The organism is Streptomyces sp. NRRL F-2664, assembly GCF_000719345.1.
Classification (GTDB): Bacteria; Actinomycetota; Actinomycetes; order Streptomycetales; family Streptomycetaceae; genus Streptomyces.
The window spans coordinates 1-57,671 of record NZ_JOFX01000016.1; the positions used below are offsets into that span (position 1 = coordinate 1).

Genomic DNA, 57,671 nt, shown 5'->3' on the forward strand with positions numbered 1-57,671 from the left:
CGGCGGGGGCGGTGGCGGGGGCGGGCAGTGCGGGCGACCGTGGTGCCCCCCGCCGCGGCCGCCGCCGCCGTGTCGGCCGTGGTCCGTGCGATGGTCCGGACGGTGCTCGGAGCGGCGGTCGGAGCGATCGTCGGAGCGGCGGTCGGAGCGATCGTCGGAGCGATCGTCGGGGCGCCGGTCACCACCGTGATGTCCACCACCCGGACCGCGTCCGCGGCCGTCGCCGGAGGCCGCCGCGACCACGGCGGCAGCCGTCGCGCCGTCGCCGGAGTCGTTCGTCGCGTAGGCGCTGCTATCGGCCACGGCCGGCGTGACGGACAAGGCCGCCCACAGCAGGACCGGGACCGCCAGCAGGCGCCTGGCACAGGCTCTGTTCACCCGGGGAGCATGGGCCCGCGCGCCCGCGCGCACGCGGGGCTCCGCCCCGGTTCGCCTGAACGGGTGGAGTGCAGAGCGGAAAGGTTTGAGCCAGTCGCCGAGCGCCCCCGGTCGAGTCCGATCAACCTACGGTCAATTCTCAAAAGGGATGTGTCGGTCCCGATCATTTGCGCCGGGGCGCCGCCGGGCGCCTTTGGTGTGTGACGAAGAACGGATCGCCAATTTCCGCTTTTGCTCGCCGTGTTGGTCAATGATCAGTACATTCGGCTCGGACAGGAGTCCGACCCCGCACGGACCGCCGCAGGAACAACGCTTGGAGATCCCGATGGAGCGCCCCGCCTGGGCCCCGCCAGGCATCGACATATCGGTGCCGAGCGTGTCCCGCATCTACGATTACTACCTCGGCGGGTCGCACAATTTCGAGGTCGACCGCCGGGCGGCCCGACGCGCCATGGAATTCATGCCGGGGCTGCCCAAGATCATGCAGGCCAACCGGGCGTTCATGCGGCGTGCCGTCCGGTACGCCGTCGCCGAGGGCGTCACGCAGTTCCTCGACATCGGCTCCGGCATCCCCACCTTCGGCAATGTCCACGAGATCGCCCAGGCCGCCAGCCCCGGCGCCCGCGTGGTCTACGTCGACCACGACCCGGTGGCCGTGGCGCACAGCCACGCCGTCCTCGCGGGCGACGAGCACACCGGCGTCGTCGCCGCCGACCTCCGCAAGCCCCGGGAGATCCTGGCCTCCCCCGAGGTCGGAGCCCTCCTCGACCTCGACCGCCCGGTCGCCCTGCTCCTCGTCGCCGTCCTGCACTTCGTCGAGGACGCCGACCACCCGTACGAGGCCGTGGCCGAACTGCGCGACGCGCTCGCCCCCGGCAGCCTGCTCATCCTCACCCACGCCTCCTACGAGGGCATCCCGCTGACGCAGGACGTCGCGAGCGGCACCGTCGGCGTCTACCGCGACATCCGCAACCCCCTCGTCATGCGCAGCGGCGAGCAGATCGCCGGCTTCTTCGAAGGGTTCGAGATGGTGGAGCCCGGCCTCGTCTCCATGCCCGACTGGCGTCCGGACCGCTCCGAGGCGGCGGAGGACGGCGAGGCACCGGAGGATCCCTACGCCTTCTCGGGCTTCGGCGGCGTGGGACGCAAGGCGTGAGACTTCCGGCACAGACGGCGGGTGCGCCCAAGACCGTCGCGGCGCCCGCGCCCGCCGCCGCGACCGCGCCGGCCGCGCCCTCCGCGGCGGCCCCCGACGGCGGCATCGAGGACCGGATCTCCCGCTTCGCCACGATCTGGGGACGGGCGATCTTCCCGGTCACGGCGACCTCACTGACCCGGCCCGAGTTCGAACGGCACCTGGTACCGCTCACCCGGACCCTCACCGAGGCCCTGCACGCCCGGCCCTTCGACGCCGCCGTCGCGCAGCGGGTGGGCGCGGACCTCGTCGCCGTGCACTGCACCGATCCCGAGGCCCTGGCCGGAACCCTCGGCGTGATCGAGTCCTACCTGGTGCTCTACTGCGGACCGGACGGGCTCGAAGGCTCCGGCGTGGAGGCGACGGCCGAGTACCACGCGCGCTGCGCCCGGCTCCAGCACGCCATCGCGGCCGGATACGCCCGGGCGCTGCGCGAGCGCACCCTCAGCGAACAGGAGGCCATCGCCCGCTCCGCGCTGACCGCGCGCACCGACGCCCAGCAGGCGCTGCACGCCAGCGAGGAGCGCTTCCGGGCGGTCTTCGAGGGGGCGGCCGTCGGCATCGGCATCGCCGACCTCGACGGGAACGTCCTGGAGGTCAACGACACCCTGCTGCAGATGTTCGGCGGCCTGGAGGGGCACGTCCGCAGCCGCAACGTCAGCGAATGGGGCCACCCCGACGACACCCCGCACGTCTGGCGGATGTACGGCGAGCTGGTGCGCGGCGAACGCGAGAGCTACCGCGTGGAGAAGCCGTACTACCGCCACGACGGGACCGTGCTGTGGACCAACCTCACGGTCTCGCTGCTGCGCGACGCCGACGGCAAGCCGCAGTACCAGCTGGCGCTGATGGAGGACACCACCGAGCGCCGGCTGCTGAACCTGCGCCTGCGCTACGAGGCCACCCACGACGCCCTCACCGGACTGCCCAACCGGACGCTCTTCTTCGAGCGCCTGGAGAAGGCCCTCAGCGGGTCCGGCGGAGACCGCTACGGCCTGTGCTACCTCGACCTCGACGGCTTCAAGGCGGTCAACGACAGCCTCGGGCACTCGGCGGGGGACCGGCTGCTGGTGGAGGTCGCCGACCGGCTGCAGAGCTGCGCGACCGGTCCCGGCGAGGTCGTCGCCCGGCTCGGCGGCGACGAGTTCGTCGCCCTGACCACCGGCTCCGACACGGAACAGCAGGTGACGGACCTTGCGGTGCGCATCCTGACGGCCCTGTCGACCCCGATCCGGCTGGAGGGCCGTGAGCTGTCGGTACGCGGCAGCATCGGCATCGTCGAGGGGCGCGCCAAGGAGCGCACCCCTGCCGAGGTGCTCCGCAGCGCCGACATCACGATGTACCGGGCCAAGGCGGCCGGAGGCAACCGCTTCGAGTTCGCCGACGCCGAGGCCGACGCCCGGGCCATCACCCGGCACGGCCTGACCAACGCCCTGCCGGCGGCGCTGGAGCGCGGTGAGTTCTTCATCGAGTACCAGCCGCTGGTCCACATGCGCGACGGCACCGTGCACGGCGCCGAGGCGCTGGTGCGCTGGTCCCACCCGCAGCACGGCGTGCTCGGCCCCGACCGCTTCATCCCGCTCGCCGAACGGACCGGGCTGATCGTGCCGCTGGGCCGGTGGGTCCTGGAGGAGGCGGTCCGCCAGGCCCGTGCCTGGCAGCGCGAGCACGGCGGCTCCGCCCTGCGGATCAACGTCAACCTCTCACCGACCCAGCTGCACCACCCGGGCCTGGTCGCCGACACCGTGGCGGTGCTGGAGAAGTCCGGCCTCGCCCCGGGCGCACTGTGCCTGGAGGTCACCGAATCGGCCCTGATCGGGGCGGACGACGAACTGCTGGAGCCGCTGCGGCGCCTGGCCGAACTCGGCGTGGACATCGCGCTCGACGACTTCGGCACCGGCTACTCCAACCTGGCCAACCTGCGGCGCCTGCCCGTCAGCGTGCTCAAGCTCGACCGCTCCTTCACCCGGGGGATGCAGCAGCAGCCCGCGGATCCGGTCGACCTCAAGATCGTGGAGGGGATCGTGGCCCTGGCCCACAGCCTCGAACTCGCCGTCACCGTCGAGGGCGTGGAGACCGGTGCCCAGGCCGCCCAGCTGCGGGCGCTCGGCTGCGACACCGCCCAGGGCTGGTACTACGCCCGTCCCGGGGCGCCCGACCGCATCCACACCCTGTCCCTCTCCGACGCGGTGCCGACGCCTTCCTGACCGCTGCCTCCGGAGCACTGCCCGGGCCCGCTGCGGCCCGGGCCCGCCGGGTCACGCCATCAGCATGCGCTGGAGCTCGCGCGCCGCGCGCGGGGGAGCCACGTCGGCGCGGTGGGCCAGCGCGATCGTCCGGCGCAGCGGTGACCCCGCCAGCGGGGTCGCCCGCAGCCCCGGCCCCGCGCCCGCCACCACCATCGCGGGCACCACCGCCACGCCCAGCCCCGCCCGCGCGAAGCCCAGCACCGCGTCCATCTCGCCGCCCTCCACGGTGAAGGACGGCTCGAAACCCTCCGCCCGACACGCCGCCACGGTCAGCTCGCGCAGGTCGTAGCCGTGCCGGAACATCACCATCGGCTCGTCGCGCAACGCCGCGATGGTCAGCTCCCGGCCCCCGCCGGGCGCCGGAAGCTTCGTGGAGGACACCACCACCAGGTCCTCCGTCAGCAGCTCCACCGTCGTGAGCGACGGCGCCGAGGGCGGCAGCGGCAGGGCGATCAGCGCCAGGTCCAGCGCCCCGCGCGCCAGCTCGCGGACGAGGTCGAGCGAGCCGCTCTCCTCGATCAGCAGCTCGATCCCCGGGTGCGCCGTGTGGAAGGCCCGCAGCACCCCCGGCAGCAGACCGGTGCACACGCTCGGGGTGGCCCCCAGCCGGATCCGGCCCCGCCGCAGCTGCGCCAGCTCCTGCACCTCCAGCCGCGCCGTGTCCGCGTCCGCGAGGATCCGCCGGGCCAGCGGCAGCAGGGCCTCTCCCGCGTCCGTCAGGGTGATGTTGCCCCGGGCACGGCTGAACAGCTCCGCCCCCAGCTCCCGCTCCAGGGCCCTGATCTGCTGGGAGAGCGACGGCTGCGCCACGTGCACCCGCTCCGCGGCCCGGGTGAAGTGCCGGGTCTCCGCGACGGCGACGAAGTAGAGGAGCTGCTGAAACTGCATAGCCCATGTCTATCAAGATGACCGACATCATGTCTTGGACCTTTCGGGTCCTGCTTCCCTACCGTCGAAGGCATGGCTCTGGCACCGCGCACCCGGACGAGCGCCCCCTCGCTCTGGGGCTCCACCATCGGAAAGAAGACCGTCATGGCGGTCTCCGGGCTGACCATGCTCGGCTACCTCGTCGTGCACATGCTCGGCAACCTGAAGATCTTCTTCGGGGCGGACGAGTTCAACGGCTACGCCCACTGGCTGCGCACCCTCGGCTCGCCCTTCCTCCACTACGAGTGGGCCCTCTGGCTCGTCCGCGTGGTGCTCCTCGCCGCCGTCGTCGCCCATGCCGTGTCCGCCTACCAGCTCAGCCGGCTCGACATCAAGGCCCGCCCGGTCAAGTACGTCCACAAGCGCCGCCGCGCGAGCTACGCCACCCGCACCATGCGCTGGGGCGGCGTCATCCTCGGCCTCTTCATCGTCTGGCACCTGCTCGACCTCACCACGCTCACCGTCAACGAGCGCGCCTGGGCGGGCCACCCGTACGAGAACGTCCTGGCCACCTTCTCCACCTGGTACGGGAACACGATCTACATCGTCGCCATGGCCGCCCTCGGCCTGCACGTCCGCCACGGCTTCTGGAGCGCGGCCCAGACCCTCGGCGCCGTCCGCGCCCGACGCGAACGGCTGCTGAAAGCCCTCGCCAACGGCCTGGCAGCCGTCCTCTTCGCGGGCTTCGTGTCCGTCCCCGTCGCCGTCATGACCGGAATGGTGAACTGACCGTGAGCAGCTACGCACACCACACCACCGGCGAGCCCATCGCCGACACCAAGGCCCCCGGGGGCGCCGTCGCGGAGCGCTGGGACCGCCGCCGATTCGAGGCCAGGCTGGTCAACCCGGCCAACCGCCGCAAGCTCACCGTCATCGTCGTCGGCACCGGCCTGGCCGGCGGGTCGGCCGGCGCGACCCTCGCCGAGCAGGGGTACCGCGTCGTCCAGTTCTGCTTCTCCGACTCCCCGCGCCGGGCCCACTCCATCGCCGCCCAGGGCGGCATCAACGCCGCCAAGAACTACCGCAACGACGGCGACTCGGTGCACCGCCTGTTCTACGACACCGTCAAGGGCGGCGACTTCCGCGCCCGCGAGTCCAACGTCCACCGCCTCGCCCAGATCTCCGTGGAGATCATCGACCAGTGCGTGGCCCAGGGCGTCCCCTTCGCCCGCGAGTACGGCGGCCTCCTCGACACCCGCTCCTTCGGCGGCGTCCAGGTCTCCCGCACCTTCTACGCCCGCGGCCAGACCGGACAGCAACTGCTCCTCGGCGCCTACCAGGCCCTCTCCCGGCAGATCGCCGCAGGCAACGTCGAGATGCACGCCCGCACCGAGATGCTCGACCTGATCGTCGTCGACGGTGTCGCCCGCGGCATCGTCGCCCGCGACCTGATCACCGGCGAGATCTCCACCCACTACGCCGACGCCGTGGTGCTCGCCAGCGGCGGCTACGCCAACGTCTTCTACCTCTCCACCAACGCCATGAACTCCAACGCGACCGCCGTCTGGCGGGCGCACCGGCGCGGCGCCTACTTCGCCAACCCCTGCTTCACCCAGATCCACCCCACCTGCATCCCGCGCACCGGCGACCACCAGTCCAAGCTGACGCTGATGAGCGAGTCCCTCCGCAACGACGGCCGGATCTGGGTGCCCAGGGCCAAGGGCGACACCCGCCCCGCGGCCGAGATCCCCGAGGACGAGCGCGACTACTACCTGGAGCGCATCTACCCCTCCTTCGGCAACCTCGTGCCCCGCGACATCGCCTCCCGCGCCGCCAAGAACGTCTGCGACGAGGGCCGCGGCGTCGGCCCCGGCGGGCAGGGCGTCTACCTCGACTTCGCCGACGCCATCCGCCGCATGGGCCGCGCCAAGGTCGCCGAGAAGTACGGCAACCTCTTCGAGATGTACGAGCGGATCACCGCGGAGAACCCCTACGAGGTGCCCATGCGGATCTACCCCGCCGTGCACTACACGATGGGCGGCCTGTGGGTCGACTACGACCTCCAGACCACCGTGCCCGGCCTCTTCGCGATCGGCGAGGCCAACTTCTCCGACCACGGTGCCAACCGGCTCGGCGCCTCCGCGCTGATGCAGGGCCTCGCCGACGGCTACTTCGTGCTGCCCGCCACCATCAACGACTACCTCGCCCGCAACCCCCACCGCGACACCGTCGACGACACCCACCCCGAGGCCGCGGCCGCCGTACACGAGACCCGCGAGCGCCTTGCCCGGCTCCTCGCCGTCGACGGCGACCGCACCCCCGACTCCTTCCACCGTGAGATCGGCGAACTGATGTGGGAGTACTGCGGGATGGCCCGCAGCGAGCAGGGCCTGCGCAAGGCCCTGGACCGCATCCCGCAGATCCGCGAGGAGTTCTGGCGCCGCGTCAAGGTTCCCGGCACGGGCGAGGAATTCAACCAGTCGCTGGAGAAGGCCAACCGGATCGTCGACTACCTCGAACTCGCCGAGCTCATGTGCCTCGACGCGCTCCACCGCGCCGAATCCTGCGGCGGCCACTTCCGCGAGGAGTCCCAGACCCCCGACGGCGAGGCGGCCCGCCGGGACGAGGCCTTCTCCTACGCCGCCGCCTGGGAGTTCACCGCCACCGGCACCGCCCCCGTCCTGCACAAGGAAGACCTCGTCTTCGAGTACGTCCACCCCACCCAGCGGAGCTACGCATGAAGCTCACCCTGCGCGTCTGGCGCCAGCGCGGCGCCGACGCTCCCGGCCACATGGCCTCGTACGAGGTCGACGGGATCTCCGAGGACATGTCCTTCCTGGAGATGCTCGACACCCTCAACGAGGACCTCATCCTGCGCGGTGAGGACCCGGTCGCCTTCGACCACGACTGCCGCGAGGGCATCTGCGGCGCCTGCAGCCTCGTCATCAACGGCGACGCCCACGGCCCCGAGCGCACCACCACCTGCCAGTTGCACATGCGGTCCTTCGCCGACGGCGACACCATCGACGTCGAGCCCTGGCGGGCCGCGGCCTTCCCCGTGGTCAAGGACCTCGTCGTCGACCGGGGCGCCTTCGACCGGATCATCCAGGCCGGCGGCTACATCACCGCCCCCACCGGCTCGGCCCCCGAGGCGCACGCCACCGCCGTCCCCAAGGCCGACGCCGACTTCGCCTTCGAGCACGCCGAGTGCATCGGCTGCGGCGCGTGCGTCGCGGCCTGCCCCAACGGCTCCGCCATGCTCTTCACCTCCGCCAAGGTCAACCACCTGGGCGCCCTCCCGCAGGGCTCGCCCGAGCGCGAGAGCCGCGTCCTGGACATGGTCGCCCGCATGGACGAGGAGGGCTTCGGCGGCTGCACCCTCACCGGCGAATGCGCCACCGCCTGCCCGAAGGGCATCCCGCTGCCGTCGATCGCCGCGATGAACAAGGAGTGGCTGCGCGCGGTCCGCAAGGGCCCCCGCTGACCCCCCGCCGGGCCGGCGTGTGACTCCGCCGTCCGGCAGCCCTGCGCCGATCGGCTGACCGGCCGGGCAGCCGCCGTGCCGCGCCCCGGCGGCGCCCGAGGCATGGGCGACAGTGACCCCATGCCACACGCCCCCGCCGGGACCGGTCCACGCCGCCGAACCGTACTGGCAGCCGCCCTCGCGCCGCTGGCCGCGGCCGGCTGCTCCGGCGAAGAAGCCCCGCGCACCCCGGCGCCCGGGCAGCCGCCCGCCGCCGAGGACGCCCTGATCATGGTGATCCGGCACGCGGAGAAGCCGTACGCCGGGGACTCGGGCCGGGACGAGGAGGGCGAGGACGACCCCGGTTCGCTGGCCGGGCGCGGCTGGCGCCGGGCCGAGGAGCTGCCGCGGCTCTTCCCGCCGGCCAGGGGCTCCTCGCTGCCCCGTCCCGCCGCGGTCTTCGCCGCCGGCGGCAAGGGCCCCGCCCGGTGCCGGCAGACGGTGACCGCCCTGGCCGCCGCCCTGCGCACCCCGGTGCGCACGGAGTTCGCCGTCGGCTCCGAACCGGCCCTGGCGCACGCCGCACTGGCCGGGCCCATGCCCGTCCTCGTGTGCTGGGAGCACACCGGGATCCCCCGCCTGGTCCGCGCCCTCGGCGCCCACCAGGTCCTCGGCCTCCCCGCGACCTGGCCGGACCGCCACGACCTGGTCTGGCAGTTCACCCGGCGCAGCGGGCGGTGGAGCTTCCGCGAGCTGCCCCAGCAGCTCCTGCCCGGCGACGCCTGAGCGCGCAGCCTAACCGGCCGCGACCGGCCCTGCCGCGAGCGCCCGCGACAGGTACGGGGCCGTACGGCTGCCCGGCGTCCGTGCCACCTCCTGCGGCGTGCCCGCGGCGACGATCCGGCCGCCCTCCGCACCGCCGCCCGGTCCCAGGTCGATCACCCAGTCGGCGCCCGCCACCACCTCCATGTCGTGCTCCACCACCACCACCGAGTGCCCGGCGTCCACCAGACCGTGCAACTGCCGCAGCAGCACCCGCACGTCGGCCGGGTGCAGCCCCGTCGTCGGCTCGTCCAGCAGATACAGCGTGTGGTCCCGCCGCTGCCGCTGGAGCTCGGTCGCCAGCTTGATCCGCTGGGCCTCGCCACCCGACAGCTCCGTGGCCGGCTGGCCCAGCCGCAGGTAGCCCAGCCCGATCTCCTCCAGCGCGCGCAGGCTGCGCGCCGCGGCCGGGACGTCCGCGAAGAACCCGGCCGCCGACTCCACCGTCAGCCCCAGCACCTCCGCGATGTTCAGACCCCCGTGGCGGACCTCCAGCGTCTCGGCGTTGTACCGCGCGCCGCCGCAGTCCGGGCACGGGGCGTACGTACTGGGCAGGAAGAGCAGCTCCACCGAGACGAAGCCCTCGCCCTGGCAGGTCTCGCACCGGCCGCCCGCCACGTTGAAGGAGAACCGGCCCGCCTTCCAGCCGCGCGCCCTCGCCCCCGGGGCCGCCGTGAAGAGCCTGCGCACCACATCGAACAGCCCGGTGTACGTGGCCAGGTTGGACCGCGGGGTCCGCCCGATCGGCTTCTGGTCCACCTCCACCAGCCGCCGTACGGGAAACCCGGCCTCGGCGGTCCGCCCGCCGACCTCCCGGGCCAGCGCCCGGCCCACCAGCGTGGACTTCCCCGACCCCGACACCCCCGTCACGGCGGTGAACACCCCGAGCGGGAACGCCGCGTCGACGCCCCGCAGGTTGTGCCGGACCACCCCGCGCAGGCGCACCTCCCCGGTCGGCCTGCGCAGCGTTCGGGCGGACCCCGCCGGTCCGCGGGCCGCGAACAGGTGCCGGGCCGTCGCCGACTGCGCCACCCCGGCCAGGGCCTCGGGCGGCCCGCTGTGCAGCACCTGCCCCCCGCGCTCCCCGGCCAGCGGTCCGACGTCCACGAGCCAGTCCGCGTGCCGCACCACGTCCAGATGGTGCTCGACGACGAAGACGGTGTTCCCCGCATCCTTCAGCCGGTCCAGTACGCCGAGCAGCGCCTCGGTGTCGGCCGGGTGCAGCCCCGCCGACGGCTCGTCCAGCACGTACACCACCCCGAACAGCCCCGACCGCAGCTGCGTCGCCAGCCGCAGCCGCTGCAGTTCGCCCGCCGACAGGGTCGGCGCCGCCCGGTCCAGGCTCAGGTAGCCCAGCCCCAGCTCCGTGACCGGCCCGATCCGCGACCGCAGGTCGTCGGCGAGGACCCGCGCGGCCTCCCCCTCCAGCGGCGCCGAGGCGAGGACGGCGTCCAGGTCCGTCAGCGCCAGCGCCGCGAGCTCCGCGACGGTCCGCCCGGCGAAGGTGACGGCGAGGGCCTCCGGGCGCAGCCGGCGCCCCTCGCACTCCGGACACGGCGCATCCGCGAGGAACTTCTCGGCGCGGGCCCGCAGGGTCTCGCTCCTACTGTCGGAGAACGTCCGCAGCACATACCGGCGGGCGCTCATGTACGTGCCCCGGTAGGGACGTTGGATCCGGTCCGCGTCCCGGACCGGGTGCACGGTCACCACCGGCTGTTCCTCGGTGAACAGGATCCACTCGCGGTCCTTCGCGGGCAGTTCGCGCCAGGGCCGGTCCACGTCGTGGCCGAGGGCCTCCAGGATGTCGCGGAGGTTCTTGCCCTGCCAGGCACCCGGCCAGGCGGCGATGGCACCCTCGCGGATCGACAGACCGGGATCGGGGACGAGGAGCTCCTCGCTGGTGCGGTGGATGCGGCCGAGTCCGTGGCAGGAGGGGCACGCGCCGGCCGCGGTGTTGGGCGAGAAGGCGTCCGAGTCCAGCCGCGGAGCGCCGGGCGGGTACGTACCGGCCCGTGAGAACAGCATCCGCAGGGAGTTGGACAGCAGGGTCACCGTGCCGACCGAGGAGCGCGAGCCGGGGGAGGAGCGGCGCTGCTCCAGCGACACCGCGGGCGGCAGCCCGGTGACGGAGTCCACCTTCGGGGCGCCGACCTGGTGGATGAGGCGGCGGGCGTAGGGGGCCACCGACTCGAAGTACCGGCGCTGGGCCTCGGCGTACAGCGTGCCGAAGGCGAGCGAGCTCTTCCCGGACCCGGACACCCCGGTGAAGACGGTCAGCGCGTCGCGCGGGATGTCCACGTCGACGCCGCGCAGGTTGTGCTCCCGGGCGCCCCGCACCCGTACGTAGCGGTCGTGGGCGGTGCGGGGATCCGTGGGCTGGTGCATTCGTCCCACTTTACGGGCCGGTGGGGCGACCCCTCACGGCCGCAGGCCCGCGATCCGGGCCAGCCGGGTGCAGGAGTCCAGGAGGGCGGTCCGGTCGTACGTCGAGGTGGTGACCAGCAGTTCGTCGGCGCCGGTCCGCTCCGCGATCTCGGCGAGGTCCGCCGCGACCCGGTCCTCCGTCCCGTGGATGTGCCCGGACAGGGCTGCTTCGTACAGCTCGCGCTCCTTCTCGGTCATCTCCAGGGCCTCGACCTCGTCGGCGGGGCGCAGCGGCGGGAAGCTGCCGCGGGTGCGGGAGTACGCGAGGGACCAGGCCTCCGGCAGCAGGATGCGCCGGGCCTCCTCGGCCGTCTCGGCGACGGCCACCGTCCCGGAGACGATGACGTAGGGCTCCGCGCTCCGGGCGGAGGGCCGGAACTCCCGGCGGTAGCCCTCCACGAGGGCGGCGACCCGGTCGCGGCTGCGCAGGTCGCCCACCACCAGCGGCAGTCCCGCCCGGGCCGCGATCCCGGCGCCCTCGCCGGTGGCCAGCACGTACGCCGGTATCCGGAGCCCTTCGGCGGGGCGGGCGTGCACCTCGGGGTACGCACGCTGGGTGCCGTCGAGCCAGCCGAGGAGCTCGGTGAGCTGTTCCTCGAAGCGGTCGGCGTCCCCGGCGTCCCGTCCGAGCGCCTTGCGGATGCCGTTCGTGAAGCCGACCGAGCGGCCGAGGCCCATGTCGATCCGACCGGGGAAGAGGGACTCCAGCACGCCGAACTGCTCCGCGACCACCAGCGGCCGGTGGTTGGGCAGCATGACCCCGCCCGTGCCGACCCGGATCCGGTCCGTCGCACCGGCCACGGCGGCGGCCAGCACGGTCGGTGCCGAGCCCGCGACGCCGGGCACGCTGTGGTGCTCCGACACCCAGAAGCGGTGGTAGCCGAGGTCCTCGGCCGTCCGGGCGAGTGCCACGGTGTCGCGCAGGGCCTGGGCGGCCGGGTGGCCACGGCGGGTGCGCGACCGGTCGAGCAGCGAGAGCTTTCGGATCACACAGGACTCAACACCCGGGAGCCGCCAGGATTCCCGCCCGGCCCTGTCGCAGACACGCCCTAGGCTGACCGGATGAGTGACAAGAGCAGCCCGCGGCCGCTGGCCGTCTTCGACATCGACAACACGCTGTCCGACACCGCCCACCGCCAGCACTTCCTGGAGCGGCGGCCGAGGGACTGGTCGGGCTTCTTCGCGGCGGCGCCGGCCGATCCGCCTCTGGCGCGCGGGATCGCCCTGGCGGTGCAGAGCGCGGCCGACTGCGAGGTGGTGTACCTGACCGGGCGGCCCGAGCGGTGCCGGGCGGACACGGTGGAGTGGCTCACCCGGCACGGCCTGCCCGAGGGGCGGCTGTGGATGCGCGGCAACCAGGACCGGCGGCCGGCCCGGACGACCAAGCTGGAGGTGCTGGGCCGGATCGCCCGGGGGCGGGAGGTGCGCATGCTGGTGGACGACGACGAACTGGTCTGCCGGGCCGCGCGGGCGGCGGGCTTCCGCGTCGTCGTCGCCGACTGGGCGGCGGACGCGCCCGAGCTCCTGTCCGGCCAGGAGGTCGAGGGCCGGACCTGAGCGGTGCGGGGGAGGGCCGGGCTCAGTCCTCGCCCTCCAGCCGGAAGCCGACCTTCAGCCCCACCTGGTAGTGGGCGATCTCGCCGTTCTCGATGTGGCCGCGCATCTGGACCACCTCGAACCAGTCCAGGTTCCGCACGGTCTGGCCCGCGCGGGCGATCCCGTTGCGAATGGCCTGATCGATGCCCTCGTGGGAGGTGCCGACGATCTCGGTCACCCGGTAGGTGTGGTTGGACATGGAGTCTCCCGACAGTGGGTCGCTTTTGCCTGGTTCTACGGTGCCCCAGTAAGTCCGGCTGCGCGAACTATGTGCCAACAATCCCGCGCGAAAGACCCTTGACCGGCCTATTGGTCTATGCCAATTTCGAGCCATCTGAGATCGAGCCCCCAGAAGGTGACCCTCTTGAAGATGCGCTTCCTCGCCGTGTGCACGGCCCTCGCGGCCGCGACCGCCCTGACGGGCTGCAGCCAGTGGGGCGATCCGGCCGCAGGGCAGCAGAAGGTGACGCTCTGGCTGATGAAGGGCAGCGCCTCGGAGGACTTCATCGCCGCGTTCACCGCGTCCTTCGAGCAGGAGCACCCCGACGTCGACCTGGACGTCAGGATCCAGGAGTGGACGGGCATCGGCGACAAGGTCAACGCCGTCCTGGACGGCACGGCCAAGGAGCCCGCCGACGTCATCGAGGTCGGCAACACGCAGGTCGCGCAGTACATCGAGACCGGAGGCCTCTCCGAACTCACCCTCGAAGGACTGCGCGAGTGGGACAGCAAGCACTGGCTCAAGGGCCTCGCCGAGCCGGCGAGCGTCAACGGCGCCCAGTACGGCGTGCCCTGGTACGCCGCCAACCGCGTGGTCGTCTACCACAAGGACCTCTTCGCCGCCGCCGGCATCAAGACCCCGCCCAGGAACCGCCAGGAGTGGATCCAGGCCACCCAGAAGCTCGACAAGGGCGACCAGCAGGGCATCTACCTCGCCGGCCAGAACTGGTACGTTCTCGCCGGCTTCGTCTGGGACGAGGGCGGCGAGCTCGCCATCGAGACGGGCGGCCGCTGGGTGGGCACCCTCGACGACGAGAAGGCCCTGGCGGGGATGCAGTTCTACAAGCAGCTCCAGGCCCTCGGCGACGGGCCCGAGGCCGCCGACGAGGAGACGCCCCCGCAGTCGCAGGTCTTCGCACGCGGCCAGGTCGCCCAGATCATCGCCCCGCCCGGCCAGGCCGCCGAGATCGAAGCGGCCAACCCCGCGCTGAAGGGCAAGCTCGGCTTCTTCCCCATACCGGGCAAGACCTCCGACAGGGCCGGCTCCGTCTTCACCGGCGGCTCCGACCTGATCATCCCGGAGCGCACCGGCAACCGGAAGGGCGCCGTCGACGTGATCACGGCCCTCGTCAGCGAGAAGTGGCAGACCGAACTCGCCCGCACCATGAGCTACGTGCCGAACAAGACGACCCTCGCCCACGTCGTCGAGGGCAACGAGGGCGCCGCCGCCATGGCCCCGGGCGCCGCCCAGGGCCGGGCCACCCCGACCTCCGCCCGCTGGGCCGAGGTCGAGGCGAAGAATCCGATCAAGCCCTACATGACGGCCGTCCTGACCGGGCAGGACCCCCAGCAGGCCGCCAGGGCGGCCTCCGAGGAGATCGGCCGGGTGCTCAGCTCCGACCGCTGATCCCCGGCGGCGCATGCGGGAGGCCGCCGCCCTGCGGTGCGGTCCGCGGGGGTCCACCGGCGAGTTCAGCGTCCGCACACCCGCGGGCCGCAGAGCGGTCATGTCGAATCCAGCCGGTCACGGAAGAAGTAAAGGAGCCAGGCCACCACCTGCCGGCCTGGCCCTCCGTGCCCGGTTCAGGAGCCGCCATGACCATCGCACCCCTGTCCCCCTCCCTCCCCACGGCCCCCACTCCCGCCTCCCCGCTCCTCACCCCCGCCCCCGCCAAGGCCGCCGCCGGGCCCCACTACACCGTGCGCCTCGCCCGTGACGAGGACGAGGTGCGGGCCGCCCAGCGCCTGCGCCACCAGGTCTTCGCCGGTGAGCTCGGCGCCCGGCTCGACGGCCCCGAGCCGGGCCTCGACGCCGACGCCTTCGACGCGTACTGCGACCACCTCCTCGTCCTCGACGAGCAGACCGGGCAGGTCGTCGGCACCTACCGGCTGCTCCCCCCGGAACGGGCCGCCGTCGCCGGGCGCCTCTACTCCGAGGGCGAGTTCGACCTCTCCGCGCTCGCGCCCATCCGCCCCGACCTCGTCGAGGTGGGCCGCTCCTGCGTGCACCCCGACCACCGCAACGGCGCCGTCATCGCCCTCATCTGGGCGGGCCTCGCCCACTACATGGACCGCACCGGCCACAACTGGCTCGCCGGCTGCTGCTCGATACCCCTCGCCGACGGCGGCGTCCTCGCAGCGGCCACCCGCGAGAACGCCCTGACCCGCAGCCCCGCCCCCGAGGAGTACCGGGTCACCCCCCACATCCCCTGGAACCCCGAGGGCATCGACTTCCCCGCGCGCATGGAGCTGCCCCCGCTGCTGCGCGGATACCTGCGCCTGGGCGCCTGGGTCTGCGGCGAGCCCGCCCTCGACGCCGGGTTCGGCTGCGCCGACCTGTACGTGCTGCTCTCCCTGCGCCGGACCAACCCGCGCTACCTGAAGCACTTCCGCTCGCCCCTGCCGGGCGCATGAACGTCTGGCTCCCCACCTCGCCCTGCACCCCCGAGGCCTGCGCCGGCCACGAGGGGCGCACCGCGAGCGTCCCGCACGCGCTACTGCGGCTCACCGCCGCCGCGGCCCTGATCCTGCTGGGGATCCTGGGCGCCCCGCCGGCCCGGCTGCTGCCGGCCGGCCCCCGGCACGCGGTCGTACGGGCCTGGTCGGCCGCACTCGTCCGCGCCTTCGGCATACGGATCACCGTGCACGGCAGCCCGGGCCCGCGCGGCGCCCGCCTGCTCGTCGCCAACCACATCTCCTGGCTCGACGTCCCCCTCGTCGCCGCCGTCCTGCCCAGCCGGATGCTGGCCAAGAGCGACATCCGAGCCTGGCCCCTCCTCGGCCGGCTCGCCGCGCAGGCCGGGACCCTGTTCATCGAGCGCGACCGGATCCGCGCACTGCCCGCCACCGTCTCCACCCTGACCGGCGCGCTGCTCGCCGGCGACCGCGTCACCGTCTTCCCCGAGGGCTCCACCTGGTGCGGGCGCGACCGGGGGGCCTTCCGCAGAGCCGCCTTCCAGGCCGCCCTGGACGCGCGGGCCCCCGTACAGCCCGTGCGCATCACCTACGCGCGGGCCGACGGGGGTCCGGCCGGTGCACCCGCCTTCGTCGGGGACGACCCGCTGACCGCCTCGCTGTGGCGGACCGCCAGGGCCCGCGGGATCCGGGCCGAGGTCACGCTGCTGCCGCGGATCCCGCCGGGCCGTCACACGGACCGGCGGGACCTCGCGGCCGCCGCCGAGCGGGCGGTGGCCGCGAGGACGTCCGGGCGGACGGCCCTGCCCGATCAGCCCACCGGCCCGCCGGCGACCGCCAGGGACAGCGCGAAGCGGCCCGCCGCGTCCGTCCACCACTGGGTCAGCTCCAGCCCGGCCGCGGCCAGCTCCTTGCGCACGCCCTCCTGACGGAACTTCGCGGACACCTCCGTCAGGATCTCCTCACCCGCCGCGAACGGCACCACCAGGTCCAGGGCCCGGACCTTCACCGTCAGCTCGGACCGGGCCCGCAGCCGCATCTCGATCCACTCCTGCTCGCTGTTCCACACCGCCACGTGCTCGAAGTCGGCGGTGTGGAAGTCGGCGTCCAACTCCCGGTTGATGACGGCCAGCACGTTCTTGTTGAACTCCGCCGTCACCCCGCGCGCGTCGTCGTACGCCGTCACCAGGACGGCCTCGTCCTTCACCAGGTCCGTACCCATCAGCAGTGCGTCCCCGGGCGACAGCATCGCCCGTACCGATGCCAGGAACACCGCCCGCTCCGGCGGGAGCAGGTTGCCGATCGTGCCGCCGAGGAACACCACCAGCCGGGGGCCGGGTGAGTCCGGCAGCTTCAGCGCCCGGGTGAAGTCGGCCAGCAGGGCGTGCACGCGCAACCCCGGATGGTCGGCCAACAGCGCCTCGGCCGCGCCCCGCAGGGCGCTCCCGCTCACGTCCACCGGCACATAGGTGTCCAGCGCCGGCATCGCCTCGATCAGGTGCCGGGTCTTCTCGGAGGAGCCCGAACCCAGCTCCACCAGGGTGCGGGCACCGCTCACCGCGGCGATCTCCCGTGCCCGCTCCAGCAGGATCTCCCGCTCGGCGCGGGTCGGGTAGTACTCGGGCAGTCGGGTGATCTCCTCGAAGAGTTCACTGCCCCGCGCGTCGTAGAACCACTTGGGCGGCAGCACCTTGGGCGTGTGGGTCAGCCCGTGCAGCACATCCGCGCGCAGTGCGGTCTCCGCCGCGTCCTCGTCGAGGGTCCGGGTCAACTGGAAGCTGGTCACGGGTGGTTCTCCTTGAGCGGGGTCAGGCGGACCCGGGTCGGGGTGGCGGTCAGCAGGGTCCGGTCGGGCACTTCGCACCACCGGGTGTCGTCGTCGTACGGCTCGGACGCCACCACGGTGCGCCTGCCCGCGGGGTCGGCCAGGTACCAGAGCGAGTCGCCCCAGGCGGTCGCGGCGATCGCGGCTCCGTCCGTCAGCAGCAGGTTCAGCCGGGAGCCGGGCGCCGCCGAGGACAGCTCCCGCACGGGTTCGGCGAGCGCCGTGCCCAGGTCGTCCCCGGCCCGCAGGCGGCGTCGCACCAGCGCCCAGACGAACGCCGAGTCGGTGCGGGCCGCCAGCTGGAGCAGCTCCTGCGGCGGCAGGGCGGCCGCGAGTGGAGCCGCCGCCTCGGGCCAGTTCCGCACGGCGCCGTTGTGGCTGAACAGCCACGGTCCGTCGGTGAAGGGCGCGGCCGCGGCCTCGCCGTCGGCGCCGGCCAGCGTGGCGTCGCGTACGGCGGCCAGCACGGCCCCGCTGCGCACCACCCGGGCGAGATCGGTGAAGGTCAGGTCGCCCCAGATCGGGCCGGCGCGACGGTAGCGGGCGGGCACCGGGTCGCCCTGCGCGTACCAGCCGACACCGAAGCCGTCGGCGTTGACCGTCCCGTGCCGCTGGCGGCGCGGCTCCCAGGACTGGCGGACCAGCGAGTGCTCGGGCTCGCTCAGCAGCCGCCCCAGGGGCACCGCCGGTCCCACGTAGGCGAGGTGACGGCACATCAGGCGTCCCTCGCGGTGCGGAAGCCGGAAAAGATCTGCCGCCGCACCGGCAGGTCCCAGTTGCGGAAGGTGCCGCGGCAGGCCACGGGGTCCACCGCGAAGGAACCGCCCCGCAGCACCTTGTGCTCGGGGCCGAAGAAGACCTCCGAGTACTCCCGGTAGGGGAAGGCCCGGAAGCCCGGATAGGGCAGGAAGTCGGAGGCCGTCCACTCCCACACGTCGCCGATCAGCTGGCGCACCCCCAGCGGGGACGCCCCGGCCGGATAGCTGCCTGCACGGGACGGGCGCAGATGGCGCTGCCCCAGATTGGCGTGCTGCGCGGTCGGGTCGGCGTCGCCCCACGGGTAGCGGGTCGAGCGGCCGGTCGCCGGGTCGAAGCGGGCGGCCTTCTCCCATTCGGTCTCGGTGGGCAGCCGCCGGCCGGCCCAGCGGGCGTAGGCGTCCGCCTCGTACCAGCTGACGTGCAGAACCGGTTCTTCATCGGGGACGGGCTCGATCACACCGAAGCGGCGGCGCAGCCATACGCCGCCCTCCCGCTGCCAGAACAGCGGCGCCTCGATGGAGTGCCGGCGGATCTGCTCCCAGCCGGCCGCGGCCCACCAGCGCGGCTCGTGGTAGCCGCCGTCCGCGATGAAGGCGCGGTAGGCGGCGTTCGTCACCGGCAGTGTGTCCATCCAGAACGCCGCGGTCTCCCGCTGGTGCGCGGGCCGCTCGTTGTCCAGCGACCAGGGCTCGGTCGACGTGCCCATCATGAACGGACCGGCGGGGACGAGGACTTCGGATGCGGTCGGCGGGTCGTAGGGGCCGTCCGGGTCGGGTGCGCCCAGTACGGGGGCGCCGCGCCGGAGCTGATGCGTGATCAGCATGGTCTCGTCGTGCTGTTGTTCGTGCTGGGCGATCATCCCGAAGGCGAAACCGTCGTCGAGGAGCGGGCTGCCCTCCAGCGCGGTGCTCTCCAGGAGGTCGAAGACCCGGCCGCGGACCTCGGCCGCGTACCGGCGGGCCTCCTGCGGTCCGAGCAGCGGCAGCTTCGGCCGCTCGGCGCGCGGATGCTCGAAGGCGTCGTAGAGGGGGTCGATGTCCGGGCGCAGGGACTCGCGTCCGGCGACCCGGCGGAGCAGCCAGAGCTCCTCCTGGTTGCCGATGTGCGCCAGGTCCCAGACCAGCGGGGACATCAGGGGGGAGTGCTGGGCGGTGAGGTCGGCGTCGGTCACCGCGTCGGTGAGGGCCGCCGTCCGGGTCCGTGCGGCGGTCAGCGAGGCGACCGCCCGTTCGCGCAGCCCGGGCTGGGACTCGGTGGTCATCGCAGGGCCTCCTTTCCGTCGGGCCGCGGCTGTGGCGGATCGTCCCCCGGACATCGGCCGCGCAGCACGAAACGCTCGGTGAACGCGCCGACGGTGTCCCGGACGTGCGCACTCGCGCCGAGGCGGGGCAGCGCCTCCGCCGCCGCGCGGAAGCAGGTCTTGGCGGCCGCCCGCAGCTCCGGATCGGCCAGGGCGTTGCGGGCGGCGGACCGCCAGAGCGGGTTGCGCGGCGCGGGCTGCGTGCCGTAGGTGTCGGCCAGGGCCTTGGCCACCCGGTAGGCGGTCTCGGCGGCCTCCGGATCGTCGAACAGTGCGTGCACGACGGCCACCGGCACCAGCCAGCCGTCGTCGCCGGGCTGCGCGTCGATCATGCGCAGCTCCATGTGGCCGCGCGGCCGTACGGGCGGGAAGAGCGTCGTGAGGTGGTAGTCCAGGTCCTCGGCGGTGGGCGCCCGCAGGGCCGGTCCGCCGTGGCCCGCGCCCGCGCGCAGCCAGTCGCGGAAGGTCGTGCCGGGCGGGACGTCCCACGGCTCTCCCTCGTAGGACCGCACGCACATCACCTCGGTGTCCAGCGCCTGCCGCACCCAGCCGTCCCGCGGCTGCGCGTCCAGCGGCGGCGCGAGGGTGCGCCGGGAGTCAAGGTCGTTCCAGATCCCCTGGCGGGAGCACCGCCAACCGGCGTACGCGCCTTCCTGCGCGGGGGAGTTGGCGAAGGCCGCCACCAGGACCGCGCCCAGCAGGTGGGCGAGCCGCCAGCGCCGGCCGTGGCCGAGGGTGCCCGGCTCCTCGTACCCGGCGTCCACGCAGACCTGCACGGAGGCGGAGCCGCACATCATGGCGCGGCCGGCCGGACCGGTGCGGTCGAAGTAGGCCTCCATCGCGTCGTAGCGGGGGCTGTTCAGTAACCGGCGGTAGGGCAGGCGGGGGTCACGGCCGAGTCCGTGCAGGACCAGTCCCTGCTCGCTCAGGGCGGCGCGGACGGCGGTGAGGTCGCTCCGGAGGCCCTCCACGCAGCCCGTGAGGGAGGTGGCGGGGGCCGAGCTGAGTTCGAGCTGGCCGCCGGGCTCGACGGTGACCCGGGAGTTCAGGGGCAGGGCGCGGGCCGCGGCGTGTGCCGTGCGGAGCCGCTCGGGGGACACGGCCCGTCCGGGGCGCTCGGCGTCGAGGACCAGCCATTCGAGTTCGGCACCGAGCCGGCGGGGCGGGCCGGTCTTGAAGCAGATCCCGTGGATCAGGTGCTCAGCGTCCGTCTCGCTGATCGCGGGAGAGGGCGGGGAATCAGGGGGCGGGGGTTGGGGAACAGGCGGTGGAACGGGTGGGTCGAGGGGCATGACCGGGTCCTCTTCTCCTGTCGTCGGGCCGTGGCATCACCCGTGCCTACCCCTCCCTCAGGGACAAAATCCTTTGCCGCCGGGGAAAAGGAGCGCCCAGGATGGCGGCGTGAGCAGCAGATTGCGCGAGATCGCGCGGGAGAACGCGGACATCCTGGCGGCCGGCGGGTACCGGACGCGGTCGGGGCGGCAGGTCCCGCTCGCCGCCGCCCTGGCGGACGCCAAGGCGGGAACCAGAATATACGGACCAAAGCGTGTCATTCCAGGCGAAGGGCCCGTCGGTGGGGGGTACGCGACCGCCGTCGAGGTCACGGGGGAGAGCAGCACGGTCGCGGCCCGCAGGCTCACCGCGGAGGCTGCGACGGGTGCGGCGGGCGCCGCCGGGGTGCCGGTGGCGGTCCTCAACTTCGCGTCGGCCCGCAATCCCGGGGGCGGCTACGTCCGCGGGGCGAAGGCCCAGGAGGAGGCCCTCTGCCGGGCCTCCGCCCTGTACGAAACGCTGCTGGAGGCGCCGGAGTACTACGAGGTCCACCGGGCGGAAGCCAGCACCTTCTACACCGACCGGGTGATTCACTCGCCCGGCGTCCCGGTGTTCCGCGACGACCGGGGCGAGCTGATGGACTCGCCGTTCCTGGCCGGCTTCCTGACCTCGCCCGCGCCGAACGCCGGCACGATCCTGCGGCAGGAGCCCGAACGGGCCGCCGAGATTCCGGGGGCGCTGGCCCGGCGCGCACAGCTCGTCCTGGAGGTGGCGGCCTCGCACGGCTACCGGCGGCTGGTGCTCGGGGCCTGGGGCTGCGGGGTCTTCCGCAACGACCCGGCGGCGGTGGCCGAGGCCTTCCGCGCCCTGCTGGCGGGACGCTTCGCGGGCACCTTCGAACAGGTGACCTTCGCGATCCTGGACCGCGATCCGACCACCCGGGAGACCTTCGAGCGCCTCCTCCTTCCCTGATGCCGCCGGGCACCGCCCGCCAGGGCGCGTGCACCACCCCGCGGCTCAGGTCACCCGTGCCAGCCGTAGCGTTCGCGCAGGCGGGTCGCCACCAGGGCGAAGCGGCCGCGGTCCAGCGCGCAGGCCTCCCGCCGCATCCCCGACTCGTGGAGACGCAGCACCCGGTCCACGTCGACCCACGACTCCCGGCCCGCACCGTCCCAGGGTCCCGTCCCGATCGGCACCCACTCGTGGTCGTGGTCGTGCCGCTTGCTGGACAGCTGTACGGCGAGCAGCGTCCGGCGGCCCGGTTCGCGGGCCACGACGAGCACCGGCCGGTCCTTGCCGCGGCCGTCGTTCTCCTCGAACGGGACCCAGGTCCAGACGATCTCGCCCGGGTCCGGGTCGCCGTCGGGATCGGGCGCGTACTCCGTCCGCACCGGCCCGATGGCGTGCGGATCGGCTTCGGTGGTGGCCGAGGCGCCGGCGCGGCCCGGCTGGTCGGCGCGCCCGCTGCTGTGTGAAAGTGCCGTCATCCGGGCGAGGGTACTGCCTCCCCAACCGCCTGCTCCGCCACGGGAACCTACGGCGTGCGCCCCTCCGCCTCGTGGTGCGCTCCCGTGCACAGGGCCCAGACGACGAGGACGTTGACGGCGATGAGCACCAGCGCCCACAGCGGGTAGTACGGCAGCCAGAGGAAGTTGGCGACCGCGCCGAGTCCGGCGACGATGATGCCGAGGTAGCGCGCCCACGCGGCACCGGCGGCGAGGACGGCGCAGCCGGCCGCGACCAGGGCGACCCCCAGGACCAGGTGGATCCAGCCCCAGCCGGTCAGGCTGAACTCGAACACGTAGTGGCGCGTCACGACGAACAGGTCGTCGTCGGCGACGGCGGCGATCCCCTCGAAGAACGCCATCGCTCCGCCGAAGACCATCAGGACGGCCGCCAGGACGGTTCTGCCCGACGTGGCCGCGTGCCACGAGCCCCGGTGCGTGCGGGCCGCCCGGGGCCTGCCGGCGTCTTCGGCCATGTCGGTCTCCTCGGGTGGCAGTGCCGGCCGACGGGGCGGGCCGGACCGGCGGGATCCCCCTCCAGCGTGTCACGGGGCCCCGCCGCCGGCATTCCGGCCCCGCGCGGCCCCCCGCGCGGCCCCCCGCGCGGCTTCCGCCCGGCGCCGGGGGGCTGCCCTCAGCCGGGTCGTCGGGCCGCCCAGCCCTCCACCGCCTCCAGCTGCGCGGCCAGGCTCAGCAGCAGCGGCTCCGAGTCCGCCGGGCCGAGCAACTGCGCGCCCACCGGCAGCCCGTCCTCCGTCAGCCCGGCCGGGACGTTCACCCCGGGCCAGCCCAGGACGTTCCACGTCCACGCGTACGGACAGGCGGCGATCATCGCCCGGTCCGTCGCCATGGCCCCCAGACCGGCGAGCGCCCCGATCCGCAGCGGCGCAGTGGCCGTCGTCGGGGTGAGGACCACGTCGAAACGGCCGAAGATCTCACCGACCCGCCGGTGCAGCACGGCTTCCGCCCGCCGGGACACGCGCAACGGCAGACCACCCAGCAGTCGGCCCGTGCGTACGGCCTCGTGCGTCCGCGGGTCCAGCAGCGCCGGGTCCGGCATGCGGGCCGCCCAGTCCCGTACGCCGCTGGTCGCGCGGGGTACGAACGTCAGGCCGATCGGGCCGTAGCGGGGGTCCTCCGGGATCACCTCGTGCCCCAGCGACTCCAGCCGCGCCGCCAACCGCTCCACCGCGGAACGCACCTCCGGGTCGAGGGACTTGGGCGTCGCCGTGAAGGCCATCGCGAAGGACAGCGCGATCCGCAGCCGGCGCGGGGTGCGCCGGGCCGCCTCCACGGCGCGGATGGGCGCGGGGCGGTGCAGGTCGGCGGGATGCGGTCCGCTGGCGGCGTCCAGCAGGAGCGCCGCGTCCGCGACCGTACGGGCCAGGACCCCGTTGACCGTGAGCCCGTTGAAGGACTCCCGCTCCGGCCAGGTGGAGATCCGCCCGCGTTGCGGCTTCACACCGACGAGATGGGTCCATGCGGCGGGGATCCGTACCGACCCGGCCCCGTCCGAGCCGAGCGCCGCCGGGACCAGGCCCGCCGCCACGGCGGCCGCCGAGCCGCCGGAGGAACCGCCCGGGGTGTAGGACCGGTGCCACGGATTGCGGGTCTCGCCGAAGGCCCCGCCCTCGGTGAAGGGCCACTGCCCCAGCTCCGGCGTCTGCGTCTTGCCGACGATGACCGCGCCGGCCGCCCGCAGCCTGCGCACCGCCTCGCTGTCGACGGTCTTGGGGGCGAAGGCCCCGCCGCAGCCGAACGCCGTCGCCTCGCCGGCCACGTCCATGTCGTCCTTCACCGCGAGCGGCACGCCCAGCAGCGGCAGCCGCTCGCCCGCTGCGAGCCTGAGGTCGGCCGCGTCGGCCTCGGCCAGCGCCGCCTCCGCGCGCACCGTCCGGAAGGCGTTCAGCCCGGGCTGCGCCGCGGCGATCCGCAGGAGCGCCTGCTCCGTCAACTCCCGCGCGGAGACACGCCCTTCCGCCAGCGCGGCGGCCATCTCGACCAGACCGCCGCACGGCGTCGTGGACCCGGCCGCGGACTGCGGCGTGACCGCTGCCGCGGCAGCACCGGTTGACTCCGACATCGCGAACCCTCCCCGTTACCGATCGGTAGGAAGACCGTAGCGGGGAGCGGCCCAGGATGTCAGTGCGAGGAGGGGACCTCCTCGCGCCGGCAGGAAGCGTGTGGAAGGCCCGCCGGCGGGTGCGGGCCGTCGCCCGCAGCCGCGGCGCGGACGGCGTCCGTCGCGGGCCTGGGCGGCGCGCCCGCTGCTCAGCTGCCGCCGGCCCGGACCGATCCGGTGCTCGCACCGCTGGCGTCACCCAGGAAGCAGGTGACCTCGCGGTCGCCGAGGGCCCACGTCGAGGCCTGCGGGAAGTAGTAGTAGACCTCCAGCTTGTCCGCGAGGCCCGGGTCCTCGCCGACGTAGTCGGTCAGCAGCTTGCCGGCGCACTTCTCCTCGGCGAGCGCGGTGACCTTCTCCGTCCCCGGGTACGTGCCGTTGTCCAGGTTGAAGACGGCGTACGCCTCGCCCTCGTGCGGCTGGTCGCAGGGCACCACGCGCACCGAGAACGACGCTTCGCCGCCGTCCTCGTCCTGGTACTCCGCCAGGTCGCCGCCCGTGTTGAAGCAGTCCCCGGTACGGATGTCGCTCGTCCTGCTGGAGCCCGAGCCGGTGACCTGCCCGCTGGTGTCGCGCTTCGGCGTCGGCCCGTCGTCGAGTGCTCCGGAGAGCCCGAGGACCAGCAGGATCCCGTAGAAGGCGATGGTCACGCCGTGGATGACGATCGCCGCGACGGCGAAGCCCTTGCCCTTCTCGCCGCGCCGGCGGATCTGGGAGAGGGCCACGATGCCGAGGATCAGCGGCACCAGCGGGATCGCGCACACGAGGGACATGACGAACGCGACGATGGCCAGCGCGTTGTTCTTCTGGGGGGCCGGCGGCGGGTACCAGCCCTGCGGGCCGCCGAACGGCGCGGGCTGCCCCGGCTGTCCGTACGGTCCCGGCTGCGGGTACGGCTCGGGGGACGACGGGGGGCCGGGCGGTATGGACATGCGCGTGGAGCTCCTTGCTCAGAGGGTGGGACGCAGCCGACGGCGGGCGGCGACGGGCCGCCGCTGCGTGCAGGCAGGCTTGATGGTCGCACGCAGCCAGGACAGCCCGATCCCCGGTGTCCCGCAGGCGGCCGGCCCCCGCCCGGCGGCCGCACGCGGCCCCGCACCCCCGAGAGGGCGGATCCCGCTGGTGATCGGGACGGTCCCGGGTCGGCACTGTGGGCGGCCGTGCCGCGAGGGGGCCGTTGACAGGCGGTGAGCTGCGGACGGACACTGCGGGCGCGCCCCACCGGGCGTGCCCGGTGGCGTGCCCCGGTGCCGGACCGGCATCGGTGCGCCCGCGCCCGTACGGATCCGCCCAGGAGAGACCCCATGAGCATCCGCACCGTCCGCGACGTCTACGTCGTCGACGCCGTCCGCACTCCCATCGGCAAGTTCGGCGGGGCCCTCGCCGGGGTCCGGCCCGACGACCTGGCCGCGCACGTGGTGCGTGCCCTGGTGGACCGTACGCCCGATCTCGATCCGGCCCGCATCGACGACGTCGTCTTCGGCGACGCCAACGGCGCGGGCGAGGACAACCGCGACGTCGCCCGCATGGCGGTACTGCTGGCGGGCCTGCCCGTGACCGTTCCCGGCGTCACCGTCAACCGGCTCTGCGGATCCGGCCTGGAGGCCGTGATCCAGGCCGCCCGTGCCATCGCCCTCGGGGACGCCTCCGTGGCCGTGGCGGGCGGCGTCGAGTCGATGAGCCGCGCCCCGTGGGTGGTCCAGAAGCCCGAGCGGGCGTTCCCCGCCGGCCACCAGCAGATGTGGTCCACCACGCTGGGCTGGCGGATGACGAACCCCCGGATGCCCGCCGAGTGGACCGGCTCCCTCGGCGAAGGAGCCGAACTGATCGCGGACAAGTACGCCGTCACCCGCGAGGCACAGGACGCCTTCGCGCTGGAGAGCCACCGCAAGGCCGCGGCCGCCTGGGCCGCCGGCCTCTACGACGGCGAGGTCGTGCCCTACGCGGGCGTGGACCTGGCACGGGACGAGTGCATCCGCGAGGGCTCCACGCCCGAGGCGCTGGCCAAGCTGAAGCCCGCCTTCCGGACGGACGGCCGGGGTACGGTCACGGCGGGCAACGCCTCCCCGCTCAACGACGGCGCGGCCGCCCTGCTGCTGACCGACGAGGCGGGCCTGGCCGCCACGGGACGGGAGCCGCTCGCCCGCATCAGCGCCTGCGCCGTCACCGGGATCGAGCCCCAGCTCTTCGGCCTCGGTCCGGTCGACGCCGTCGAGCGCGCCCTCGGCAAGGCCGGCCGGGGCCTCGGCGACCTCTCCGTCCTCGAACTCAACGAGGCCTTCGCGGCGCAGGCCCTGGGCTGCCTGGCGGCCTGGCCGGAGCTGGACCCGGCCGTGGTCAACCCGCGCGGCGGCGCCATCGCGATCGGCCACCCGCTCGGCGCGTCGGGCGCCCGCCTGGCCGGCTCGGTCGCGCACCAGCTGGCCGCCGCGGGCTCCGGTACGGGCATGGCCGCGCTGTGCATCGGCGTCGGGCAGGGCATCGCGCTCGTCCTGGAGCGCTGACGGTTCAGCCCCGAGGGTGTCGATCGTTTCCGGTCAGCCCTCGGCCCCAACTGCCCAATAACTGAACAGAAGTGGCGCCTCCGGTCTGGCACGATGGCGCGTGCTGCCCCGCCCCACCCCCCCTGCACGGCAGCCCGCCCACCCCCACCGGAGGCCCCGCGCCATGCCGCTCCTCGACCCGACGCTCTGGCAGGACGGACCCACCCTCACCGGCGGAGCGGCCCCCGTCGTCGAACCCGCGACCGGCCGCACCCTCGCCACCCTCGACCTCGCCGCGCCCGCCGACGTCGCGGAGTGCGCCGTACGTGCCCGGGCGGCCCAGCGGGAGTGGTCCCGCACCACCCATGTCGAACGGGCGGCCGTGCTGCGCCGCGCCGGCGACCTCTTCACCGCCCACACCGACGAACTGGGGCAGTGGCTGGTGCGTGAGTCCGGGTCGATACCCGGCAAGGCCGCGTTCGAGCTGCACGTCGCCGCCCAGGAGTGCTACGAGGCCGCGGCGCTGGCGTCGCGCCCGACCGGGCAGGTCCTGCCGAGCGAGGCGCCCCGGCTGTCCTTCACCCGCCGGGTCCCGGCGGGCGTGGTCGGGGTCGTCGCCCCCTTCAACGCCCCGCTCATCCTGGCGATCCGCTCGGTCGCACCGGCGCTGGCGCTCGGCAACGCGGTCCTCCTCAAGCCGGACCGGCGCACCGCCGTCTGCGGCGGACTCGCCCTGGCGGCGGTCTTCGCCGCCGCGGGGCTGCCGGACGGGCTCCTGCACGTCCTGCCCGGCGGCGCCGACGCAGGTGCGGCGGTGGTCGCCGACCCGCGGGTGCCGGTGGTGTCCTTCACCGGATCCACCGCCGTCGGCCGCACCGTCGCGGAGCTGGCGGGGCGCCACCTCAAGCGCGTCCACCTGGAGTTGGGCGGCAACTCGGCCCTCGTCGTGCTGTCCGACGCGGACATCGGGGCCGCCGTCGCCCAGGCTTCCTGGGGTTCCTTCTTCCACCAGGGCCAGATCTGCATGACGGCCGGCCGCCACCTCGTGCACGCCTCGCTCTACGACGAGTACGTCGAGCGGCTCGCCGCACGCGCCGAGGAGCTGGCCGTCGGGGACCCCTACCGCGAGCAGGTGCACCTCGGCCCGCTGATCGACCGCGACCAGCTGGAGCGCGTCCACGCCCTGGTGGAGGCCAGCACGGCGGCGGGGGCCAAGCTCGTCGCCGGCGGCACGCACCGGGACCTCTTCTACCGGCCGACCGTGCTCGCGGGCGCGGCCGACGACACCCCCGCCTACACGGAGGAGGTCTTCGGCCCGGTGGCGCCCGTCCGGTCCTTCGCGACCGAGGACGAAGCGGTGGAACTGGCCTCGGCCGGACCGTACGGCCTGTCCCTGGGGATCGTGACCCGCGACGCCGGACGCGGCCTCGACCTGGCCGAGCGGATCCCGACCGGCATCGCGCATGTCAACGACCAGACGGTGAACGACGAGGCCGTCGCACCGTTCGGCGGTGTCGGCGCCTCCGGCACCGGGGCCCGCTTCGGCGGCGAGGCGAACCTGGACGCCTTTACGGAACTGCGCTGGACCACGGCCCGCACCGCTCCCGCCGGGCACCCCTTCTGACCCGGTGCCCCTTCCGGCCCGGCACCCCGTCCGGCCGATCACCTCTGCCGACGCCGTCCCGGGCGGGTGGAATGGACGGGACCGGTCGTTCGTTCACCGAGCAGACGGCTCTATCAGGAGGTCTGTACACCGTGGCTACAGTCGAGCTCACCAAGGAAAACTTCGACCAGACGGTCAGCGAGAACCCGTTCGTCCTGATCGACTTCTGGGCGGGCTGGTGCCGGCCGTGCCTGCAGTTCGCACCGGTCTACGAACGGGCCTCCGAGGCCCACCCCGACCTGGTCTTCGCCAAGGTGGACACCGAGGCCGAGCAGGAGCTGGCCGGCGCCTTCCAGATCACCTCGATCCCGACGCTGATGATCGTCCGGGACCAGGTGGCCATCTTCGCCCAGCCCGGCGCCCTGCCCGAGGCGGCCCTGAGCGACCTCATCGGGCAGGCCCGCGCCCTCGACATGGACGAGGTGCGCGCCAAGATCGCCGCCTCCCAGCCGGGTGCGCAGGGTCCCGGCGGTCCGGCGTCCGGCACGCCGGAGGCCTGAGTGCGTGACGCGGCCGTCGATCACCGGTGAGACTGGCCCGTATGACTGAATCCGTGGAGTACGACGTCGTGGTGCTCGGCGGGGGACCGGCCGGCGAGAACATCGTCGACCGGACCCGTGCCGCCGGGCTCACCACGGCGCTGGTGGAGAGCGAACTGGTCGGCGGCGAGTGCTCGTACTGGGCGTGCATCCCCAGCAAGGCGCTGCTGCGGCCGGTGCTGGCGCGGGCCGACGCCCGCCGCGTGCCGGGCCTGGCGGGCGCCGTCGCGGGCCCGCTGGACGCCGCCGCGGTGTACGCGCACCGCGACTACTGGGTGGGCGACTGGAAGGACCAGGGCCAGATCGACTGGCTCGACTCCGTCGGCGCCGACGTGCACCGCGGGCACGGCCGCCTGTGCGGGGTCCGCCAGGTGGCCGTCACCGGCCCGGAGGGCGAGCACCTGGTGCTGTCGGCCCGGCACGCGGTGGTGGTCGCCACCGGGACCCGCGCGGTGATCCCCGACCTGCCCGGCATCGCCGACGCCCGCCCCTGGACCAGCCGGGAGGCGACCTCGGCGCGGCAGGCCCCGGGCCGGCTGGTCGTCGTGGGCGGTTCCGTGGTGGCGTGCGAGATGGCCACCGCCTGGCAGGCGCTGGGTTCGCAGGTGACCGTCCTGGTCCGGGGCGCGGGGCTGCTGCCGCGGATGGAGCCCTTCGCGGGGGAGCTCGTCGCCGACGCCCTGCGCGAGGCCGGAGCGGTGGTCCGTACGGGGGTGGCCGTCGAGTCGGTCGTCCGCGACGGCCCCACCTCACCCGTCCGCGTGGTGCTGGAGGGCGGCGAGGTCGTCGAGGGCGACGAACTGCTGATGGCCACGGGCCGGGCGCCGCGGACCGAGGACATCGGGCTGGACAGCGTCGGCCTGGCGCCGGGCGGCTGGATCGGGGTCGACGAGACCTGCCGGGTGCCCGGCTTCGACTGGCTGTACGCCGTCGGTGACGTCAACCACCGTGCCCTGCTCACCCACCAGGGCAAGTACCAGGCCCGTATCGCGGGCGCAGCCATCGCCGCCCGCGCCGCCGGCACCCCGCTGGACACCGGTCCGTGGGGCGCCCATGCGGCGACGGCCGACACCCGCGCCCTCCCGCAGGCCGTCTTCACCGACCCGGAGGCAGCCGCCGTGGGTCTGACCCTGGCGGAGGCGGAACAGGCCGGCCACCGGGTCCGCGCTGTCGACTACGACCTGTCGAGGGTGTCCGGCGCCGGGCTCTACGCCGACGGCTACCGCGGGCGGGCCCGGATGATCGTGGACCTCGACCGCGAGGTCCTGCTGGGGGCGACCTTCGTGGGCCCGGGCGCCGCCGAGCTGGTGCACGCGGCCACCGTTGCCGTCGCGGGAGAGGTCCCGATCGCGCGCCTGTGGCACGCCGTACCGGCCTTCCCGACCGTCAGCGAGGTCTGGCTGCGCCTGCTGGAGACCTACCGCGGCTGAGGCGGGCCGGCGGGGCCGGGGCGGGGACGCGCGGGCGACGGGTCGTCACGTGGCGTCACGTGCGGTGGCGCTTGATCGAAGGTACGGGCGCCGGGCGTCGCCCCTCCCGTGCTCGACGACGGCGGCCGGCGGCCTACTGCGCAGTGGTCGTGGACCGCTGATAGCTGCTGCCGTCCCGGGTCCGCACGAGCAGCCCCGAGGTGATCAGGTAGCGCCGCAGCGCCGGGCAGTCGTCGTGCACGGTCCGCAGCGCCTCGTTGACCTGGGGCTCGGTGTAGGTGCGTGCCACCTCGAACAGGGTCTCGGCGAGATGGAGGAGCAGCTGCTCCCGCCGGGCGGCCCGGCGCGGGATCGCGGTGAGGCGGCCGCCGGAGAAGAGGTCGGAGACGTCCCGGCGGGCCGTGCGCGGGACAGACTGCTGCGGTGGTTCGGTGCTCTGCGCCATGGCAGGGAGCCTCTCGCGGCCCAGCCGGTCCGGCAACGCAATTTACCGTCCACCCGCCCTCCGGGTGCGGAGCCGTCAGGCGGCGGGGCCCGCCCGCCCGGACGACTCCGGGCGGACGGGCCGGGCTGCGCACGTACGCTGCGTGGGAGGACGGGCCGGCCGGTCGGGCTCAGGGGCCGACGGTGATGTTCTGCGCCGGGTCGGTGACGTCCGAGACCTTGTAGACCGCGTTGAACACGGACGCGGTCGCGCTCGTCGGGCAGCCGAACCCGCCGGTGACCTTGACCGGTACGGAGGCGTTGGTGAAGGTCAGGCTCGACGGGCTGCCGTTGGCCCAGGTCCCGGCGACGCTCGCCGGGGCCGTGGGTGCGGCCGTGACCGTACAGGAGGCCAGTCCGGTCGTCTTCACCACCAGCCCGCCCATCGGTACGGACATGGTGGCGGTGATCGGTGCGCCGTCCTGCATGGACACCGCCCAGGCGCCGCTGGTGGTGACCGTCGGGGTCACCCCCGGCATGCTGGAGGTGCAGGAGCTGTACGTCGGCGGCGAGATCGGCGAGGACACCGGTCCGGCCGGGTTGCTGTTGCCGGGGGCGGCCGGCACCGTTCCGGTGGAGACGGAGACCGTGCAGGTCACCGTCACCGAACCGGCCTTGAGAGTGGCCTTCCCGCTGAGGACGGCCTTGAAGTCGTGGCCGGCCGGGGTGACGGTCGTCGAACCGGCCACGGGTGCGGGAGCGGCGGAGGCGGTGACCGAGGCGAGCGCCATGGCTCCGGCGGCGGCCGTTCCGAGGGCGAGCGCGGTGCGCGTGCGGCTCATGGCTGAGCTCCTTGGGGATCGGAGTGCGGGGTGGGGGGAGGTGGTGCGCTCCGGGGCGCGACCGGAGCCGGGGCGGAGGCGGGCACCGGCGCCGGGGTGGAAGCGGGCGCCGGGTCGGGCTCCGCCCCCGTGGCGGGTGCCGTTGCGGCTCCGGTTCCGCCGCCGGTGCGCCCGGCGGCGTACGGCTGCCAGGCGAACATCAGGCCGCCGCCGAGAATGCCGAACAGGGTGCCGACCAGGAAGCCGCCCAGATTCGACAGGACCAGCGCGGCAGTGGCGATCAGGGTGGTGAGGACACCCGCGAGCGCACGCTGGGGCGGCGAGAACCAGGCGGTGAGGCCCAGTACGACCATCACGATGCCCATCAGGACGGACGGGATCCCCGCCACCCCCTGCTGGAGCATGATCTTCAGCGGCGCCAAGGGGAGGACGCAGATCCACGCCCCGGCCAGGATGGCGAACAGCCCGCCCCAGAAGGGCCGGCTGCGCCGCCACCGACGCCACCGCTGACGGCGGCTCAGAAGCATTCCTTCTTGCCCTTGCTGACGTTCATGCCGAGGCCGGAGAGCTTGAAGGTGCCGGCGTTCGTCGCCCACGCCGTCTGTTGGAGACCGGTGATGCGGACCGTGTCGGCCTGCTGGGCGAACAGGTCCTGCATGCCCTGTGCGTCGGCCGGTCCCTTGTCGAGGGTGGAGGCGTCGCGTCCGATCTCGATGTTGGTGAACACGGCGTCACCGGCGAGCTGGGTCGCGTCGACGAAGAGGTTGCTCGCCTCCACCGGGGTCTTCTTGCCCGCGGTGAGGTTGAGCGAGATGTCCCCGATCACCGGGAGGGTGGTGACCACGGACTGGCAGAGGTTGTTGAGTCTGGCCTCCCGGATGGCGGTGACGGCCACGGGGATGAGCTCGTCGCGGGCGTTGACGTCGACGCCGCCGTACTGGGCGAAGCCCTCGCCCTCCAGGCTGCTCGCCGACACCTTGAACTGCTGCCCCGACACGGCGAACGAGGCGGCCAGCGCCCCCTGGGCGAGGGCGATGCCGAGGCCCGCGGTCACCGCGACGGCGGGGACGGTCAGGACGGCGAACCGGCGCCAGCGGACGCGGCCCGATTCGCTGTGATCGTCGGATAAGTGGGGGGAACCGGTCATGGGATCGTCCCTTGTTCTCGGCTGTGCACCGTTGTTACCGACGAGTTGAATGTAAGAGTGCCAATGGCGGTTGGCAAGGTTGTGCGAGTGCGCCCTTTGAGCCGACTCCTACTGCTCCGTACGCAGCAGTTCGGCGACCTCGGCGTCCACCCGCCGGGCCATCGCGCGCGAGAACTCCGTGGCCACGACCTCGCCGGCGACCGGCCGCAGGGCCCGCACGGCTGCCGTGATGTGCTGGAGCTGACCGGCCGAAAGCAGCTCCAGCCCGTCCGCGCCGATCACGTGCCTCCGGAACAGTCCGACGAACCGGTCCGCCAGCGCGGCGGCCTGCGCCTGCACGAACTCCCCGGCGTCCAGGATCTCCGCCAGCGGCACCCCCTGCCGCACCAGCGCCAGTGTCGCCTCCAGCAACCGCCGGCTCGGGTAGGTGACCAGGTCCCCGTCGACCGTGACGTATCCCAACTCCGCCGCCCGCCGGGTGTCCTCGGCGGTGGCAGTGGGGCCGAACAGCTCGCGCAGCGCGGCCCGGGTCAGCGTCACCGGCTCCTCCTGCACCCAGTCCCGGGTCATCTCCCGTTCCAGGCCCAGCAGTTGGGGCAGGCCGCCGCCGTCCTCCCAGGCGCTCAGCAGCTCCCCGATGCCGTTGACCGTGTAACCGCGCCCCAGCAGGTCGCTGATCAGGCGCAGCCGGGTCAGGTGGTCGTCCGAGTACCAGGCGATCCGGCCCTCCCGGCGCGGCGGCGGGAGCAACCCGCGCTCCTGGTAGTAGCGCAGGTTGCGCACCTTGACGCCGGCCGCCCGGGCCACTTCCTCCCGGCGGTAGCGCCCGCCGCCGCCCGCCTCGTCACTGCCTGCGTCCCGCACCTGGCTGCTCACGCGCCAGAGTGTAGGACGTACCGGCAGGTCACATAGGGCGGGTCAGTCAGGGCGGTGCCCCCGCGGACGGTCCTCCTTGACCGCCCGCAGGACCACGAACTTCGGTTCGCTGGCCACGACTTCGCTGTTGCCGAAGAGCCGGCGCAGGTGCGTGTGATAGCCCATGTGCCGGTTGGCGACGACCCACAGCTCGCCGCGCGGCCGCAGCGCCTTGCGCGACTGGGCGAACATGCGCAGCGCCGTCGCGTCCGACGTCGCCTGGTGGGAGTGGAAGGGCGGGTTGCACAGGATCAGGTCGACCGAGCCCGGGTCGAGCATGGCGACGCCGTCGCCCACGAGGAAGTCGGCCCGCTCCCGCTCGCGGTGCACATTGGCACGGAACGTGGCCTTGGCCGAGGCGATCGCCTGGTACGACTCGTCGGTGAACACGACCTCGGCCCGCGGGTCGGCGACGGCGACGGCGGTGCCGACGATGCCGTTGCCGCAGCCCAGGTCCACGACCCGGGCGCCGTTCGTGTTGGTCGGGATGCTCTGCAGGAAGAAGCGGGTGCCGATGTCGAGCCGGTCCGCGCAGAAGATGCCCGCGTGGTTGACGGCGGTCAGCCCGGCGCCCGAGCCCGCGTCCTGGTCCAGCTTGTACGTCACCGGCCACGGGTCGTCGCCGCGGGTCCCGCCGGCGGCGGCGGGCGTGCAGAAGATCAGCCGGGCCTTCTTCTCGGCGAGCGAGGTCCTGGTCGGGCCGAGGATCCGCTCGAAGAGGTTCAGCGTGGAGGTGTGGATCTCCTTGACCATTCCCGTGCCCACGATCACGGTGCCCGCGTGCACGTGCGGGGCCAGCCGGTACAGCTGGTCCTCCAGCAGGGCCAGGCTCTTGGGCACCCGGACCAGGAGTACGTCGATCCGCTCGGGCGGCGGGTCCTGCGTGGTCAGCAGCCGCACCGTGGACTTGGCGGTGCCGATCCCGGCCCGGTCGAGGTTGGCGGCGGTACTGGCCCGGGACAGGTACGAGTCGGTGATCTGCGTCGGGCGGAACGCGGCCAGTGCCGTCGTCAGCGCCCCCCAGCGGTCACCGAGGACGGTGATCTGCCCGGCGCCGGCCAGGTCCACCGGACCGCGTTCCCCCGTACCGGAGGCGAGGTGGCGCAGCAGGTACTCGTCGGCGGCGTCCCAGGCGCGGAGCCGGTCGCGCGGGTCCTCCGGGAAGCGGGAGAGCTCGTAGGAGCCGAAAGGCGTGGTCAGACGGTTCATCGTGCCCCCAGGCTAACCGAGGCGGCGCCCCGGCCCCGCACGCACGGGCCGCAGGCGCCCGGCGCGGGCCCGCTTCAGGGGCGCCGCCCGACGCCGGGGCCACCGGGTGCGGGTCCGCGCGGGCGGGGCGCTACTGCGTGACGGCCCTCGCGGGCGGGCCGGGGGTCCCCTGTCAGGGCTGCTCGGGGAACTCGCCGGCCATGGCCGCGGCCATCCGCAGGTAGGGGCGGGCCTCGGCGCCGCGCCCCATCCGCTCCAGGGTGCGGCCGAGCATGAGCTGCGCGTAGTCCTCCACGGGCCAGCGCTCCAGCACGGAGCGCAGCTCGCGCTCGGCACGGGACAGCTGCGCGGAGTGGTAGTAGGCGCGGGCCAGCAGCAGCCGCGGAGCCAGCAGCTCGGGGGCCTGGCCCGCCAGCGACTCCAGGATGCGGGCGGCCGTCGCGTACTCCCGCGCGTCGAAGAAGAGCTGGGCGCGCGCCCAGCGCTCGGCTGCCGTCCCGTGCTCGAAGTACTCCGCCGGCGCGTTCATCGCGTCCCTTCCGCCGTTCAGGTGGTTCGTCCGACGCCTCCAACACGCGGGGCCACCGGAACATTCCGCTCAACAAGGCGCTCCCGCGGGGCTAGGTTGTGCGCATGAGCAATCTCGATCGCCAGCCCGCTCTCTCCGTCTGCGGCGGCCGTGGTTTCGTCGTGGCCGAGCCGGTGCGCGAGCTCCTCAGCCCGCGCACGGTCAAGCTCGGGGAGTCCACCGAGGTCCGCCGACTCCTGCCGAACCTGGGCCGCCGCATGGTGGGCGCCTGGTGCTTCGTGGACCACTACGGCCCGGACGACATCGCCGACGAGCCGGGCATGCAGGTCGCGCCCCACCCGCACTCCGGACTCCAGACGGTGAGCTGGCTCCACGAGGGCGAGGTGCTGCACCGCGACAGCGTCGGCAGCCTGGAGACCATCCGCCCGCGCGAGCTGGGCCTGATGACCTCCGGCCGCGGCATCAGCCACTCCGAGGAGAGCCCGCGCCCGCACGCGCGCCTCCTGCACGGCGCCCAGCTGTGGGTGGCCCTGCCCGACGCCCACCGGAACGTGGAACCGCACTTCCAGCACCACGCTGACCTGCCGCAGGTGACGGCTCCCGGCGTGACCGCGACGGTCATCCTCGGCACCCTGGACACGGCGACCTCGCCCGGCACGGCGTACACCCCGATCGTGGGCGCCGACCTGGCCCTGGCGGCGGGCGCGCAGACCCGCCTCCCGCTGGACCCGGACTTCGAGTACGCCGTCCTGTCCATGTCGGGCGAAGCCCACGTCGACGGCGTCCCGCTCCTCCCGGGCTCGATGCTCTACCTCGGCTGCGGCCGCACGGAACTCCCCCTGCGCGCGGTCTCGGACGCGGGCCTGATGCTCCTGGGCGGCGAACCGTTCGAGGAGGAGATCGTGATGTTCTGGAACTGGATCGGCCGGTCCCACGACGAGATCGCGCAGGCCCGCGAGGACTGGATGAACGGCACCCGCTACGGCGAGGTCAAGGGCTACGACGGCCCCCCGATCCCCGCCCCGGAACTGCCCCCGACTCACCTGAAGCCGCGGGGTCGCGTGCGCTGACCTGCCGGTTTGTTCAGCGATGCGCCGGGGGCGCGGGCTTTGGTCGCACACCTTTGCGGACGCTAGGGTCTGACGCCGTGACGAGGATTGTGGGGATGGGGCTCACGGACGCGGACTGTGCGGGGCTGGTTGTCGCGGCGCAGGCCGGGGATGCCCGGGCGCGCGAAGAGCTGATCGGCGCCCACCTGCCGTTGATCTACAACATCGTCCGACGAGCCCTGAGCGGACATGCCGACGTCGACGACATCGTCCAGGAGACGCTGCTGCGCGTGGTGCGCGATCTGCCTGCCCTGCGCGCCCCCGACAGCTTCCGCTCCTGGCTGGTGTCGATCACGCTCCGCCAGATACAGACCCACTGGCAGCGGCAGCGTGCGCTCACCGGCCGGACCGCGGTCATCGACGAGGCACTCCACATACCGGACGCCGGCCCCGAACCCGAGGACGCGGCGATCCTGCGTCTGCGTGTGTCGGACGAGCGCCGTCGGATCGCCGAAGCCGGTCGGTGGCTCGACCCGGACCACCGGGTGCTGCTCTCGCTGTGGTGGCAGGAGCGCGCCGGACTGCTGAGCCGTGAGGACGTCGCCGCCGCGACGGGCCTCACTGTCGCCCACGCCGGAGTGCGCCTGCAGCGCATGCGCGAGCAGCTGGAGCTGAGCCGGACGATCGTCGCCGCGCTGGCGGCCGACCCGCGCTGCCCGCAGCTGGGGGAGACCGTCGCCGGATGGGACGGTCTGCGTACCTCGGTGTGGCGGAAACGCATCGCGCGGCACACCCGCGACTGCCCGGCCTGCACGGCGACGACGGCGAACCGGGTCCCCGCTGAGCTGCTGCTCCTCAGCCTCGCGCCCCTGGCCGTCCCGGCCGGACTCGTCGCCACTCTGACCGCCAAGGGCCTGCTGTCGGGTTCGGCTGCGAGCGCTGCCGGGCCGGCCATGGTCCCCGTTGCCGCCGCCGCGGCGGCGAAGGGTGGCAGTCTGCACGGCGCGATGACCGGCACCCTCCACGCGGTGACCGCTCATCCCCTGGCAGGCCTCGCCGCCGGCGCGGTGCTCATCGCCGGGGCCGCCACCTACGCGGCCTGGCCGGAACCGGCGCCCCCGGCGCCCGGCGTCACCGCCGCTCCTACGGTCGGCCATCCCACGCCGGTCCCGTCGGGCACCCCCACGTCGGCCGGACCGCCGTCGGCGAGTCCGTCCGCCGCAGCAGCAGGCACAGTGGGTCTGGGCGCACAATCACTGGAGTCAGCGGACCAACCGGGCCTCTACCTGACGTATTCCGGCGACTTCGCGACGCTGGACCGGGTCTCCGCCTCCAGCAGCAAGCAGGCACGGCAGCGCGTCACCTTCACGGTGGTCCCGGGGCTCGCCGACACACGGTGCGTCACCTTCCGTGCAGCCGACGGCCGTTACCTGCGGCACCACTACCTGCGGCTGCGGCTGAGCACCGACGACGGCAGCGAACTGTTCCGGAAGGACGCCACCTTCTGTCCGCGCGCCGGGGCGGTCGCCGGGTCGGTGACCCTGGAATCGCACAACTACCCGGGGTCGGTCCTTCGCCACCGCGACGGCGGCATCTGGCTCGACGGCTCCGACGGCACCCGGGCCTTCGCCGGCCAGGCCTCCTTCGTCGTCCGCAAGGCCTGGTCCTGAGCATCGCTCGCTGAGCATCGCGCACGCAGCGGTGCGGAGACAGCGGGCGAGCCCGCAGCCGACCCCAGTACGGCGCAGTGCACATCCCTGCCGTGGGCCGCCCGCGTGCCGCACCGGTCCGGGGGTGATCAGCCTGCCGCGGCGGGCGCCTCGCCGCACCGGTCGCCCCGAAGGCCGGCCACGGCGACCGCCGGCCGGTGCTCCGACGAACAGCGCTGCGGAGCAGCACGGCCTCCCCTTCCCCATGGACGACCGGACGGACGGGCTGGGCGTAACACTTTTTGCCTGCGAGATGCATCACGGGGCACATCGCCGGGGTGGCGCGACTTTTCCGTTACGCGGACAGGCGCCCTGGAGCCTCCACTTCGTGGGGTTCTTCCCGCCTCTCACCGTGCGAGCCGGCGTGACAGGCCCCATCACCCCTTGGCACATCTCCGGAAGAAAGCGCCCCATGACGCGACATACCCGTGAACACCGCGCGCCCCGTACGCAGGACCGGCGCCTGGTCCTGCACCGCACCCACCCCGCGGCGGACCAGGCCGTACCGGCCGATGCACCCGCGATCACGCACCCCGAGGCGACCCGAGACCACCGAGGAGCAGCATGAAGGCCCTGCACCGGCGCGGTCTGCGTCACCGGGCACTGGCGATCGGACTGTCGGCCGCGGCGCTGGTGGGAGGTGTCGTGACGCTCCTCCCCAGCTCCGCCGGAGCCGCGACCCCCCTGGGCACGCAGGCGGCGCCCTCGGGCAGGTACTTCGGCACCGCCGTGGCCGCCGGCAGGCTCGGCGATGCGAGGTACACAGCCGTCCTGGACCGGGAGTTCAACATGATCACCCCGGAGAACGAGATGAAGTGGGACGCCGTCGAACCGTCCCGCGGCAGGTTCACCTTCGGCCCGGCCGATCAGATCGTCAACCGTGCCGCGGCGCACGGCCAGCGCCTGCGCGGCCACACCGCGGTCTGGCACTCCCAGCTCCCGTCCTGGGTCAGCTCCATCGGCGACGCGAACACCCTGCGCGGCGTGATGAACCACCACATCACCACCTTGATGACCCGCTACAAGGGCAAGATCCACTCCTGGGACGTGGTCAACGAGGCGTTCGCCGACGGCTCCACCCAGCACCGCGCCTCGGTGTTCCAGAACGTGCTGGGCAACGGCTTCATCGAGGAAGCGTTCCGCACCGCCCGGGCGGCCGACCCCTCCGCCAAGCTCTGCTACAACGACTACAACATCGAGAACTGGTCGGACGCCAAGACCCAGGGCGTCTACAGCATGGTCAAGGACTTCACGTCCCGTGGCGTGCCGATCGACTGCGTCGGGTTCCAGAGCCACTTCGGCGCCGGCGGCCCCCCGGCGAGCTTCCGGACCACCCTGGCCAACTTCGCCGCCCTGGGCGTCGACGTCCAGATCACCGAGCTGGACATCGCCCAGGCGTCACCGGCCCACTACGCGAGCACGGTGCAGTCCTGCCTGTCCGTGGCCCGGTGTACCGGCATCACGGTCTGGGGAATCCGCGACAGCGACTCCTGGCGCAAGGGTGAGAACCCCCTGCTGTTCGACGGCAACGGCAACCCCAAGGCCGCCTACACGGCCGTCGTGAACGCCTTCAAGGCATCCCCCGGTACCGGCGCCGGCAGCGGCACGATCAAGGGCGTCGCCTCCGGCCGCTGCATCGACATCCAGGGCTCCACCACGGCCAACGGTACCCAGGCGCAGCTGTGGGACTGCCACGGACGGACCAACCAGCGCTGGACCCACACCGCCGGCAAGCAGCTGATGGTCTATGGCAACAAGTGCCTGGCCGCCAAGGGCAAGGGCACCCGCAACGGCACCGCCGTGGTCATCGAGGTCTGCGACGGCGGCGCCGGCCAGCAGTGGAACGTCAACGCCGACGGCACGATCTCCGGGGTCCAGTCCGGGCTGTGCCTCGACGCGGTCGGTGCGGCCACCGCCAACCGCACCAGGATCCAGCTGCACACCTGCTGGTCCGGCGGCAACCAGAAGTGGTCCGGCCCGTCCGGGACGCAGGCCACGCCCGCGCCGACGGGCACGTGTGCTCTTCCGGCGACGTACCGGTGGACGTCGACGGGTGCGCTGGCGCAGCCGGCGAACGGGTGGGCCTCGCTGAAGGACTTCACCCACGTGACGTACAACGGCAAGCACCTGGTTTACGGGTCGAACTTCTCGGGATCCGCCTATGGCTCGATGATGTCCGGGCCCTTCACGAACTGGCCCGACATGGCGTCGGCCCGCCAGACCGGGATGGGCCAGGCCGCGGTGGCTCCCACACTGTTCTACTTCGCGCCCAAGAAGATCTGGGTGCTGGCGTACCAGTGGGGGGCGTGGCCCTTCATCTACCGCACGTCGAGTGACCCGGCCGACCCGAACGGCTGGTCCGCGCCCCAGCCGCTGTTCACCGGCAGTATCCCCCGCACCGAGTCCCCCACCGGCCCGATCGACCAGACGCTGATCGCCGACGACCGGAACATGTACCTCTTCTTCGCCGGTGACAACGGCAAGATCTACCGGGCGAGCATGCCGATCGGGAACTTCCCGGGCAACTTCGGCTCCTCGTACACGACGGTCATGAGCGACACGCCCGAAAACCTCTTCGAGGCGCCGCAGGTCTACAAGGTCCAGGGCCAGAACCAGTACCTCATGATCGTCGAGGCGAGGGGTGCGCACCAGGCCCGCTACTTCCGCTCCTTCACGGCCTCCAGCCTGAACGGCCCGTGGACCCCCCAGGCCGCCGACGAGAAGAACCCCTTCGCGGGCAAGGCGAACAGCGGTGCCACGTGGACCAACGACATCAGCCACGGTGACCTGGTCCGCGACAACCCCGACCAGACCATGACCGTCGACCCCTGCAACCTGCGGTTCCTCTACCAGGGCAAGGCGCCCACGGCGGACGGCCCCTACGACCGACTGCCCTACCGGCCGGGTCTCCTCACCCTGCAGCGCTGACCTGCCCGATCCACAGACATACGCAAGGAGAACCACCCCCCATGAAGAACCCCACGGGCGGCGAGCGCCGCGGACGTCACCGCCGTCGCCGGATCGGGACCGGAGTGCTGATCGGTGTGCCCGTCGTCCTCGTGCCGTACCTCCTGTACGTGCAGGACAAATCGCAGGCGGCGACGGTCGACGCCAACGCCTACTACCGGCTGGTCTCCGTACGCAGCGGCAAGGCGCTGGACGTCAACGCCTTCTCCACCGCCGACGGAACCCGTATCCAGCAGTGGACCGACCAGAACACCGCCAACCAGCAGTGGAAGCTGCGACCCACCGGGGACGGCTACTACGAGCTGGTGAACCGCAACAGCGGCAAGGTGCTGGGCATAGCCGGCGACTCGACCGCCCAGGCCGCCGCCGAGCAGCAGGCCGACGGCTCCTCCACCTCCCAGGAATGGCGGATCGGCGACGTGAGCGGTTCCGACGCCGTCGTCCTCACCTCCCGCAGGAGCGGCCAGGTCCTGGACGTCTCCGGCAACTCCATGGCAGACGGCGCGGCAGTCATCCAGTACCGCGGCCACGGCGGCACCAACCAACAGTGGAAGCTGGTGAAGACGCCCGGGACCAAGGCGTCCGGATCCGGCCCCTACACGTGGCGGAACGCCCAGGTGGTGGGTGGCGGCTACGTCACCGGCCTGGTGTTCAACCCGCGGGAGAAGGGCCTGCTGTACGCGCGTACCGACATGGGCGGCGCCTACCGCTGGGACACCGGGGCCGAGCAGTGGATCCCGCTGACCGACTGGCTCGGCGAGAAGGACTGGAACCTGCTGGGCATCGACGCACTGGCCACCGACCCCGTCGACCCGGACCGGCTCTACCTCGCCACGGGCACCTACACCAACGACTGGGCGGGCAACGGAGCGATCCTGCGCTCCAAGGACCGCGGGCGCACCTTCCAGCGCACCGACCTGCCCCTCAAGCTGGGCGGCAACGAGGACGGCCGCGGGGCGGGCGAGCGGCTGGCCGTCGATCCCGCCGACAACGGCACCCTGTTGCTGGGCACGCGCAAGAACGGCCTGTGGCGCAGCACCGACCACGGAGCGACCTGGAGCCAGGTCTCCTCGTTCCCCGTCAAGAACGGGGCGGGCAGCGGCGCGGGCATCTCCTTCGTGACGTACGGCCCGGCCGGCAGCAGGACGGTCTACGTCGGCGTCGCCGACAAGTCCACCTCCCTGTACCGCTCCACCGACGGGGGCAGCACCTGGCAGGCCGTCCCCGGGCAGCCCACCGGCCAGATGCCGCAGCACGGTGTGCTCTCCGGTGACGGCTCGCTGTACCTGACGTACACCAACGCCCTCGGCCCCAACGGCGTGACGGGCGGCTCGGTGTGGAAGCACACGCCGGCCGCCGGGGCGTGGAAGAACGTCTCCCCGTCCCAGGGCAACTACGGGTTCTCCGGCCTGGCCGTCGACCCGCGCAAACCCTCCACGGTGATGGTCACCACCCTCGGCCGATGGTGGCCTGAGGACGAGATCTACCGGACCACCGACGGCGGCACGACGTGGAAGGCCCTGGCCGCCACGTCGGTGCGGGACGCCTCCGCCGCTCCGTACGTGGGCACCGGCACCGGGCACTGGATGACCGCCCTGGCCATCGATCCCTTCGACTCCGGCCACGTGCTGTACGGCACCGGCAGCGGCATCCTGCGCAGCAAGGACGCGGGCGCCTCCGACAGCGGCGGCACCAGCCACTGGAGCGTGGGCGCCCGCGGGCTGGAGGAGACCGCACTGCTGGACGCGATCGCCCCGCCCGGCGGCGCCCACGTCATCACGGCCATGGGCGACCTGGGCGGTTTCCGCCACGACTCCCTGACCGAGGTGCCCCCCGGGCGGCTGAAGAACCCGATGATGACCAACAGCACGTCCCTCGACTTCGCACAGTCCAACCCCTCGATGATGGTCCGCGTCGGCCGTGGTGGCGCGCAGGACGGCGCCTACTCCACCGACGGCGGCGGCAGCTGGAACGGCTTCGCGTCCGAACCGGTGGCCGGCGCCGACAGCGGCCGGGTGGCGCTCTCCGCCGACGGCTCGACCATCGTGTGGACGCAGGCCGGCCAGGCCCCGTACCGCTCGACCGACAGGGGAGCGAGCTGGTCGAAGGTCAGCGGCCTGGGCAGCGACGCCGTTGTCGTCGCCGACCGCTCCTCGGCCGGGACGTTCTACTCCTTGGCCGGCGGCACGCTGTACGCCAGCACCGACGGTGGGGCGACCTTCAGCGCCCGGGCCGCGGGCCTGCCCGCCGACGGCTGGCTCGAGGCCGTCCCCGGAGCCGCGGGCGACCTGTGGATCGCCGGCGGTGGCCAGGGGCTGCTGCACTCCACCGACGGCGGCCGCACCTTCACCCGGCTCGCCCCGGTGAAGTCGGCCTCCGCCGTCGGTTTCGGCAAGGCCGCACCGGGCGCCTCCTACCAGGCCCTGTACCTGATCGGCACCGTCAAGGACGTCAGCGGCGTCTTCCGCTCCACCGACAAGGGTGCCACCTGGCTCCGCGTCAACGACGACGCCCACCAGTGGGGCAGCATCGCGGGCGCCGGCGTCATCACCGGCGACCCCGACGCCTTCGGCCGCGTGTACGTCGGCACCAACGGACGCGGCCTCCAGTACGGCGACCCGTCCTGACCCATGCGCCTGGGCGGGGCCGCAGGCCGGGCGGCCTGCGGCCCCGCCACGGCCGAGGGTCCGCTACTTGAGCGGATCGTGGCCCCAGTTCATCAGCGAGTAGCGCCATCGGGTGTCGGTGACGTCGCCGCTCGGGCGTTGTTCGATGTGACGGTGGACGTAGCCGACGACCTTGCGCATGTGGCCCAGGTCGTCGCTGGTGAGGTCCGCCTTCTTCTTGCGTAGAAGTCCGACGATGCGGCGGCCGGAGGCGTGCCCGACGCTTTCGCCGCCGTCGCTCTGTCCGACGCTCTTCGAGTCCTCGGTGTCCAGCCAGCTCTCCAGCTCGCCGGCGGTCATGTTGACGGCGTCGGCGAATGCCTCCTGAATGTCGTCCTGGCCCTCGTGCCTGCGCTCGGCTGCCATCAGGCCCTGCCCTTCCTGACCAGACCGTCCTTCACCATGCTGTTCTCCTCGCTACGTCCGGTGGTGCGTTCGCTGGTGGTGGTCCGGCACGTCCTGCGGACCGCCCTCCCCACGCTCATGCACGCGACGGGATCGCGCACCCGCTGAGAGGTACCCCGGCGGACGGGGGTGGAGCGATCGAATGCTTGTACGGCGGTTCCCGCGGCAGTGAGGAAGGAACGGTGCCCGACGGTCGAGCGCCGCGCGGCGGACCCCTGCGCGTGCACGCCGGTGGGTGTCGGGTGTCAACCCCGATACAAGCCAAGGGACTTGGTCGTTGTGGCCCCTTGACACCGGCTGGGTGCCGGGGTGACGGTTAGGTCTGCCTAACCTTAGTGGGCTGGACGGTGGGTGCGCCCCGTCCGCAGGCGTCGCTACTCGGCTTCAACGGAAGGACCAGCATGTCGGGACGCCGTGAGGACAGCGGTCAGCCGGCCCAGGACCTGGTCGGCATAGGCTTCGGGCCGTCCAATCTGGCGCTGGCCATCGCGGTCGCCGACCACAACCGGCGCGACGGGCAGCGTGCTCTGCGTGCCCGGTTCGTCGAGCAGCAGGAGCGTTTCGGGTGGCACCGAGGCATGCTGCTGGAAGGCGCCACCATGCAGGTCTCCTTCCTCAAGGACCTGGTCACGATGCGTGATCCCGGCAGTCGCTTCTCCTTCCTGATGTACCTTCAGGAACGCGGCCGACTGGCGGACTTCATCAACCAGAAGACCTTCTTTCCCACACGGCTCGAATTCCACGACTACTTCGAGTGGTGCGCAGCCGAGTTCACGGACCGTGTCGCCTACGGTCGGCGCGTCACCGGGATCAGGCCCGTCCGCACCGCCGACGGGCGGGTCGAGGCGGTGGACGTGCTCTGCGCGAGCAGCGTCGGGGACGCGCCCCGGGAAACCGTTCGGACGCTCAACATCTCGGTCGGCACCGGTCTGACCCCCCGGCTCCCCGAAGGGGTGGCGGCCGGCGAGCATGTGTGGCACACGCGGGACCTCCTCTTCAAGGCCTCCGGGATCAAGGAGCCGCGCCATCGGCGGTTCGTGGTCGTCGGGGCCGGGCAGTCTGCCGCGGAGGCCGCCGACTACCTGCACCGCACCTTCCCCGAGGCGGAGGTCAACGCGGTCTTCTCGCGCTACGGCTACAGCCCGGCGGACGACAGCCCCTTCGCGAACCGGATCTTCGACCCGTCGGCGGTCGACGCGTTCTTCACGGCGCCGGCGGAGGTGAAGCAGGACCTCTACGGCTACCACCGCAACACCAACTATTCCGTCGTCGACGGCGACCTGATCGAACAGCTCTACCGCACCCACTACCAGGAGCGCGTCGCCGGACGTGAGCGCCTGCGCATCCTCAACACCTCGGAGCTCGGCGAGGTCGAGCACCTCGACGACGGCGCCCGCGTGGTCGTCCGGTCGCTGACGACCGGAGAGCAGCAGGTCCTCGACTGCGACGCCGTGGTCATGGCGACCGGATACCGGCCCGTCGACCCGCGTGCGCTGCTCGGTGAACTCGCCGCGGACTGCCTCACCGACGGGGAGGGCCGGCTCCGTGTCGACCGCGACCACCGGGTGCTGATGGCCGATCACATCGACGTGGGCGTCTACCTCCAAGGGGGGACCGAGCACACGCACGGCATCACCTCCTCCCTGCTGTCGACCCTCGCCGTCCGCTCGGGGGAGGTCTGCGACTCCCTGTTGCTGCGGCGTACCGCGCGGGCCCTGCGGGCCGACCGGGGGCGGGAGACCGACCCCGTCCGGGGCTGAGGGCAGCACGGTGGAAGATCCGGTCGGCGGCCCGGTGCGCCGTCGGCCGCGGCAGGGGGAGTGGTGTACGAGGCGGAGGAGCCCCGAGGCACGTCGGAGGCCGCCGATACGGCCGCATGGGTGGTCGGGTGGCTGGGTGCCCGTGACGAGGTGGAGCGGAGACTGAGCGAGCCGCTCGGCGGCCCCACCAGCCAGCGGGACGACACCGTCGCACGCATGGCCGACGCGCTGCAGGCCACGGCACACGGGCTGGACCACGACGCTGCCGCTGTCTGGGCCGGGATACCGAGCCGCATGCTGCGGAGCTGGCTGTCGATGGACCCCGCCTTCGCGGCGGCCATGGCCGCCGCCGCTGCCCTGGCACAGGCACACGGGGTCCGCCCTCGGCATCGGATCACCCCGGCGACGATCCGGGTCGCGCTCAGCGCCATCGCCCGGGGCGATACCTGGCCGGCCGCAGCGAAGTCGGCCGGGATCCCGGTCCGGCGGTTCCGGGAGCTCTGGCAGGCCTCGCCGGCCATGGCCGCCCTCGTGGACGCCGCACAGCGGGCCCGCCGCAGCGGCAGAGGCACACAGCACTTCCTCCCCACGGTGTCCCGTCGCCGACGCCCCCGCCGTCCGGCGGCGGCGGACCGGCCGAGCTACCGGCTCGTACAACGGGACGACCCGATGATCTCGGGCTCTGCGCCGGAACGCGACCAGGACTGACGGCGCAGGTGCCGCGCGCCGACCTCGGGCCGGCCCAGCCCCCCCGCCGGCCCTCCGGATGCCCGCACCGATAGGCCCGGCCCCGGAGCACATCCTGCATCCGGATCGGCCCCCGGCCGCCGTCCACCCCCGGCCGTGGACGGCGGACCTGTCGCGAAGGCCTACACGCCCAGCGGGAAGTGGGGAGCCAGCACCTGCGCGACCCTGTGCACCGCGCCCGTGTCGAGGACACCGTCGTGGTCCTCGGCGACCGTGTGGACCTGCACGTCACCGTCCGTGAACGCGCCCCACCGCGCCGCCTCCTGCGGAGCGTCCTCGGCACGGAAGTGCAGCAGCGTCCCCCGGTAGAGCCCCGGCGTGAAGCGGGCCAGCAGCCCGTCCGCGCCGCGGTGGTTGGCGCGCATCGCGGCGATCGTGCCTGCCGGGAGGCCGAGCCCGTCGACGGCGGAGGCGACGGCCGCCGCGCCGCCGTCGGCCCCGTCCGCTTCCGGCCCTTCGCCGTGCCGTGGCGTCCCTGCGCCCCCACCGCCGCCCGGGTAGGCGTCGAGCAGTGCGAGCAGGGACACCTCTTCGCCGCGCGCCTGCAGCCGGCAGGCCAGGGCATGGGCGATGACGCCGCCCAGGGACCAGCCGAGGAGGCGGTAGGGGCCACTCGGCTGCACCCCGATCATGACGGCCAGGTACGTCTCGACCAGCTGGTCCAACGATTCCGCTGCCGGGCCGCCCGCCAGGTTCGGCGCCTGGAGCGTGTGCACGGCGACATCGTCGGGCACGTGGGCGAGGAGGGCGGCGTAGCGCCAGCCGAGCCCGGTCGCCGGCGCCGGACACCACAGCGGTGCGGCGGCCTGCGCGTCGTCCTCGGGCCCGGGACGCAGCGTGAAGAGCACCTCCAGCCCGGACGCCGCTGCGGCGTTGCCCCGCAGCAGGCCGGCCAGCGCCGCCGGCGTCGGGTTCCGGAACAGGTCGGCCACGGCCAACTGCCGCCCGGTCGCCTGCCGGAGCCTGTCCCGCAGCTGCATCAGGAGCATCGAGTGCCCGCCGAGGGCGAAGAAGTCGTGCTCCGGGCCGGCTCCGGGGCGGTCGAGGAGATCCGCGAAGATCCGGCAGACCAGCGCCTCCGTGACGTCACGGGCACCGCGACCGGTACGGGCCTGCGCGGCGGGCGGTTCGGGCAGGGCCCGGCGGTCGAGCTTGCCGTGGTCGGTCAGCGGGAGGGCGGCCAGTTCGACGAAGACCGACGGCACCATGTAGTCCGGCAGCGTGCGGGTGAGGTGCTCGCGCAGCGCGCCCGGGTCGAAGGCCGAGGCCGCCGCCGGCACGACGTAGCCGACGACGTACGCGCCCCGCACCCCGTCCTCGCGGACGTCCACCGCGGCCTGCAGCACCGACGGGTCGGCGGCCAGCGCCGCCGTGATCTCGCCGAGCTCGATGCGGAACCCCCGGATCTTGACCTGGTCGTCGGTGCGCCCGAGGTAGTCGATCCTCCCGTCCGGCATCCATCGCACCAGGTCGCCCGTGCGGTACATGCGGGTGCCCGGAGGGCCGAAGGGGTCCGCCACGAACCGCTCCGCGGTGAGCGACCGCCGGTCGAGGTACCCGCGGGCCAGGCCCGCCCCCGACAGGTACAGCTCGCCGATCACCCCGGCCGGCACCGGCTGGAGGCGTCCGTCGAGGACGTACGCGGCCGTGTTCGCGGTCGGCCGGCCCACCAGCGGACGCTCGCCGTCGCAGACGCGGGCCGCCAGGGCGTCCACCGTGCACTCGGTCGGCCCGTAGAGGTTGAACCCGGCGGTGCCGGCCAGCCCGCGCATGTCCCGCCACAACGGGGACGGCACGGCCTCTCCCCCCACCCCGAGGGCGAGCAGGGGGCTGCGGCCGTCCTCGATCAGTCCGGCACCGGCCAGCTGCATGGCATGGGACGGCGTGACCTCGATGAAGTCGATCCGGTGGGTACGGACGAACCCGACGAGCAGCTCGGGATCCCTGAGCGTGTCCTCGGTGACGATGTGCAGCGCGTGGCCGTCCAGCAACCACAGCTGGGGCTGCCACGAGGCGTCGAAGGCGAACGACCAGCCGTGCGCCACCCGCAGGCTCCGGCCGCCGGCTGCCTCGACCGTGGGACGGTACAGCAGTTCACGGTGGCTGTGGAACAGGTTCGCGATGCTGCGGTGCTCCACGACGACACCCTTGGGCAGGCCCGTCGACCCCGAGGTGTAGATCACGTACGCGGGATGCCCGGCCCGCGGGTGGGGCAGCTCCGACGGCGCCGGGCAGCCGGCCGACTCGGCAAGCCGCTCCTGGACCTCCGGCGAGTCCAGGACGACGGTCTCGACCGCGGCGGCGTCCGGGGCGAGTGCGGCCGCCGAGCCGGTGGTGATCAGCAGGGTCGGCCGTGCGTCGCTCAGGATGTGCGCGATGCGTCCGGCCGGGTAGCCGGGGTCGATGGGAACGTAGGCGCCGCCCGCCCGCATCACGGACAGCAGAGCCACCACGGTGTCGGCCGCGCGCGGGAGCAGCAGGGCCGCCATCCGCTCCGGCCCGACACCCTTGGCCCGCAGCAGGGCGGCCAGGCGCGCCGTGCGCCGGTCCAGCTCGGCGAACGTGTACCTGACCTCCCCGCAGACGAGGGCCGTCGCGTCCGGCGTGGCCCGGACCTGGTTCTCGAAGAGCTCCGTCAGCGTGGACAGCGGGACGTCCACCCGGTCGCCCTGCCAGTCGACGAGCACCCGGTGGCGCTCCTCGGCCGACAGCAGGTCCAGGCTGCTGATCGCCCGCTCCGGAGCCCGGGTGACCGCCTCCAGGACGCGCAGCAGCCGCGTGGCCATGTTCTCGGCCGTGGCCCGGTCGAAGAGGTCGGTGCTGTACTCCACGCCCAGGGTCATGCCGTCCCGCCCGTGCTCCTCGACGATCTCGAAGGCCAGGTCGAACTTGGACGTTCCCATCTCCACCGGCTCCTGGACCACGCCGAGGCCGCCGAAGGAGAGGTCCGCCGCCGGGCGGGCCTGATGGCTGAGCATCACCTGGAAGAGCGGATGACGGGCCATGGAACGGGCCGGATTGAGCAGCTCCACCAGCCGCTCGAACGGGATGTCCTGGTGGGCGTACGCGGCCAGGTCGCTCTCGCGGACCCGGGCGACGAGCTCGCGGAAGGTCGGGTCGCCGGAGGTGTCGGTGCGCAGCACCAGGGTGTTGGCGAAGAACCCGACGACATCGTCCACGGCGTCGTCCCCGCGTCCCGCGACGGGTGAGCCCACCGGGATGTCGGTGCCGGCGCCCAGCCGGGTCAGCAGGACGCCGAGCGCGGCGTGGAGGACCATGAAGACGCTCGCGTCGCAGCGGCGCGCCAGCGCACGGAGCCGCACGTGCAGATCGGCCGGTACCTCCGCCTGCACCGTGGCCCCCCGCAGGCTGGGGGAGGCGGCACGGGGCCGGTCGGTGGGCAGCGGCAGCTCCTCCGGCAGGCCCTCCAGGGCCTTGCGCCAGAAGTCGGCCTGGCGGTGCAGCAGGCTCTCGGGGTCGCCGTCGTCGCCGAGCAGCCGGCGCTGCCACACGGCGTGGTCCGCGTACCCGACGGGAAGCGGCGCGAACGCCGGCAGCTCGTCCCGGGTGCGGGCGAGGTAGGCGTCCGACAGGTCCTGCAGCAACGGCAGCGCCGACCAGCCGTCGGCGGCGACGTGGTGCAGCACGAGCAGCAGTATGTGCTGTTGCCGGTCGACCTTGAACAACTCGGCCCTGAACGGGACCTCTTCGTCGATGCGGAACGGGCGCGCGGCGGCCGCCGCCAGCAGACCGGCGAGCTCTGCCTCGTCCGCCCGGGTCACCGCCATCGCGGGCCGTGCCGAGTCGACGGGCAGGATCACCTGCCGGGGAGCACCGGCGCGGTCGGCGAGCAGCGTACGGAGCGTCTCGTGCCGGTCCGTCAGATCTCCCAGGGCCTCGCGCATCGCCTCCGGGTCGAGGTCGCCGGTGAGCCGGGCGGCGAACGCCATGTTGTAGGCCGGGTGCGGGCCTTCCAGCCCGTACTGGAACCACATGCGGGCCTGCGCGAAGGACAGCGGGAGCGGCTCCGGCCGGGCCTGCGCACGCAGGGGCGGCCGCTCGACGCCGGCCGCGAGACGCCGGGCCAGCGCCGCCACGGTGGGGGCGTCGAAGACCGTGCGCAGCGCGAGGTCCGCGCCGAGGGTGGACCGGACCCTGCTGGCCAGGCGCGTCGCGAGCAGCGAATGGCCGCCCAGGTCGAAGAAGTTGTCGTCGATGCCCACCTCGGGCAGGCCGAGGACCTCTGCGAACAGGTCGCAGAGGATCTCCTCGGCAGGTGTGCGGGGACGTCGGCCGCCGCCCGCTCCGGCGCCCGGGTCCGGTGCCGGCAGGGCCCGCCGGTCGAGCTTGCCGCTGGGCGTGAGCGGCAGGGCGTCCAGCACCACGAACGCGGCCGGGACGCAGTGCTCGGGCAGCGTGGACGCGAGCGCGCGGCGCAGCGCCGCGGCGTCGGCCGCGGTCCCGGTGACGTAGGCGACGAGAACCGGGTCGCCGCCCGCCCCGCCGGCCGTGCCCGCCCCGCCCGCCACGAGATCCCGGCGGGCCACCACCGCGGCCTCCCGGACGCCGGGCTGTGCGGCGAGCGCGGCCTCGATCTCCCCGGGCTCGATCCGGAACCCGCGGATCTTGACCTGGTCGTCGGTGCGGCCCAGGTACTCGACGACCCCGTCGGCGGTCAGCCGTGCCAGATCGCCGGTGCGGTACATGCGGCTGCCGGGCGGGCCGAACGGGTCGGCAGTGAACCGCTCCGCGGTCAGCGCAGCCCGCCCCAGGTAGCCGTCGGCCAGCTGCGGCCCGGCGAGGTACAGCTCGCCGGGCACCCCCGCGGGTACCGGGCGCAGACCGGCGTCCAGCACGTAGACCGACGTGTTCCACACCGGCCGGCCGATGGGCACGGTGTCGCGGTCCGCGTCCTGCGGCGGGCACGCCCGGTGGGTGACGTCGACGGCCGCTTCGGTCGGTCCGTACAGGTTGTGGAGCTCCACGGCGCCGCCGTACATCCGGTGGAAGGCGCCCACCAGGTCGGGGGCGAGCGCCTCACCGCTGCACAGCACACGGGTGAGGCCCGTGCAGCCGGCGGCCTCGGGCTCGCCGAGGAAGGCCCGCAGCATCGACGGCACGAAGTGGGCGGTCGTGACGCCCCGGTCGCGGATCAGCCGGGCGAGGTACTGCGGGTCGAGGTGGCCGCGCGGGCGCGCCACCACCAGGGTCGCGCCCGTGATCAGCGGCCAGAAGAACTCCCACACCGAGACGTCGAAACTGGAAGGGGTCTTCTGCAGTACGCGGTCCCCGGGAGTCAGCCCGTACTCGCCCTGCGCCCACAGGAGGCGGTGGACGATCGCGGAGTGCGGCACCACCACGCCCTTGGGACGGCCGGTCGAGCCCGATGTGTAGATCACGTAGGCCGGGTCGCCCGGGCGGGCCGCCCGGACGGCCGCCCCGGCTGCGGCGCCGACGGCGGACGAACCGGGATCGTCCACCACCACGACGGGCACCGACGCGTCCTGCGGCAGGTGCGCGCGGGTCGCCGTATCCGTCACCAGCGCGACGGGGGCCGCGTCGGCGAGCATGAGGGCGAGCCGGTCGGCCGGGTAGCCGGGGTCCAGCGGCAGGTAGGCGGCACCGGCGCGCAGCACGGCGTTCAGGGCGACGACCAGCTCGGCGGAGCGCGGCAGGGCCACGGCCACCACCCGGCCCGGACCGGCCCCGAGCCCGGCCAGCCGCGACGCCAGGTCCCCTGCGCGGGCCCCGAGCTCGGCGTAGGTCAGCTCGACGTCCTCGAACACGACGGCGGTCGCCTCCGGCGTACGGGCGGCCTGGTCGGCGAGGAGCGCCGCGAGGGTGGTGTCCGGGACCGCGTGCCGGACGGGGGCGGCGGTCAGTACGGCCGCCTCCCCGGCTCCGAGCAGGTCGAGCTGCCCGAGCGGCAGGTCCGGCGTGCCGGCGAACGCAGCGAACGCCCTCGTCAGCCGGTCTGCGACCGTCCGCACGAACTCCTCGTCCAATGCATCCGGACGGTAGCCCAGTTCCAGTCGGAGCCGTCTGCCGGGCAGCGCGGTCAGGGCGAGCGGGTAGTGCACCGCTTCGTCACCGCCCGCGTCCTCCACCCGCAGACCGGGCGCCGGCTCGGCCATGGAGTCCGGGTCGAACGGGTAGTTCTCCACCACGGCGAGCGTGTCGAACAGGTCCCGGCCGCCGGCCGCCCGCTGGATCTCGGCCAGCCCCATGTGCTGGTGCGGCACCAGGTCGGACTGTTCGGCCTGCAGCCGGGCCAGCGAGGCCGCGAACGGCTCGGCCGGGGGCAGGACGGCCCGCACGGGCACGGTGTTGACGAACACGCCGATCATCGACTCGACGCCGGCCAGATCGGCCGGACGGCCCGACACGATGCCGCCGAAGACGACGTCGGTGCGGCCCAGCGTACGCGCCAGGGACAGGGCCCACCCGCCCTGCACGACGGTGCCCAGGGTCAGGCCGCGGGACCGTGCGGTCGCGGTCACCGACGTGGTGAGCCGCTCGGGAAGCTCCACCACCACCGTGCGCGGCCGCGCGGCGACCGAGTCGCCGGCGCCCGGGGCGACCAGCGTCGGGCTGTCGATGCCCTCCAGTGAGGCGGTCCATGCCGCGGTGGCGGCCTGCCGGTCCCGGGAGGCCAGCCAGTCGAGGTACGCCCTCGGCGGCGCCGGAGCCGGCAGCGCGGGTCCGCGCGCGCCCGCGGACAGCCCCGCGTAGAGCGCGAACAGCTCCTGCACCAGCAGGGGCTGGGACCATCCGTCGAGGACCATGTGGTGGTTGGTGACCACCAGCCGGTGCACGTCCTCGGCGAGCTTCAGCAGCCGGAACCGGATCAGCGGGGGCCGACCGAGCTCGAACCCGCGCTCGGTGTCGAGGAGCGTCAACCGCTCCTGCTCCCGCGTCCGGTCCGCGTCGGCGAGCCCCGACAGGTCGTCGAAGGCCCAGGGCACCTCCATCCACGAGGGGATGAGCGCTGCGGCCTTGCCCTGCCGGTTGCGGCGGAAGGCCGCGCGCAGCCCGGGCCGCCGGTCCAGCAGGCGCTGCGCCGCCTGTCGCAGCCGCGGGCCGTCCACCGGACCGCGCAGGTCGAGCCGCAGGTGCCCGGCGTACACGTCCAGGCCGGTGCTGTCGAGCTCCGCCCGGAACAGCAGCCCCTCCTGGAGGGGGGTCAGCGGGAGGATGTCCTCCAGCGTGGGACGGCCCGTCACGAAAGCCTCCAGTCGGCCTCGAAGTCGTCGATCTCGTCCTGGGTGAGGGAGATCAGGGAAAGGTCGGAGGGCGTCCGGCCCCCGGCGTCGGCGGCCGCGGCGTGGCGCGTCAGTGCGCCCAGGTAGGCGAGCCAGGCATCCGCGAGGTCCCGCACCCGTGCGGCGGGCAGGGCACCCGGCGCGTAGGACCAGGTCGCCGTGAGGCGGGCGCCGTCCGGACCGGGTGCCACATGGGCGTCGATCTCCAGGGCGTGGGCCAGCGGCAGCGCCGGGTCGACGCCGTGGAAGAGGGCGTCGTCCCCGGCCACCGGCTGCCACGCCTGTGCGTCACCGCCGGCACCGAACCGGCCCAGGTAGTTGAAGGCGATCTCGGGCACCGGAAGGCCCGCCAGTGCGTCGGCCGTCTCCGGGTTGAGATGGCGCAGCGCCCCGAACCCGAGCCCGCCGTCGGGGGCCGCCCGCAGCTGCTCCTTGACGCTCTTCAGTGCCTGGCCCACGGCCGGGCCGCCGGCCCGCGCCTCGGCCAGGTCCACCTCGCCGGGGTCGATCCGTACCGGATGGACGGAGGTGAACCAGCCCACCGTGCGCGACAGGTCCGTTTGCGTGCCGACGACGTCGTCGCGCCCGTGCCCCTCCAGTTGCACGCCCAGCGCACGTCCGTCCTGGGCCGCGGACTGCGTACGGCCGCGCCGGTGTTCCGCGACCGCCAGGACCAGGGCCGTCAGGAGCACGTCCTCGGTGTTCGCATGGAAGGCGGCGGGTACGCCGGTCAGCAGGGCCTCGGTCTCCTGCGGGTCCACCGTCACGGTGTGGCGGGCGACGGACCCCGCCGTGTCCCGGCAAGGATCCAGGGCGGCCGCGATGGCCGGCGACCGGCCGCTGTCCAGCGCCGTGCGCCAGTCGTCCAGCTGCGCCACCGCCCGGGCACTGCGCGCATACTCCCGCAGCAGGGTGCTCCACGCCCGCAGCGAGGTCCCCTCCGGCGGGAGTTCCGCGCCGCGCCAGGCGGCGTCCAGGTCGTTGCACAGGATGCGCCAGGACACCCCGTCGATGACGAGGTGGTGCACCACCAGCACCAGCCGCCCCTGAACGCCGGCCGCGGCCGGCTCCCAGACGGCCTGGACCATCACCCCGGACTCCGGGTGCAGCCGCCCGCGGGCGGCCGCGGCCTCGTCGCCCGGGCTCCCCTCGGCGATCCGGAGGAGGTCCTCGGCGCGTACCGCGCCCGGGGGCGGAACGTCCAGCTCCCAGCGGCCGTCGTCCGCGGTCACCCACCGGGCCCTCAGCGCGGGACGTGCGTCGAGAACGGCCTGCAGGACCGTCGTCAGCACCTCGCGGGACAGCCCGGCCGGAGTGGCCAGCGTCATGCCCTGGCTGTAGCCGTCGACGGTGGTCGCGGACCCGGCGGACGTGGCCAGTTCGCGCAGCCATGCGGTGATCGGGGTCTCGGGCACCCGCCCGGTACCGTCGTCGGCCGGCCGGTCCGCGGCCGTGTCGAGCCGCTGGGCGACCGCGGCCAGGGCGGAGGGGGTCTGGTACCGGAACACCTCGCGGGGGCCGATCGACCAGCCGGCCGCGCGCGCCCGGGCGACCAGCTGGAGCGAGATGATGCTGTCTCCCCCCAGCGCGAAGAAGTTGGCGTCGGCGTCCGTGCCCGTACGGCCCAGGAGCGCCGAGAAGAGGTCGCAGAACAACTGCTCCACCGGCGTGGACGGGGCCCGGCCGCCGCCCTGCCCGGGCAGCACCGGCAGGGGCAGTGCGGCCCGGTCCAGCTTGCGGTGGGAGGACTGCGGAAGGGCGTCCAGGGGGACCCACACGGACGGCACCATGTGGTCCGGGAGCAGGGTCGCGGCATGGGCCCGCCAGCCGTCCGGGTCGGGCTCGTGGCCCTCCCAGGGGACCACGTAGGCGACCAGGCGGCGGGACCCGGGCAGATCGTCGCGGGCGATCACGGCGACCTCGGCGACGCCCCGGTGACGGCCGAGCACGGCCTCGATCTCGCCGGGCTCGATACGGAACCCGCGGATCTTCACCTGGTCGTCGGCGCGCCCGAGGCATTCCAGGTTCCCGTCGCCCGTCCACCGGGCGAGGTCGCCCGTGCGGTACATGCGGGTCCCCGGGGGCCCGTAGGGGTCGGCGGTGAACCGCTCCGCGGTGAGGGCCGGCCGGCCCAGGTAGCCGCGGGCCAGGCCGGCACCGGCCAGGTAGAGCTCACCGCTCACGCCCGGGGGGACGGGGCGCAGCCGGTCGTCGAGGACGTAGGCCGCGGCACCGCGGACGGGCCGGCCGATGAGCGGAGGGCCCTCGCCGGTGACGGGGGCGACCACCGAGTCGACGGTGCACTCGGTCGGGCCGTAGAAGTTGTACGCCGTGACGGCCGGATGCTCGGCGAGTTCCCGCCACAGCGCGTCCGGCATCGCGTCCGCGCCGGGGCCCAGTAGGACCGGCCGGTGGCGGCCGTCGTCGAGCAGGCCGTTGCGGATCAGCTGCTGCAGGTGCGCGGGGGTGAGGTCGAGGTAGTCGATCCGCTCCCGGTCGACGTAACAGGCCACCGCCTCGGCGTCCGGATAGGTCGACTCGTCCAGGACGTGCAGCTCGTGGCCGCCGACCATGAGCACGACCGGGTCCAGTGAGGCGTCGAAGGCGAACGAGGCGATGTGCCCCACCCGCAGCCGCCGGCCGCCGGCCTCGGGGACCCGCGGCGGGAACAGGGTCGCGGTGTGGGCCGCGTAGAGGTTGGCCAGGTTGGCATGGGTGACGGCCACGCCCTTGGGACGGCCGGTGGACCCGGAGGTGTAGATGACGTACGCCATGTCGGCGGGGTCGGCCTGGGCCGGGACGCCGATCTGCGGCTCGGGCGCGTCCCGGTCCACCAGGACGACGGGCAGGCCGGGATCCGCGGGCATCCCGGCCGCCATGGCGCTGGTGGTCAGCAGGCAGACGGGGCGGGCGTCCCGCAGGGTCTGCGCGAGCCGTTCGACGGGGTGGTTCGGATCGAGGGGCAGGAAGGCCGCGCCGGAGCGCAGGACGCCGAGCAGCGCCGGAACCATGTCGTGCCGCGGCAGGGCCAGAGCCACCAGCCGGTCCCGGCCGGCGCCGTGCGCGGAGGCGAGGGCAGCGAGCCGGTCGACACGGGAGTCGAGTTCGGCGTAGGTGAGACGCTCGGGCGCCCCCGGGCCGCCGCCGAGAACGAGCGCCACGGCGTCCGGCGTCCGGCGGACCTGCGCCGCGAACGCTTCGTGCAGCGGGGGAGCGGCGGGCGCCGGTACCGGAGCGGCGAGGAGCACCTCTCGTTCGGCCGCGGTCAGGATGTCGTGGGCGGACAGCGGCAGGTCCGGGCGCGCCACGGCGGCGGTGAGCAGCCGCACCAGCCGATCGGCGAGCAGCTCCACGGTCTCCGGGTCGAACAGGTCGGCACTGTACTCGGCGAAGCCGCCGACGGCGCCCGGGTCCGCCTCCGGGTCGAAGCCTTCGATGAAGGTCAGGCTGAGATCGAAGGTGGAGGTGCCGGCGGACACGACCTCGGGCCGGCTGCGGAGCCCGGACACCGGCAG

45 protein-coding genes and 1 pseudogene (1 of these 46 running past the window's edge) are annotated in these 57,671 nt (G+C 73.7%); 23 read left to right on the top strand and 23 right to left on the bottom strand.

Annotated elements, in window-relative coordinates:
* A pseudogene (locus IF89_RS47655) lies at positions 1-200 on the bottom strand (hypothetical protein); the annotation flags it as partial.
* A gap of 503 nt (positions 201-703) precedes the next feature.
* Between IF89_RS47655 and IF89_RS0116180 the strand changes: the two are divergent.
* Both IF89_RS0116180 and IF89_RS0116185 read left to right on the top strand, forming a co-directional pair.
* Entirely contained in the window at positions 704-1,534 is an 831-nt protein-coding gene (locus IF89_RS0116180; protein WP_030767574.1) for an SAM-dependent methyltransferase, read from the top strand.
* Between the two features lie 104 nt (positions 1,535-1,638).
* Positions 1,639-3,780 (top strand): putative bifunctional diguanylate cyclase/phosphodiesterase, encoded by a 2,142-nt coding sequence (locus tag IF89_RS0116185; RefSeq protein ID WP_043194015.1) that lies wholly within the window; start codon positions 1,639-1,641, stop codon positions 3,778-3,780.
* A gap of 51 nt (positions 3,781-3,831) precedes the next feature.
* On the opposite strand, the gene IF89_RS0116190 is transcribed toward IF89_RS0116185, so the two are convergent.
* The gene (locus IF89_RS0116190; RefSeq protein WP_030767579.1) at positions 3,832-4,710 is read right to left on the bottom strand and encodes a LysR family transcriptional regulator; all 879 of its coding nucleotides are present in this window, start codon (positions 4,708-4,710) and stop codon (positions 3,832-3,834) included.
* 72 nt (positions 4,711-4,782) lie between these two features.
* On the opposite strand from IF89_RS0116190, the gene IF89_RS0116195 reads away from it, so the two are divergent.
* The 4 genes from IF89_RS0116195 (at position 4,783) to IF89_RS47660 (ending at position 8,938) form a co-directional block, all read left to right on the top strand.
* A complete protein-coding gene (locus IF89_RS0116195; protein ID WP_030767582.1) occupies positions 4,783-5,478 on the top strand; it encodes a succinate dehydrogenase in 696 nt (231 codons plus the stop codon).
* 2 nt (positions 5,479-5,480) lie between these two features.
* On the top strand, positions 5,481-7,430 hold the full coding sequence (locus tag IF89_RS0116200) for a fumarate reductase/succinate dehydrogenase flavoprotein subunit (RefSeq protein ID WP_030767586.1): 1,950 nt from the start codon (positions 5,481-5,483) through the stop codon (positions 7,428-7,430).
* Positions 7,427-8,173 (top strand): succinate dehydrogenase/fumarate reductase iron-sulfur subunit, encoded by a 747-nt coding sequence (locus IF89_RS0116205; RefSeq protein WP_030767589.1) that lies wholly within the window; start codon positions 7,427-7,429, stop codon positions 8,171-8,173. The genes IF89_RS0116200 and IF89_RS0116205 overlap by 4 nt, the downstream gene beginning before the upstream one ends.
* Positions 8,174-8,293: 120 nt before the next feature.
* Positions 8,294-8,938, top strand: a complete 645-nt coding sequence (locus tag IF89_RS47660) for a hypothetical protein (RefSeq protein ID WP_234327774.1) — start codon at positions 8,294-8,296, stop codon at positions 8,936-8,938.
* Between the two features lie 9 nt (positions 8,939-8,947).
* Here IF89_RS47660 and IF89_RS0116215 read toward each other — a convergent pair whose 3' ends face one another.
* Together IF89_RS0116215 and IF89_RS0116220 are read right to left on the bottom strand one after the other, a co-directional pair.
* A complete protein-coding gene (locus IF89_RS0116215; RefSeq protein ID WP_030767597.1) occupies positions 8,948-11,359 on the bottom strand; it encodes an excinuclease ABC subunit UvrA in 2,412 nt (803 codons plus the stop codon).
* 33 nt (positions 11,360-11,392) lie between these two features.
* Entirely contained in the window at positions 11,393-12,388 is a 996-nt protein-coding gene (locus IF89_RS0116220) for an LLM class flavin-dependent oxidoreductase (protein WP_030767600.1), read from the bottom strand.
* A 72-nt stretch (positions 12,389-12,460) separates the two neighbouring features.
* Here IF89_RS0116220 and IF89_RS0116225 point away from each other — a divergent pair, with 72 nt between their 5' ends.
* Complete coding sequence (locus tag IF89_RS0116225; protein ID WP_030767603.1) at positions 12,461-12,955, top strand: nucleotidase; 495 nt, start codon at positions 12,461-12,463, stop codon at positions 12,953-12,955.
* 22 nt (positions 12,956-12,977) lie between these two features.
* On the opposite strand, the gene IF89_RS0116230 is transcribed toward IF89_RS0116225, so the two are convergent.
* Positions 12,978-13,193, bottom strand: coding sequence for a dodecin (locus IF89_RS0116230; protein ID WP_030028327.1), 216 nt, complete (start codon positions 13,191-13,193; stop codon positions 12,978-12,980).
* 165 nt (positions 13,194-13,358) lie between these two features.
* Here IF89_RS0116230 and IF89_RS0116235 point away from each other — a divergent pair, with 165 nt between their 5' ends.
* From IF89_RS0116235 to IF89_RS42100, 3 genes are all read left to right on the top strand, one after another.
* Positions 13,359-14,621: an extracellular solute-binding protein gene (locus tag IF89_RS0116235; protein WP_030767606.1), complete on the top strand. Its 1,263-nt coding sequence runs from the start codon at positions 13,359-13,361 to the stop codon at positions 14,619-14,621.
* A 188-nt stretch (positions 14,622-14,809) separates the two neighbouring features.
* Positions 14,810-15,628, top strand: a complete 819-nt coding sequence (locus IF89_RS0116240; RefSeq protein ID WP_043194011.1) for a GNAT family N-acetyltransferase — start codon at positions 14,810-14,812, stop codon at positions 15,626-15,628.
* Positions 15,625-16,557: a lysophospholipid acyltransferase family protein gene (locus IF89_RS42100; protein ID WP_030767610.1), complete on the top strand. Its 933-nt coding sequence runs from the start codon at positions 15,625-15,627 to the stop codon at positions 16,555-16,557. The genes IF89_RS0116240 and IF89_RS42100 overlap by 4 nt, the downstream gene beginning before the upstream one ends.
* Here the strand turns inward: IF89_RS42100 and egtD are convergent.
* The 4 genes from egtD to egtA are packed head-to-tail and all read right to left on the bottom strand — an operon-like array spanning position 16,440 to position 20,804.
* Positions 16,440-17,414, bottom strand: coding sequence for an L-histidine N(alpha)-methyltransferase (gene egtD, locus IF89_RS0116250; protein WP_030767613.1), 975 nt, complete (start codon positions 17,412-17,414; stop codon positions 16,440-16,442). The genes IF89_RS42100 and egtD overlap by 118 nt on opposite strands.
* The gene (gene egtC, locus IF89_RS0116255) at positions 17,411-18,169 is read right to left on the bottom strand and encodes an ergothioneine biosynthesis protein EgtC (RefSeq protein WP_030767616.1); all 759 of its coding nucleotides are present in this window, start codon (positions 18,167-18,169) and stop codon (positions 17,411-17,413) included. The genes egtD and egtC overlap by 4 nt, the downstream gene beginning before the upstream one ends.
* A complete protein-coding gene (gene egtB, locus IF89_RS0116260; protein ID WP_030767619.1) occupies positions 18,169-19,473 on the bottom strand; it encodes an ergothioneine biosynthesis protein EgtB in 1,305 nt (434 codons plus the stop codon). Before egtB ends, egtC begins: the two co-directional genes overlap by 1 nt.
* The gene (gene egtA / locus IF89_RS0116265) at positions 19,470-20,804 is read right to left on the bottom strand and encodes an ergothioneine biosynthesis glutamate--cysteine ligase EgtA (RefSeq protein WP_051807113.1); all 1,335 of its coding nucleotides are present in this window, start codon (positions 20,802-20,804) and stop codon (positions 19,470-19,472) included. The genes egtB and egtA overlap by 4 nt, the downstream gene beginning before the upstream one ends.
* Before the next feature lie 109 nt (positions 20,805-20,913).
* Between egtA and IF89_RS0116270 the strand changes: the two genes are divergently transcribed.
* Positions 20,914-21,756, top strand: coding sequence for a TIGR02452 family protein (locus IF89_RS0116270; RefSeq protein ID WP_030767624.1), 843 nt, complete (start codon positions 20,914-20,916; stop codon positions 21,754-21,756).
* 50 nt (positions 21,757-21,806) lie between these two features.
* On the opposite strand, the gene IF89_RS0116275 is transcribed toward IF89_RS0116270, so the two are convergent.
* The 4 genes from IF89_RS0116275 to IF89_RS0116290 all read right to left on the bottom strand — a co-directional run bounded on the left by IF89_RS0116275 (position 21,807) and on the right by IF89_RS0116290 (position 25,343).
* Positions 21,807-22,271 (bottom strand): type II toxin-antitoxin system PemK/MazF family toxin, encoded by a 465-nt coding sequence (locus IF89_RS0116275; RefSeq protein ID WP_030767628.1) that lies wholly within the window; start codon positions 22,269-22,271, stop codon positions 21,807-21,809.
* Positions 22,272-22,318: 47 nt separating this feature from the next.
* Positions 22,319-22,765, bottom strand: coding sequence for a DUF7144 family membrane protein (locus IF89_RS0116280; protein ID WP_030767637.1), 447 nt, complete (start codon positions 22,763-22,765; stop codon positions 22,319-22,321).
* 158 nt (positions 22,766-22,923) lie between these two features.
* Positions 22,924-24,372, bottom strand: a complete 1,449-nt coding sequence (locus IF89_RS0116285; RefSeq protein ID WP_078628330.1) for an amidase — start codon at positions 24,370-24,372, stop codon at positions 22,924-22,926.
* Between the two features lie 188 nt (positions 24,373-24,560).
* Positions 24,561-25,343: a DUF4190 domain-containing protein gene (locus IF89_RS0116290; protein ID WP_030767642.1), complete on the bottom strand. Its 783-nt coding sequence runs from the start codon at positions 25,341-25,343 to the stop codon at positions 24,561-24,563.
* Positions 25,344-25,715: 372 nt separating this feature from the next.
* Here IF89_RS0116290 and IF89_RS0116295 point away from each other — a divergent pair, with 372 nt between their 5' ends.
* The 4 genes from IF89_RS0116295 (at position 25,716) to IF89_RS0116310 (ending at position 30,526) form a co-directional block, all read left to right on the top strand.
* Complete coding sequence (locus tag IF89_RS0116295; protein WP_030767645.1) at positions 25,716-26,915, top strand: thiolase family protein; 1,200 nt, start codon at positions 25,716-25,718, stop codon at positions 26,913-26,915.
* Positions 26,916-27,078: 163 nt separating this feature from the next.
* On the top strand, positions 27,079-28,518 hold the full coding sequence (locus tag IF89_RS0116300; RefSeq protein WP_030767648.1) for an aldehyde dehydrogenase family protein: 1,440 nt from the start codon (positions 27,079-27,081) through the stop codon (positions 28,516-28,518).
* A 131-nt stretch (positions 28,519-28,649) separates the two neighbouring features.
* The gene (locus tag IF89_RS0116305) at positions 28,650-29,057 is read left to right on the top strand and encodes a thioredoxin family protein (RefSeq protein WP_030767651.1); all 408 of its coding nucleotides are present in this window, start codon (positions 28,650-28,652) and stop codon (positions 29,055-29,057) included.
* 41 nt (positions 29,058-29,098) lie between these two features.
* A complete protein-coding gene (locus IF89_RS0116310; protein ID WP_030767654.1) occupies positions 29,099-30,526 on the top strand; it encodes a dihydrolipoyl dehydrogenase family protein in 1,428 nt (475 codons plus the stop codon).
* Between the two features lie 133 nt (positions 30,527-30,659).
* On the opposite strand, the gene IF89_RS0116315 is transcribed toward IF89_RS0116310, so the two are convergent.
* The 7 genes from IF89_RS0116315 to IF89_RS0116345 all read right to left on the bottom strand — a co-directional run bounded on the left by IF89_RS0116315 (position 30,660) and on the right by IF89_RS0116345 (position 35,591).
* A complete protein-coding gene (locus IF89_RS0116315; RefSeq protein ID WP_030767657.1) occupies positions 30,660-30,971 on the bottom strand; it encodes a DUF2087 domain-containing protein in 312 nt (103 codons plus the stop codon).
* A 169-nt stretch (positions 30,972-31,140) separates the two neighbouring features.
* Positions 31,141-31,791, bottom strand: a complete 651-nt coding sequence (locus tag IF89_RS0116320; protein ID WP_030767660.1) for a hypothetical protein — start codon at positions 31,789-31,791, stop codon at positions 31,141-31,143.
* Complete coding sequence (locus IF89_RS49055; RefSeq protein ID WP_267882103.1) at positions 31,788-32,318, bottom strand: DUF6114 domain-containing protein; 531 nt, start codon at positions 32,316-32,318, stop codon at positions 31,788-31,790. The genes IF89_RS0116320 and IF89_RS49055 overlap by 4 nt, the downstream gene beginning before the upstream one ends.
* Positions 32,309-32,938 (bottom strand): DUF6230 family protein, encoded by a 630-nt coding sequence (locus tag IF89_RS0116330; RefSeq protein ID WP_051807114.1) that lies wholly within the window; start codon positions 32,936-32,938, stop codon positions 32,309-32,311. Before IF89_RS0116330 ends, IF89_RS49055 begins: the two co-directional genes overlap by 10 nt.
* Before the next feature lie 108 nt (positions 32,939-33,046).
* Positions 33,047-33,814: a MerR family transcriptional regulator gene (locus IF89_RS0116335; RefSeq protein ID WP_234327775.1), complete on the bottom strand. Its 768-nt coding sequence runs from the start codon at positions 33,812-33,814 to the stop codon at positions 33,047-33,049.
* Between the two features lie 42 nt (positions 33,815-33,856).
* Positions 33,857-35,062, bottom strand: a complete 1,206-nt coding sequence (locus tag IF89_RS0116340) for a methyltransferase (protein ID WP_030767671.1) — start codon at positions 35,060-35,062, stop codon at positions 33,857-33,859.
* A gap of 172 nt (positions 35,063-35,234) precedes the next feature.
* A complete protein-coding gene (locus tag IF89_RS0116345; RefSeq protein ID WP_030767674.1) occupies positions 35,235-35,591 on the bottom strand; it encodes a tetratricopeptide repeat protein in 357 nt (118 codons plus the stop codon).
* Positions 35,592-35,695: 104 nt separating this feature from the next.
* On the opposite strand from IF89_RS0116345, the gene IF89_RS0116350 reads away from it, so the two are divergent.
* The 5 genes from IF89_RS0116350 to IF89_RS0116365 all read left to right on the top strand — a co-directional run bounded on the left by IF89_RS0116350 (position 35,696) and on the right by IF89_RS0116365 (position 43,943).
* The gene (locus tag IF89_RS0116350; RefSeq protein WP_030767677.1) at positions 35,696-36,661 is read left to right on the top strand and encodes a pirin family protein; all 966 of its coding nucleotides are present in this window, start codon (positions 35,696-35,698) and stop codon (positions 36,659-36,661) included.
* A 95-nt stretch (positions 36,662-36,756) separates the two neighbouring features.
* On the top strand, positions 36,757-38,310 hold the full coding sequence (locus tag IF89_RS0116355; RefSeq protein ID WP_030767681.1) for a sigma-70 family RNA polymerase sigma factor: 1,554 nt from the start codon (positions 36,757-36,759) through the stop codon (positions 38,308-38,310).
* 451 nt (positions 38,311-38,761) lie between these two features.
* Entirely contained in the window at positions 38,762-38,917 is a 156-nt protein-coding gene (locus IF89_RS45980) for a hypothetical protein (RefSeq protein ID WP_158717870.1), read from the top strand.
* A complete protein-coding gene (locus tag IF89_RS0116360) occupies positions 38,914-41,277 on the top strand; it encodes a non-reducing end alpha-L-arabinofuranosidase family hydrolase (protein ID WP_030767684.1) in 2,364 nt (787 codons plus the stop codon). Before IF89_RS45980 ends, IF89_RS0116360 begins: the two co-directional genes overlap by 4 nt.
* A gap of 41 nt (positions 41,278-41,318) precedes the next feature.
* On the top strand, positions 41,319-43,943 hold the full coding sequence (locus IF89_RS0116365; RefSeq protein WP_030767688.1) for an RICIN domain-containing protein: 2,625 nt from the start codon (positions 41,319-41,321) through the stop codon (positions 43,941-43,943).
* A gap of 63 nt (positions 43,944-44,006) precedes the next feature.
* Here the strand turns inward: IF89_RS0116365 and IF89_RS0116370 are convergent, their stop codons facing one another.
* Positions 44,007-44,348, bottom strand: coding sequence for a DUF3140 domain-containing protein (locus IF89_RS0116370; RefSeq protein WP_030767690.1), 342 nt, complete (start codon positions 44,346-44,348; stop codon positions 44,007-44,009).
* Between IF89_RS0116370 and IF89_RS45985 the strand changes: the two genes are divergently transcribed.
* The 3 genes from IF89_RS45985 to IF89_RS0116385 all read left to right on the top strand — a co-directional run bounded on the left by IF89_RS45985 (position 44,328) and on the right by IF89_RS0116385 (position 46,855).
* Positions 44,328-44,495 carry a hypothetical protein gene (locus IF89_RS45985; RefSeq protein WP_158717871.1) on the top strand — a complete coding sequence of 56 codons (168 nt, stop codon included), beginning with the start codon at positions 44,328-44,330 and terminating at the stop codon, positions 44,493-44,495. The genes IF89_RS0116370 and IF89_RS45985 overlap by 21 nt on opposite strands.
* A gap of 293 nt (positions 44,496-44,788) precedes the next feature.
* The gene (locus IF89_RS0116380; protein WP_030767692.1) at positions 44,789-46,147 is read left to right on the top strand and encodes a lysine N(6)-hydroxylase/L-ornithine N(5)-oxygenase family protein; all 1,359 of its coding nucleotides are present in this window, start codon (positions 44,789-44,791) and stop codon (positions 46,145-46,147) included.
* Positions 46,148-46,210: 63 nt separating this feature from the next.
* Complete coding sequence (locus IF89_RS0116385; protein WP_107047290.1) at positions 46,211-46,855, top strand: hypothetical protein; 645 nt, start codon at positions 46,211-46,213, stop codon at positions 46,853-46,855.
* A gap of 161 nt (positions 46,856-47,016) precedes the next feature.
* On the opposite strand, the gene IF89_RS0116390 is transcribed toward IF89_RS0116385, so the two are convergent.
* Together IF89_RS0116390 and IF89_RS0116395 are read right to left on the bottom strand one after the other, a co-directional pair.
* The gene (locus tag IF89_RS0116390; protein ID WP_051807117.1) at positions 47,017-54,117 is read right to left on the bottom strand and encodes a non-ribosomal peptide synthetase; all 7,101 of its coding nucleotides are present in this window, start codon (positions 54,115-54,117) and stop codon (positions 47,017-47,019) included.
* Positions 54,114-57,671 carry the final stretch of a non-ribosomal peptide synthetase gene (locus IF89_RS0116395; RefSeq protein WP_078628332.1) on the bottom strand. Its footprint extends 4,332 nt past the window's final position, so 3,558 of the gene's 7,890 nt are visible here — the last part of the coding sequence; its start codon lies off the right edge, out of view; the stop codon is at positions 54,114-54,116. Before IF89_RS0116395 ends, IF89_RS0116390 begins: the two co-directional genes overlap by 4 nt.

Coding starts and splice junctions, on each gene's coding strand:
- IF89_RS0116275 (WP_030767628.1), bottom strand. CDS start 22,271: ATGACGGCACTTTCACACAGCAGCGGGCGCGCCGACCAGCCGGGCCGC.
- IF89_RS0116240 (WP_043194011.1), top strand. CDS start 14,810: ATGACCATCGCACCCCTGTCCCCCTCCCTCCCCACGGCCCCCACTCCC.
- IF89_RS0116320 (WP_030767660.1), bottom strand. CDS start 31,791: ATGAGCCGCACGCGCACCGCGCTCGCCCTCGGAACGGCCGCCGCCGGA.
- IF89_RS0116380 (WP_030767692.1), top strand. CDS start 44,789: ATGTCGGGACGCCGTGAGGACAGCGGTCAGCCGGCCCAGGACCTGGTC.
- IF89_RS0116340 (WP_030767671.1), bottom strand. CDS start 35,062: ATGAACCGTCTGACCACGCCTTTCGGCTCCTACGAGCTCTCCCGCTTC.
- egtB (WP_030767619.1), bottom strand. CDS start 19,473: ATGACCACCGAGTCCCAGCCCGGGCTGCGCGAACGGGCGGTCGCCTCG.
- egtC (WP_030767616.1), bottom strand. CDS start 18,169: ATGTGCCGTCACCTCGCCTACGTGGGACCGGCGGTGCCCCTGGGGCGG.
- IF89_RS0116330 (WP_051807114.1), bottom strand. CDS start 32,938: ATGACCGGTTCCCCCCACTTATCCGACGATCACAGCGAATCGGGCCGC.
- IF89_RS0116315 (WP_030767657.1), bottom strand. CDS start 30,971: ATGGCGCAGAGCACCGAACCACCGCAGCAGTCTGTCCCGCGCACGGCC.
- IF89_RS49055 (WP_267882103.1), bottom strand. CDS start 32,318: ATGCTTCTGAGCCGCCGTCAGCGGTGGCGTCGGTGGCGGCGCAGCCGG.
- IF89_RS0116225 (WP_030767603.1), top strand. CDS start 12,461: ATGAGTGACAAGAGCAGCCCGCGGCCGCTGGCCGTCTTCGACATCGAC.
- IF89_RS0116205 (WP_030767589.1), top strand. CDS start 7,427: ATGAAGCTCACCCTGCGCGTCTGGCGCCAGCGCGGCGCCGACGCTCCC.
- IF89_RS0116180 (WP_030767574.1), top strand. CDS start 704: ATGGAGCGCCCCGCCTGGGCCCCGCCAGGCATCGACATATCGGTGCCG.
- IF89_RS0116370 (WP_030767690.1), bottom strand. CDS start 44,348: ATGGCAGCCGAGCGCAGGCACGAGGGCCAGGACGACATTCAGGAGGCA.
- IF89_RS0116295 (WP_030767645.1), top strand. CDS start 25,716: ATGAGCATCCGCACCGTCCGCGACGTCTACGTCGTCGACGCCGTCCGC.
- IF89_RS0116300 (WP_030767648.1), top strand. CDS start 27,079: ATGCCGCTCCTCGACCCGACGCTCTGGCAGGACGGACCCACCCTCACC.
- egtA (WP_051807113.1), bottom strand. CDS start 20,804: ATGCCCCTCGACCCACCCGTTCCACCGCCTGTTCCCCAACCCCCGCCC.
- IF89_RS0116355 (WP_030767681.1), top strand. CDS start 36,757: ATGGGGCTCACGGACGCGGACTGTGCGGGGCTGGTTGTCGCGGCGCAG.
- IF89_RS0116365 (WP_030767688.1), top strand. CDS start 41,319: ATGAAGAACCCCACGGGCGGCGAGCGCCGCGGACGTCACCGCCGTCGC.
- IF89_RS0116195 (WP_030767582.1), top strand. CDS start 4,783: ATGGCTCTGGCACCGCGCACCCGGACGAGCGCCCCCTCGCTCTGGGGC.
- IF89_RS45980 (WP_158717870.1), top strand. CDS start 38,762: ATGACGCGACATACCCGTGAACACCGCGCGCCCCGTACGCAGGACCGG.
- IF89_RS47660 (WP_234327774.1), top strand. CDS start 8,294: ATGCCACACGCCCCCGCCGGGACCGGTCCACGCCGCCGAACCGTACTG.
- IF89_RS0116290 (WP_030767642.1), bottom strand. CDS start 25,343: ATGTCCATACCGCCCGGCCCCCCGTCGTCCCCCGAGCCGTACCCGCAG.
- IF89_RS42100 (WP_030767610.1), top strand. CDS start 15,625: ATGAACGTCTGGCTCCCCACCTCGCCCTGCACCCCCGAGGCCTGCGCC.
- IF89_RS0116215 (WP_030767597.1), bottom strand. CDS start 11,359: ATGCACCAGCCCACGGATCCCCGCACCGCCCACGACCGCTACGTACGG.
- IF89_RS0116285 (WP_078628330.1), bottom strand. CDS start 24,372: ATGTCGGAGTCAACCGGTGCTGCCGCGGCAGCGGTCACGCCGCAGTCC.
- IF89_RS0116190 (WP_030767579.1), bottom strand. CDS start 4,710: ATGCAGTTTCAGCAGCTCCTCTACTTCGTCGCCGTCGCGGAGACCCGG.
- IF89_RS0116230 (WP_030028327.1), bottom strand. CDS start 13,193: ATGTCCAACCACACCTACCGGGTGACCGAGATCGTCGGCACCTCCCAC.
- IF89_RS0116345 (WP_030767674.1), bottom strand. CDS start 35,591: ATGAACGCGCCGGCGGAGTACTTCGAGCACGGGACGGCAGCCGAGCGC.
- IF89_RS0116360 (WP_030767684.1), top strand. CDS start 38,914: ATGAAGGCCCTGCACCGGCGCGGTCTGCGTCACCGGGCACTGGCGATC.
- IF89_RS0116350 (WP_030767677.1), top strand. CDS start 35,696: ATGAGCAATCTCGATCGCCAGCCCGCTCTCTCCGTCTGCGGCGGCCGT.
- IF89_RS0116310 (WP_030767654.1), top strand. CDS start 29,099: ATGACTGAATCCGTGGAGTACGACGTCGTGGTGCTCGGCGGGGGACCG.
- IF89_RS0116280 (WP_030767637.1), bottom strand. CDS start 22,765: ATGGCCGAAGACGCCGGCAGGCCCCGGGCGGCCCGCACGCACCGGGGC.